This window comes from Pumilibacter muris (assembly GCF_943193045.1).
Lineage (GTDB): Bacteria > Bacillota > Clostridia > Christensenellales > Pumilibacteraceae > Pumilibacter > Pumilibacter muris.
The window spans coordinates 57,672-115,342 of sequence record NZ_CALPCN010000006.1 but is presented as its reverse complement, the minus strand read 5'-3'; the positions used below and the strand labels follow the sequence as shown (position 1 = coordinate 115,342).

The 57,671-nt window shown below is 46.2% G+C and carries 36 protein-coding genes and 2 tRNA genes (2 of these 38 cut by a window edge); 8 read left to right on the top strand and 30 right to left on the bottom strand.

Going from position 1 to position 57,671, the window contains the following annotated elements; genetic code table 11:
• The 5 genes from NFR62_RS08025 to NFR62_RS08005 form a co-directional block, all read right to left on the bottom strand.
• On the bottom strand, positions 1–172 hold the start of the coding sequence (locus tag NFR62_RS08025; RefSeq protein WP_251617198.1) for an ABC transporter permease. 821 nt of this gene lie to the left of the window's left edge; the window shows 172 of its 993 coding nt (coding positions 1–172); it begins with the start codon at positions 170–172; the stop codon falls past the left edge of the window.
• A 29-nt stretch (positions 173–201) separates the two neighbouring features.
• The gene (locus NFR62_RS08020) at positions 202–2,844 is read right to left on the bottom strand and encodes an ABC transporter substrate-binding protein (RefSeq protein ID WP_251617197.1); all 2,643 of its coding nucleotides are present in this window, start codon (positions 2,842–2,844) and stop codon (positions 202–204) included.
• A 219-nt stretch (positions 2,845–3,063) separates the two neighbouring features.
• On the bottom strand, positions 3,064–4,245 hold the full coding sequence (locus NFR62_RS08015; protein WP_251617195.1) for an InlB B-repeat-containing protein: 1,182 nt from the start codon (positions 4,243–4,245) through the stop codon (positions 3,064–3,066).
• Positions 4,246–4,297: 52 nt separating this feature from the next.
• Entirely contained in the window at positions 4,298–8,638 is a 4,341-nt protein-coding gene (locus NFR62_RS08010; protein ID WP_251617193.1) for an InlB B-repeat-containing protein, read from the bottom strand.
• 79 nt (positions 8,639–8,717) lie between these two features.
• A complete protein-coding gene (locus NFR62_RS08005) occupies positions 8,718–16,184 on the bottom strand; it encodes a leucine-rich repeat protein (RefSeq protein WP_251617190.1) in 7,467 nt (2,488 codons plus the stop codon).
• Between the two features lie 416 nt (positions 16,185–16,600).
• Here NFR62_RS08005 and NFR62_RS08000 point away from each other — a divergent pair, with 416 nt between their 5' ends.
• Positions 16,601–19,447: a glycosyl hydrolase gene (locus NFR62_RS08000; protein ID WP_251617187.1), complete on the top strand. Its 2,847-nt coding sequence runs from the start codon at positions 16,601–16,603 to the stop codon at positions 19,445–19,447.
• A 55-nt stretch (positions 19,448–19,502) separates the two neighbouring features.
• On the opposite strand, the gene NFR62_RS07995 is transcribed toward NFR62_RS08000, so the two are convergent.
• The 8 genes from NFR62_RS07995 to NFR62_RS07960 all read right to left on the bottom strand — a co-directional run bounded on the left by NFR62_RS07995 (position 19,503) and on the right by NFR62_RS07960 (position 27,688).
• Positions 19,503–20,369, bottom strand: coding sequence for a CPBP family intramembrane glutamic endopeptidase (locus tag NFR62_RS07995; protein WP_251617185.1), 867 nt, complete (start codon positions 20,367–20,369; stop codon positions 19,503–19,505).
• On the bottom strand, positions 20,366–21,724 hold the full coding sequence (locus NFR62_RS07990; protein WP_251617183.1) for a ComEC/Rec2 family competence protein: 1,359 nt from the start codon (positions 21,722–21,724) through the stop codon (positions 20,366–20,368). Before NFR62_RS07990 ends, NFR62_RS07995 begins: the two co-directional genes overlap by 4 nt.
• 47 nt (positions 21,725–21,771) lie before the next feature.
• On the bottom strand, positions 21,772–22,530 hold the full coding sequence (locus tag NFR62_RS07985; protein ID WP_251617180.1) for a patatin-like phospholipase family protein: 759 nt from the start codon (positions 22,528–22,530) through the stop codon (positions 21,772–21,774).
• Between the two features lie 65 nt (positions 22,531–22,595).
• Positions 22,596–24,473, bottom strand: coding sequence for an NAD(+) synthase (locus tag NFR62_RS07980; RefSeq protein WP_251617177.1), 1,878 nt, complete (start codon positions 24,471–24,473; stop codon positions 22,596–22,598).
• Between the two features lie 70 nt (positions 24,474–24,543).
• Complete coding sequence (gene pdxT / locus NFR62_RS07975; RefSeq protein WP_251617175.1) at positions 24,544–25,128, bottom strand: pyridoxal 5'-phosphate synthase glutaminase subunit PdxT; 585 nt, start codon at positions 25,126–25,128, stop codon at positions 24,544–24,546.
• Between the two features lie 20 nt (positions 25,129–25,148).
• Entirely contained in the window at positions 25,149–26,033 is an 885-nt protein-coding gene (gene pdxS, locus NFR62_RS07970) for a pyridoxal 5'-phosphate synthase lyase subunit PdxS (RefSeq protein ID WP_251617173.1), read from the bottom strand.
• Positions 26,034–26,173: 140 nt separating this feature from the next.
• Positions 26,174–26,617, bottom strand: a complete 444-nt coding sequence (gene rplI, locus NFR62_RS07965; protein ID WP_251617171.1) for a 50S ribosomal protein L9 — start codon at positions 26,615–26,617, stop codon at positions 26,174–26,176.
• 66 nt (positions 26,618–26,683) lie between these two features.
• On the bottom strand, positions 26,684–27,688 hold the full coding sequence (locus NFR62_RS07960; protein ID WP_251617170.1) for a hypothetical protein: 1,005 nt from the start codon (positions 27,686–27,688) through the stop codon (positions 26,684–26,686).
• A gap of 202 nt (positions 27,689–27,890) precedes the next feature.
• On the opposite strand from NFR62_RS07960, the gene NFR62_RS07955 reads away from it, so the two are divergent.
• Positions 27,891–28,193, top strand: coding sequence for a DUF1540 domain-containing protein (locus NFR62_RS07955; protein ID WP_251617169.1), 303 nt, complete (start codon positions 27,891–27,893; stop codon positions 28,191–28,193).
• A 125-nt stretch (positions 28,194–28,318) separates the two neighbouring features.
• On the opposite strand, the gene NFR62_RS07950 is transcribed toward NFR62_RS07955, so the two are convergent.
• Positions 28,319–33,409: a leucine-rich repeat protein gene (locus tag NFR62_RS07950; RefSeq protein WP_251617166.1), complete on the bottom strand. Its 5,091-nt coding sequence runs from the start codon at positions 33,407–33,409 to the stop codon at positions 28,319–28,321.
• Positions 33,410–33,743: 334 nt separating this feature from the next.
• On the opposite strand from NFR62_RS07950, the gene NFR62_RS07945 reads away from it, so the two are divergent.
• A complete protein-coding gene (locus tag NFR62_RS07945; protein ID WP_251617165.1) occupies positions 33,744–34,088 on the top strand; it encodes a helix-turn-helix domain-containing protein in 345 nt (114 codons plus the stop codon).
• 205 nt (positions 34,089–34,293) lie between these two features.
• Here NFR62_RS07945 and NFR62_RS07940 read toward each other — a convergent pair whose 3' ends face one another.
• The 3 genes from NFR62_RS07940 to NFR62_RS07930 form a co-directional block, all read right to left on the bottom strand.
• On the bottom strand, positions 34,294–34,581 hold the full coding sequence (locus NFR62_RS07940; RefSeq protein WP_251617162.1) for a hypothetical protein: 288 nt from the start codon (positions 34,579–34,581) through the stop codon (positions 34,294–34,296).
• A 263-nt stretch (positions 34,582–34,844) separates the two neighbouring features.
• Positions 34,845–36,695, bottom strand: coding sequence for an ABC transporter ATP-binding protein (locus NFR62_RS07935; RefSeq protein ID WP_251617161.1), 1,851 nt, complete (start codon positions 36,693–36,695; stop codon positions 34,845–34,847).
• Between the two features lie 265 nt (positions 36,696–36,960).
• Positions 36,961–37,049 (bottom strand) — tRNA-Ser (locus NFR62_RS07930).
• Between the two features lie 364 nt (positions 37,050–37,413).
• On the opposite strand from NFR62_RS07930, the gene NFR62_RS07925 reads away from it, so the two are divergent.
• The 5 genes from NFR62_RS07925 (at position 37,414) to NFR62_RS07905 (ending at position 41,934) form a co-directional block, all read left to right on the top strand.
• Positions 37,414–37,489: transfer RNA gene (locus NFR62_RS07925), tRNA-Arg, on the top strand.
• A gap of 232 nt (positions 37,490–37,721) precedes the next feature.
• Positions 37,722–39,065 carry a helix-turn-helix domain-containing protein gene (locus NFR62_RS07920; protein ID WP_251617159.1) on the top strand — a complete coding sequence of 448 codons (1,344 nt, stop codon included), beginning with the start codon at positions 37,722–37,724 and terminating at the stop codon, positions 39,063–39,065.
• Positions 39,065–40,195 (top strand): helix-turn-helix domain-containing protein, encoded by a 1,131-nt coding sequence (locus NFR62_RS07915; RefSeq protein ID WP_251617157.1) that lies wholly within the window; start codon positions 39,065–39,067, stop codon positions 40,193–40,195. Before NFR62_RS07920 ends, NFR62_RS07915 begins: the two co-directional genes overlap by 1 nt.
• 36 nt (positions 40,196–40,231) lie before the next feature.
• Positions 40,232–41,380 (top strand): phosphomethylpyrimidine synthase ThiC, encoded by a 1,149-nt coding sequence (locus NFR62_RS07910; protein WP_251617155.1) that lies wholly within the window; start codon positions 40,232–40,234, stop codon positions 41,378–41,380.
• Entirely contained in the window at positions 41,377–41,934 is a 558-nt protein-coding gene (locus NFR62_RS07905; protein ID WP_251617154.1) for a hypothetical protein, read from the top strand. The genes NFR62_RS07910 and NFR62_RS07905 overlap by 4 nt, the downstream gene beginning before the upstream one ends.
• A 62-nt stretch (positions 41,935–41,996) precedes the next feature.
• Here NFR62_RS07905 and NFR62_RS07900 read toward each other — a convergent pair whose 3' ends face one another.
• The 13 genes from NFR62_RS07900 to NFR62_RS07840 form a co-directional block, all read right to left on the bottom strand.
• Entirely contained in the window at positions 41,997–43,373 is a 1,377-nt protein-coding gene (locus NFR62_RS07900) for a 3'-5' exonuclease (protein ID WP_251617152.1), read from the bottom strand.
• Positions 43,374–43,558: 185 nt separating this feature from the next.
• Positions 43,559–44,161: a hypothetical protein gene (locus NFR62_RS07895; protein ID WP_251617150.1), complete on the bottom strand. Its 603-nt coding sequence runs from the start codon at positions 44,159–44,161 to the stop codon at positions 43,559–43,561.
• Between the two features lie 14 nt (positions 44,162–44,175).
• Positions 44,176–45,594, bottom strand: coding sequence for a tyrosine-type recombinase/integrase (locus NFR62_RS07890; RefSeq protein ID WP_251617147.1), 1,419 nt, complete (start codon positions 45,592–45,594; stop codon positions 44,176–44,178).
• A gap of 311 nt (positions 45,595–45,905) precedes the next feature.
• Entirely contained in the window at positions 45,906–46,190 is a 285-nt protein-coding gene (locus NFR62_RS07885) for a hypothetical protein (RefSeq protein WP_251617145.1), read from the bottom strand.
• Positions 46,191–46,317: 127 nt separating this feature from the next.
• Positions 46,318–47,490 (bottom strand): relaxase MobL, encoded by a 1,173-nt coding sequence (gene mobL, locus NFR62_RS07880; RefSeq protein ID WP_251617143.1) that lies wholly within the window; start codon positions 47,488–47,490, stop codon positions 46,318–46,320.
• 237 nt (positions 47,491–47,727) lie between these two features.
• Complete coding sequence (locus NFR62_RS07875; RefSeq protein ID WP_251617141.1) at positions 47,728–48,390, bottom strand: DUF6291 domain-containing protein; 663 nt, start codon at positions 48,388–48,390, stop codon at positions 47,728–47,730.
• Between the two features lie 301 nt (positions 48,391–48,691).
• Positions 48,692–49,147 carry a ribonuclease III domain-containing protein gene (locus tag NFR62_RS07870; RefSeq protein WP_251617139.1) on the bottom strand — a complete coding sequence of 152 codons (456 nt, stop codon included), beginning with the start codon at positions 49,145–49,147 and terminating at the stop codon, positions 48,692–48,694.
• A gap of 116 nt (positions 49,148–49,263) precedes the next feature.
• On the bottom strand, positions 49,264–49,575 hold the full coding sequence (locus NFR62_RS07865) for a hypothetical protein (RefSeq protein ID WP_251617137.1): 312 nt from the start codon (positions 49,573–49,575) through the stop codon (positions 49,264–49,266).
• Positions 49,572–50,678, bottom strand: a complete 1,107-nt coding sequence (locus tag NFR62_RS07860; RefSeq protein ID WP_251617135.1) for a hypothetical protein — start codon at positions 50,676–50,678, stop codon at positions 49,572–49,574. Before NFR62_RS07860 ends, NFR62_RS07865 begins: the two co-directional genes overlap by 4 nt.
• Positions 50,675–52,105, bottom strand: coding sequence for an RNA-binding domain-containing protein (locus NFR62_RS07855; protein ID WP_251617133.1), 1,431 nt, complete (start codon positions 52,103–52,105; stop codon positions 50,675–50,677). The genes NFR62_RS07860 and NFR62_RS07855 overlap by 4 nt, the downstream gene beginning before the upstream one ends.
• An 81-nt stretch (positions 52,106–52,186) precedes the next feature.
• Positions 52,187–54,211, bottom strand: coding sequence for a protease Lon-related BREX system protein BrxL (brxL, locus tag NFR62_RS07850; protein ID WP_251617131.1), 2,025 nt, complete (start codon positions 54,209–54,211; stop codon positions 52,187–52,189).
• A gap of 12 nt (positions 54,212–54,223) precedes the next feature.
• On the bottom strand, positions 54,224–56,746 hold the full coding sequence (gene pglZ, locus NFR62_RS07845; RefSeq protein ID WP_251617128.1) for a BREX-1 system phosphatase PglZ type A: 2,523 nt from the start codon (positions 56,744–56,746) through the stop codon (positions 54,224–54,226).
• A gap of 10 nt (positions 56,747–56,756) precedes the next feature.
• Positions 56,757–57,671: the 3' portion of a BREX-1 system adenine-specific DNA-methyltransferase PglX gene (locus NFR62_RS07840; protein ID WP_251617125.1), read on the bottom strand. The gene runs 21 nt beyond the window's last position; 915 of the gene's 936 nt are visible here — the last part of the coding sequence; its start codon lies beyond the right edge, outside the window; its stop codon occupies positions 56,757–56,759.

Below are 57,671 nucleotides of genomic sequence, written 5' to 3'. Positions count from 1 at the left end.
CTTTGAGCCGCTGTATATCTTCCTCTTTAACCGAGCCTTGCGACTGTTGCGCCGCAAACTGTTGGTCTACGAAGTCGGTGGGCATAAGCCGCACCAACGTGTAGATAATTAGCGAAACTCCGAACAAAATAAGGAAAGCGAGCAGTATTCTTTTTACAATGTATTTAACCATTAACCCTACTCTTTTATCCTATGCGCTTTTTAATTTTCTTTTAGGCTTACTTCCCAAATGCGGCTGAGCGGGTTTGTGAACGCGCTGTCGCTCTTGTTAAGCGAGCTGCCGTCAACTATATTTTTATTATATAAATAAATGTTGTTTCTTTGATATGTGGGAAGTTCAACCGCAAGGTCCATAACGTATTCGAGACATTCTCTGTAAAGCTCTGTGCGCTTAGCTCTGTCGTCGTATTTGCGAGCCTCGTCTATTGTTTTGCTGAGCGGCACAACTATGTTGTTATAGTCGGCGGTAAGAGTTCCTTTTCCGAATCCGTTAGACGAATTGCCCGATTTGAGTTCGCGGTATCCCCAGTTAAGCACGCTGGTAGCTTTGCTGTTGCGGTGATAAACTTGATACATATCGGGGTCTATCGTGCTGCTCCACGCCGCCGCCCACACGTCGAGCGCGCCGGTAGCGAGCTTAGTTAAAGTATAGTTGTCGGCGCGAACGTCTATATCCCAACCGCAAGCGTTGAGAATATCGGCAGCTTTTTTAAACGTGTTGTAAGTGGGGTGTTCGCTAAGGTTTGCGCCCGCGATTGTAAACGTAAATTTAAGTTGCTTGCCGTTGTAATACGCGTCTTCGTATTGGTCTAATCCGTCGCCCGTCTTTCCCGTAACTTTGAGCGCAACTCCGCTCTTGCTAACAACGTGCGCCTTGCTCATAAAGTCCAAAACGGTGGCTTGCGTTTCGGCGTCGGTAGCTCCGTAAGGATAACGGAAATTGTCGTCGTAGCTGTATTCGTCGTCAGGATTTATTCTCGGATAAGCCCAACTAACTTTGCTCATAGGCCACGCTATTTTTTGCGCGGTGTTCGTGTAGTACTGCATGCAAAGCGATGTGTCGCACGCGCTCATAATAGCTCTGCGCAAATTCACGTCGGGAATTTTGCCCGCGTTCACGCCTATATAGCCGTAGCCGAGCTGAACGTTTTGAACGTATTCGAGCACCTTTTTGTCGCTGCCGATTTCGTTCATGTTAGCGCTCGTTGCCTGCGGCATCGTGTAGTGCACCGCGCCCGATTTAACAACGTTTATGCTTTGCGACTGGTTTATAACCTGATAGCGAATAAGCTTGATTTTCGGCTTGCCCATAAGGAAATCGTCGTTACGGGTAAAGTAAACGATATTGTCGGATTTGAACGCGCCCGGCTCGGGATTAGCGCTGCCGTTGCGGTCGGTCGCCTTGTAGGGACCCGCGCCTACGGGCACACCCACCTTGTTGCCGCCTTTAAGAACGTTGTTCATAAAGTCGAGCGACGAATATTGCACACCGAAACTGTCGTTTTCAATCGAGAACGACGTAACGTGTTCGCTGTCGGAATAGTAGTGCAAAGGCGCAACTGTGAAACCGAAGTTCCAAATAGCTTTGGGGTCTACCCCGTTGATTTTTATTTGAAGAACTTGATATTTGTTGCCGTCTTTAACCGACCAGTCGGAATTGAGGTCGCCCATATCGTCGCCTTTCGGAAGCGCGGCAACGTTGTAGGTGTTTCCGTTCATGGTAACGGTAGAGGTATCTCTTCCGTCGAGAGCGGTGATACCGCTTATGTTTTTGTATCTCCTGTCGCCGCTGCCGCCGAGCGTTTCTTCTTTGGCTTCGGCAATAAATTCGGTAAGGATTTCTCCCGCCGTGCCCCACGACGTGGCTATTTCGGCAAATTTATTAGGCATGTTAGCGCGCTCGACGTAATCTATTGCCGCCTCGCGCGTGGTTATTTTTTCACGGTCGTAGTTCCAGTTCTTAACCGTTTCGGTCTTTTTGTCCCACTCTACGAAACCTTCGGCATACATAAATCCCTCTACGTCGTTAAAATGATACGGCGCGTCTTTGTAAGCCTCGATTGCTCCTTTATAGTCGTTTTCCACTTCTTTGCGGAAAAGTTCGCGTATGCGGTTGTAATCTTTAACGAATTGATGCTCGGCGCCGTGTTTTTTAATAATAGCCTCGCGCATGGTGTCTTCGGGATAAATGGTGTATACAACGCCGGGATTTCCTTGCGAGGGCTTGCCGTCTTCTATTATTGTCGTTACGGCGCTCACAAGGTTTGTAAGACGTGTACGCGCTTTATTTGTGGCAGCCGCCTCTATTTGCTCTTCGGTTGTGGCGGTGCTTTGAGTGCGGTATTCGTTAAGTCCCACTATGTCGGTTGAATACATTGTGGTGGAACCGGTGTAAACGGGGTCGAGATAAACGTACATATTGAACAGCACGTCGCGTATGGTAAGCGGCACGCCGTCGGAGAATTTTATGCCGTTTTTAAGCACGAAAGTATATGTGGTTTCGCCCGTCCACTTTCCGTTTTCGTAACGTCCCAACTTATTTTGGCTGTTCCCCTCTTGGAACGACGTTGTATAGTCGAGAACAACGGTGGGCTCGTTGTTGCCGTAGGCAACTTCTCCCTTGTCGTCGGAGTTGAGCATTGCAATTTGCGTCATGCCCACAACCTCGCCGTCGGCGCCCGCAGTGTAGAAAAACGGATTGAACACGCCGTCGAGCTCTTCGCTCATAATAACGAACGCGGTGGATTCGTTGCTCACCTTGTTTTTGGTGCAACCGGCAAAGCCTCCGAGCGCAAGGCACAAAGCCATTGCGGCACAAATAAGCACAGTAAGTTTTCTTTTCATTTTTTAACCTCCCGTAGCGGAACGAATAAAAACTCCGCTTTGAGTATTATGTGTGTATTTTCGTAAAAAACACAGGTGCCTTATAAGTATAGCCCATTTACGTATATTTTTCAAGCGATTTAACGCTGTTATTTTTTTGATATGTTTGGGACTGCCGCGCTTCGCTCGCAGTGACATTAAAGAAGTTTCTTTATGCTTAACGACAGTAACGCATTATTTTTATAGCTCCGTAAAGACGATTGCGTTAAAGTTGGGGTCGGTTTCGTCGAGGTGCCAGCCGTATCCCGAAAGTCGGTTGTCTATGTCTATTCTGCGAACTACGCCCGCAACCGACGAATTTAACTCGCCCGCAATCAGTCCCATAGTATAATTGCCGGGACGCGCCACCGTTTTTAGAACTATTTTGCCCGAAAGCTCCACGTTTTCGAGAGTAACGCCTTCTTCCACTATTCCCGCAAGCAACCCAACGCTTCGCGGCTGAGTCATGGTGTCTTCGATTGTAACGGTAACGTTTTCGAATTTAACGTTTTTGAGCTTGGCGCCCGTTTTAAGAGTTTTGAATATTCCCCATTCGGCTGTACGAACGCCGAAAACGGGAAATTCTGCGGTTACGCCTTTAATCGTGTGCCCGTTCCCCTCTATAATGCCGTCAAAGTCCACCGTGCCGCCGTTCCATTCGGTGTCGGAATTTGTAAAGTCTATACTGTTTAAAAGATAGAAGTTTCCGCCTGCGGTAACGCTCAAAAAGTCGGACGGCTTACTAACGAGGGTATATTCCCCCTCGAGCCAATCGGTGTAAACTTTAACTTCGGTATTCACCGACTCGCCGTTTTCCACCGTTCCTATATGCTTAGTGGAATGGTCCCACTTGTTTTCGCACTCGCGGTCGCTATAAAGCCCCAAAAGAGTGTGACCTTCGCGCGATACTTTGGCAGACGCGGAAAGCGTTCCGCCCTGTCCCACGTCTACCGACGAAATTCTTTGTTCTTCGTTGTTTGCGTCCACATAATAAAACACATATTTAAAGTTAGGCAGCCATTTGGCGTAAAGAGTAAGGTCTTTGTCGGTTTTGCGCGAAAAGTCCCATTTTTCGGCAAAGTCGGCCGACGTATACCACCCTTCGAGAAAGTGCCCCGCCTTTCCGGGACGCGTATCCGACAGCTTGCCCGTGCCCAGCTGAATTATTTGAGCCGCGCCGCTCGAATCCTTTTGATAATAGTAGAATACCGACATATTATCCTGACTCGAAATTGTGCAACCTTCTCCCATTTCGAACTTTACGGTTATACGGTCGCCGTATTGCTTTTCGAGCTTTTCGCGCGTTACAACGTTAGAACATCCCGCAAACAGCGCCGCGCACAATGCGCACATTATTAACATGACTAAAAGTTTTTTCTTCATCGTACTTTTTCCGAATTTTTTATTTTTTAAACCGAAAACAGCGTTCATTCTATCACAGTTCGGCAAAAGGCAATTTTTCGGCGGTAGCGCAATCGGCAAGAGTAACGGTAGCTTTTCCGTCTTGCACTTTTACAACAGCCATAAACACGGGCGACTCCAAATCGGAACCGTGCTCGTATACCGACAACACAAACGTGCCGCCGTCGTCCGACACATATTCGGTGCGGTAAACGTATTCGGTAGCTTTCTCGCTGCCGTTCACCACTTCTATTATGCGCATATACCCGCAATCGAACTCGCCGTAACGAACGTCGAGCGCAATTCCCGTTCCGAAATCGTAATAAACGTTTTCATTTTCGGCATCTTCCGCCTCAACCGTAGCCAAAGCGTCGGCATGGAACAATTTAACAAGCATAACTGCGGTGGCATCTGAAAATTTGGGAGCGTTAATATAAACTTCGGGTTTAATTCCGTTTGCCACAAGCTCTTTAACGCGGTCTTCCCAAGCGGTTTTATCGGCAAACTCGAAAGTTGCGTAAAGCATAAGTCCGCCGTCAGATATTGCGTAAATGCAAGGCATGCGTTCGCCGTTGTAGTAGCCGTTGTCGTAAAGGAACACTTCGGGGTCTTTATCAACCACAGTTCTGTAATATTTCAAAAGTCCGCGATAATAGTCAGACGTAAGACCAACGCCGTCAAATTCCAAAGCTCCGGTGCCGCTTGCGGAATAAGCGAACCATGCGCCCCGAGCGTCGTCGGTAGGCGCAAGCGGCAATTCGGTTTCGCCGCTTACAAACGTCATTCCGTCGGCTTTTTCCACCATTGTGAATAAAACCGTAAGTTCATCGCCGTTCTGTGTTTGAACGTTCACGCAAACGTCAAGTCCGCCGAGTTCGTCGTTGTAGAAGAAATAAGCAAGATACGCCTGCCCGTTTTCGGAAAACCACCAAACGGCGCCCGTGCCCTCGTAGTCGGCGTTCAAAAGCTCTACCAGCACCGACGCGCCCGTATTCATCTGAACCGACCACTGCCCCGCATATTTGTTCACAATGCCGAGCGCAACAGGTTCTTGCGACGCGCGCGCAAGCGACCACAATCCCGTTTCCTCGTTGAACGTAACGTTACCGTAACCGCTTATTTGAGCCACGCCGTTCGCGTTCACAGAATAAGCGTATTCTTGCGCGGAATCGGCGGTTTTAACGCTAACCTTTCCGCCGCCGAGTTCGCCGAGTCCGTTAAAGTCGAGCACAAGCGAACCGTCGGAATTTGTAAGTTCTCCGAAGAAAGAATCGTGCTTGCGGAAAATCACAGGTTCGGCGTCAAGATTTTCAGAGTCGCCGAGCGCCAAAGTATTGCCGTCGATAAGTACGGCAACGTAAATTTTGCCGCCGCTTTGGAACACGATAGTGTCGGCGTCGGCATACGCGAACGCGGCTTCGGCGTTCGAGCCGAGTTTCGCTTTATCGAACGAAATCGCAAGCTTGCGTTTATCGGAATCGAACCAGTCGCCGCTCAAAGCGTTTTTCGCTTTAAGGGAGCGCTCTCCGTTGTTTAACGAAATCGTTGCGCTCAAACCTTCGCCGCGAACGGTTGCGGCGAACGAAAACGCGCCGCCGTTGTAAAAGTTGATTTTTCCTTGTTCAACGGTATAATAATATCTGTTGCCGTCGGTGTCGGAGGCGTAACCGTAGCCGTGTCGGGTAAGTCCGTCGAGCGTTAAGGAATAGCCTTTACCTTCGTCGGTCCATACTCCCGCAAAGCCGCCTTTTAACCCGTAAGCAATTCCGTTGCCGCAAATAAGATAGCCGCGAGCGTCGAACGTAAATTCGAAATTCTCGTTCCCCGCCGTAAGAGTCAACTTATTTCCGTCAAGCGTATAACTGCCCGACTCCGTTCCGTCGGCGCCGAGAGTTACATATCCGCCTTTGCCGTCGAACTCGATATAGTCGGAAACGTAAACGTCCGCTTCCCACTCTCCCGCGTAAATATCCGAGCGGGTAAGAGTTAAAGAGCCGCCCGAAAGAGTTTGAGCGTCGGCGCTCAACACAAGCGTGTTTCCGTTCACCGTAACGCCGTTACTTTCGAAAACAAATTCTGTTTGAACTCCGCCCACAGTGCCCAAGCCGTTAAGTTCGAAAACATATTCGGTGCCGTCGGCGGCAAACCATGTGCCCGCCGCGTCGTGTTTGGCATAAGCCGTAATATTTCCGAAAGTCAGTTTGCCGTTCTCCGCCGCAGCTTCGTTATATTCGGCGGAACTCAAAAACGCGGGCAATCCCGAAAGAAATAGTTTTCCGTCGCCGCTTACGCCATACCCGAAAGCATGCGACTTAGCGCCCGAATTAACCGAACCTTTTCCGTCGAGTTCAAGCGACAACTCGTAGGCAACTCCGCTATGCGTAAAGAGGTAATTTCCGCTCAAACGCGAATAATCCGCAAAGCCGATATAAACCGTATTTACGGCTTCGTTATCGGTTATAAGGTAAGCTGCGGGAAGAGGATTTTCGCAAGCCGCGTCAGAATATATTCCCGTAGAATACACTCCGTTGCCGCCCGATAGCAAAACGCCCGTTCTCACGGGAACAAGCCCGTTTCCGCTAAGGTGCATAACTGCGGTAAATTCGCTAACTGTGAAAACTTGGGAGCCGCTCGCGCTAACGCCGTTTTCCGAAATCGTTTTTCCGTTTAAATCCACAGTGAACGAAAGCGAAAGCGCGGTCGAAGCGTCGCTCTTCGGCACGGGATAACCGCCGTCGAAAATCCATTTGTCCGTATTCCAACCTAAAAGCGCGCGAACGGCGTCGGCGTCGGTAAACGAATATTCTTCGTTTTCCACGCTAACGGTGCCGCGAGACGAATAATACGAAACGAACACAGCCGATTTCGTTGCATACGGCGCCGCGTCCGAAAATCCGTTGCCCTGCTCTCCGAAAATATCGCCCCTTACGGCGTTTAAAGAATTGGGCGCGGACGCTACAACTGCGGAAGTGGAAAAGCTGTTCGCAATCACCGCTTCGACGTCCGAAAAATATCCCGCGATTCCGCCCGCCGACGAAGAGCCCATGTCGCTGTCGGTTTCGGCGGTAACGTTGCCTGTGGAATAACAGTTGGTAACCGAAGTGTAACTTCCCATATATCCCGCGATTCCGCCAGAACTGTGGCCGCCCAAAACGTTGCCCACCGCCGCGCAACCAACAACTGCCGCAACGGCTTCGGCGTCGCCCGAAAGCCCGCCTATAAGTCCGCCCGCATAAGCGAGGTAATCGGAATTTACCGTAACTTCCGAATTGCAGAATAAAACGTAGCTCGGGCCGTATACCGACACGGTGCGAACGTGCCCTATAAGCCCGCCTATTGTGGTGTAGTAAGCGAACGTATTGGTGTAGCCCGCAGTGCCGCTTGCCGTAACTCCGCGCACCGTGCTCGACACAGCGTCGCCCGCAAGCACGCCTGCGTTCATAACGCTGTTGCCCGCCACATTAACGTCGGCGTTTTTTATGTTCAAGTTTTTGATTGTAGCACCTACAATTCTTCCGAAAAGACCCGCGTTGACGCTGTCGGTAATCGAATTTATGTCTTCGGGAGTGGAAACGTATTCGCTTACGCGAATTACGAAATCGCTTATAGTGTGCCCTTTGCCGTCAAAAGTGCCGTTAAACAACTCTATGCAAGGTATTTCAAATCCGCGAAAATCAAGGTCCGCCACAAGTTCGAAATGGCGTTTGCCTATGTTGCCGCTAAGCGAGTTAATCATATTCGCAACGGTAACCCACTGCGCGGGCGTTGCGATTTGATACGGCTTCTCTTTTGTTCCCAAACCGTTCATAAACGACGTGTCGGCAACAAGCCCTTCCACCGTAATTTCGGTAATTACGCTAACGGTAACGGTGTAAACGCCCGAAGAGTCGGGCAAAAGAGCTTCGCCGTTCGCAAGCACTTTCGGCTCGCCCAAATAGAAAGGCGACGGCTCAATCATAAACTGAACCCGCTCTCCTATTTGCACGCCTACCGGCGCGCTGCCGCGTTCGAAAACGTATTTAAATCCGTCGGCTTCAATAAAAGTAAGGTTTTCTTTAACAACGGGAGTATCGGTGGAACTCCAACGGGCGGAAAGAGTTAAGTTCGCCTTAACGGGCTCGTCGAAATTGTATTCTTGGGAGTCAAGATACCAACCGTCGAATTTGTAGCCCGACCTTGCGGGGTCGGCAGGACGCGACACCTTTTCGCCGTCTTTAACTTTAACAACCGAAGCGGCGGGCGCTCCCGAATAGTTAAGTTCGAAAGTAACGGTATATTCCGTAGCGGCAGTTTCATTTTTTCCGCAAGCAAGCGAAAGCGCGCCCGCCGCAACGGCTAAGGCAATCGTGAGTAATAATGCCGTAACTTTTTTCATTATGTTAGCGTTTAACCTCCATGAAACTCTTAAACCAAAAGAGCAAAACTCAGTTTCCGTTTATACAATTTATACAATCTTATTTCTTAGCTGCGCTTTTGCCTTTTTTTGCGCCGCTCTTTTTGGGAGCCGCCGATTTTTCGGCTGCGGGCTCGGTCTTTTCGTTCTTTACGTCCGATTCTTCCGCAAAACTTTCGTCAACCTTTTTCGCGTATTCCTCTTCGGTGTTCGGAACAACCTCGTGCGATTCCACAGTGGCAGCCGCCTCGTTGCCGTGCGTTTCGGGCTCCGTTGCGGGAACTTCCGCAACTTTCTCGGGCTCCGCAGTTTCCTGCGTTTTCTCTTCCGCGCGAACGCTTTGCTCTTCTTTTTTCGCGTCGGAATTTTCACTGCCTTCTTCGCTCTTATCAAGCACTCTCTTTTTAATTATCGGCAACAACAGCAAAGTAACCGTTGCGATGAGCGCCGCACCGAGTATTATAACAACCACCACAAGCGCTACGGTTCCGCCCGAAAGTCCTTTTTCAACCGCTACGGGCGCCGGAGGCTCGGGTTTGTTTCCGCCGTTGTTGTCTTTAAGCGACTGTATTCTCTTTTCCGCGTTTTCAAGCACCGAAAGATTCGTTACGAGAGCGGATTGCTCTTTGTCCGAAATTTGATTGAACGCGCGGCGCGCTGCCATTATCTGTTCTTCGTGCGCAAGCGTAACGTTTTTGGGAATGTCGTTTATAAGCGCTATTACGTTTCTCGTAACGTCGTCGGCAACCACCGCTCCTATAATCTTGAAATCGAAATAGTTGTCTATAACATACGAATCGTAGCCAACGCCGTTTTTCGGATAAGTCATTGTAAGGTTGCGGGTTATTCCCACATAGCTTACAAAGTTATTGTTGAACAGCACGTTTTCCGCCGACGAGAAATATTCCTCAGCATATTTGCTGCCCGTCATGCCGAGCGCGTGAGCGCTGTTGGCAACGTGTTCGGAATCGATTTCGTCCACATACGTTTCGTCGTATTCGGCTTCGAGCATGGGCGCGTTTATGCTACCGAAGTTCACAACGCGCAAATTTTCGCACGCCGCGAAAGCCGCATGCCCAACCGCTTTTAAGGTGTACGGCAAATTCACCGTAATTAGCGAGGAATTGCCCGCCGCCGCATAGTCGGAAACTCTCACGGTTCCTTCGGCAACGGTAAACGAATTAGCGTCGCTAAGACGGGAATACGCTATAAGTTCAAGTCCGCCGTTCGGCACAACAACGTAAAGCGCGCCGTCTATAACTTTAACCGTTTCGGAAAAATCGAAATTATAGCTCTTATAAGGGCGGGCGAAAGCGTCGTCTGTAACGGCGTCGCGCGAGAACAGCGGGCTGCTCATAGGTATATTTGTAAGCGCAAACGGATTGTCGCCCAAATCCTCGATATTTTCGCCGAGTTCAACCGAAACAAGTTTTTCGTTGTTTGCAAACGCGAGTCTGCCAACATATTTCGCCGACGTGAGTTTTGCCGACGATATAGACGTTCCCGCAAACGCCTGAGCGCCCACTTCGGTAACGTTTTCGAACCCGCTCACCGAAACAAGATTGCGAGCGCCGCTGAACAACTGCGCCGCGATTTTGCCTTGTTTTAAAGTAGCCGATTGCACGGCGGAACCCGCGAACGCGCCTATTCCCGCTTCGCCGACTTCCGTAAGGTTTACGTTGCCCGAAAGCTTAGAGAACGCGAACGCATAATCGCCGATTTTTTCGGCTTTCGCAAACGGTGCAAAATCCGTTAAACCGGTGCCGCAGAAAGCTCCCGAGCCCACGTTCACACCGTTTATAACGCCGTCCGAAACTATAACTTCGTTCAAAGCGCTCGCGCCGTAAAAAGCTTCGTCGCCGATAGTTTTAATCAAAGCCGACAATTCGAGCGAAACAAGAGCTTTGTTGCCCGCAAAAGCCAAAGCGCCGAGCTTAGCGGCTCCCGAAAGGTTAAGTTCTTCTATTTGAACGTAAGCGAACGCCCCTTCTCCGAATTCCGACACATATTGTGCGCCCTCTACCGTAACGGGACTGTAAACAGGGCTCGACTGAGTGCCCTTGTTGCCGCACCCGTAAAAAGCCATATTGCCTACCGTAGTTTTGTCGCCGCCTTCGCTTCCCGCAAATTTTATGTTCGTAAGCGAGGCGCAACGTTGGAACGCGCCCGAACCGATTTCCACTCCTTGCCCGAATTCAACCGACGCAAGAAGAGGCGAATTGAAGAACGCACCCTCTTTTATAACCGTTTTTGCGGGTATTACCGCGCTCGCAATATTCAATTCGGCAAACGCATAAGCGCCTATAACGCTTCCGCCCAACGACGGCATAACCTTTATGGCGGTGCCCGCGAACGCAAAGTCGCCTATGTCGCCCAAACTTCCGCCGTTTTCAACCTTTACAGTGTCGAGCTTTTCGCAACCGTAGAACGCATAACCGTCTATTATTACGTTTTCGGGCAAAGTTACCGATTGGAGGCTTTGCACCGAACTGAAAGCGCCGAGTCCTATTTTTTCAACTCCGCTTTGCACGGCGTAAGTTTTAACGGTGACGCCCGCAGAATCTATGGGAGCAACCGCAACCAACGTTTTTCCGCCGTCGCGCAAAAGTTCTCTGCCTCCGTTGGAGGTGGTGAACACCGCGTTCCCGTCGGCAACTTTAAACGACGATATTTTTGTTCCCGCAAACGCGTAAGCGCCCACTTCGGCAACGTCTTTTCCGAGCGTTATTTCCGTTAAGTTAGAGCATCCGTCGAACGCGCCCTCCGATATAACGGGCGAATTGATTTCTATTTTTGTAAGTTTATTGCAACCCGCAAAAATAGACGCGTCTATTTTTATTTTGGAACCGAAAGTAACTTTCGTTAAGTTTTTGCAGTTTTCGAACGCGCTCGCGCCCGCCGATTCCACTTTGGGAAGCAACACTTCTTTTATAGCGGTGCCGCGAAACGCTCCCGTACCTATTGCGATTGCGTCGGTAAGCTTAAATTCGCTTATAGAAGTGCTTGTGTCGAAAGCGCTTGTGCTCGTTAAACTCGAGCAACCGTTAAACGCGTTATGGCTTATAATTTTAACGTTTTCGAGCCCGACAACGTGCGTAAGATTTTTACACCCCTGAAAAGCGTAAGCGTTAATTTGCCGCAACGATTTGGGCAAATACACTTTTTTAAGCGCCGTCATGTTGGCAAACGCATATTGGTCTATAAGTTCCACGCCTTCGGGAATTACAACCTCAGTAATCTGTTTTTCAATGCGCTGCTCGCCCACAGGTCCGCTCGTGGTGTAATAAGGGTCCTCTTCGGTAATGTCTTCGGGCGCCTTATCCACAGTTTGCGAAAGAGAGAAAGCGAACTGCGATATTGTGGTAAGGTTTAGCTTCGCGGGAATTTCCACTCTGCCGTCAAGATTTTCGCCTATTCCCTTATAAGCGGTAAGATAAGCTCCGCTCGTAACGTAAGGGTCTTGAACCTCTATATCCACCGACGCGCTCACCGAGCGGGTGTCCTCTCCGTCTATCCAAACAGAAGCGGTAATTGTGGCTCTTCCCTTTCTGAGCGCCCTAATTTTGCCTTTCGCGTCAACCGACGCAACCGACGTGTTGCCCGAAGTGAACACAACGTCGGTAACGTTAGGATAATACGCCTGTAAATCGTAGAACAGGCTCACAATTTCGCCGGGATACAAATCGAGTTTGCGGCTTCTTGTGTCGAACAGCGTGGTAGTGCCTTTCTTGCCTACCGAAATTTCGTCGGAATAGCGGGTATAATACGCGAAATCAATGTTAAACCCGAGCAAACTGAACGAGTTCACCGCAGGACGGTCGAACCATCTGTAACCGTCGTCGCCCTCGCCGAGCACGGTAACGTTAACAGTTTTCTTAACGTCGGCATACGCCTTGCTCGAAACGGTGATTGTGGCGGTGCCTTTGCTCACGCCCAAAACGGTGCCGTTCACAACCCGCGCCACGTTTTCGTTGCTCGAACGGTAATCCAACAGAACGTCGAACGAATCTTCGGGATACAAAAGCGGTTGCAACCGTTTGGTTTCGTTCACGCTGAGCGTAACGTTTTCCTCTTCTACCGCGATAGCTTCTATGTTTTGCGGCAACGTGAGGCTATACGCGGTGGAGTTCATTGCGTAGTCGTATACGAACACAATAAATTCTCTGTTGCCCGCTCTCATGTTGGCAATATAGTCGTTAAGTTCAAGCGTTACGGTGCTTGTCGAATTTCTGCTGCCGTACACAGGCTCGAAATATTCTTTTTGCATAAGCCCCGTTACGCTGTTGAACAATATGGGGCGCACGGCTTGCGCGTAATGGTTGTCGTACACGTCAATGTCCGCGTAATACGTCGTCTCTTTGGTGTTGTCGTCGTATTCCGAATAATAGCGCACGTCGGTAATTTTGGGCGCTTCGAAGTCGGTCGTAAAAGTAAATTCGTAACTGTTTTTAAGGTTGGTGTCGGCGCCGTCGCGTTCGTATTCAAGACGCGCGTCTAAACGCACAGTGTATTGCGTATTGTTTTTAAGATTATAGTCGGCAACGTCGAATTTCACGTCTACCGAGCTGTAGCCTATCATAGAACCGTAGTTGTAAGACTTGCGTTGGTTCGTTTCGGTCTTTTTGTAAATCTGTCTGCCCGTAACGGTGTCGGTTATGGTAACGTCCATTTCTTTGGCGTTGCGCAAAAGCCCCGCCCAAACCGCGTAAATCGAATTTAAGCCGTTTTCGTGGTTAGTAAGCGCTATGTGCTCCTCTTGCGCGGGAATTTGCACGTCTTCGGGATTTTGCACCCAGTAATAGCCGCCCATGTAACCTATATAGTCTTTGCTCAGTCCCGCAATGGGTCGGGTAGCCCATGCGTCGGGCTTTATTTTGTCTTCGTCGTCTATTGCGTCGTTGATTTCGTCGGGGTTTGTTTCGAAATAAGTCAAGTCGAAAATGGGCGCTTGCGTCCAGTCGCCGTAAAACGCAAGGAACGGAGCCGACAGATTAACGCCGCCGTCAGTCGATAATAGGCGAACGAAACCTTCCACATACATGCCGTTTTCAAAGCTTGCGTCAAGATAATCTTTCGCGGCTTTCGAAAGCGTGAGAACAACGGTAAGTTCAACCTCACCGCCCGCCGCAACGGTTACGCGCTTGCCCGAAACGCCGTTGCCGCTCACGGAAACCGAAGTGTCGGAAAGCATATACGCGCGCTCGCTGCTCACCGTTTCGTCTTTATCGGTAAGAGTGGACGAAACGCTTTCGGTATACACAAGAGCCTCTACGTCGAACGAAGTCGCCGAGTTCGAAATATTCTTAACCGTAAATTTAAGAGTATAAACGCCGCTCTTTTCGGGGTCGTCGCCGAGTTCGAGTTTTGTGCGGTCAAGTTCTTCGTCGCCGTCTTTAACGTATAAATAGCTGCCCGTGTTTACTGCGTTGTAAAGATTCGCAAGTCCGGCGCCTTGCTTACGAACGGAATACGGATTGCCGAATTCGTTGTAAGCAATATCGGTTGTAGACATTAAAAGCTGATTACTGAGTTTAGCAATTTCTCTTCTCTGAGCATTGTTAGGTTTTCCGTCGAACCCGAGCTTTTCTTTGGCATACTGTCTAACGAGCGCATGCACGCCCGCTTGGTTGGGCGAAGCCATGCTCGTGCCCGAAAGTCTGTCGTAATATCCGCCCGGAACGGCAGCCAAAATGTCACCGCCGTGAGCGGTGATTTCGGGTTTTATGCCCAAACTCGCGGTAGGTCCCCACGACGAGAAGTCGGACATAAACGGTCCCGCAAGATTTTCTTTGGATAAAGTGATTTTGCCGGCGGATGTGGCGGCAAGTTTTTCGCCGTCGTCTTGCGACATGGAAATACAGCCTATTCCCCAGTCGTAAAGATAATTGCCCACGCTCATGCGAATATCGCCCGAAATGTTATTGTAAATAATAACGCCCGACGCGCCCGCGCTGTAAGCCGCTTGCACCTTTTCTTCGAAAGTGTTTTTACCTCTGCGAACAAGAGCGATTTTGCCCTTAACGTCCATACCTATATACGAGGGGCTGTCGCCTATGCCGGGCACGGTCACATACTCGAAAGTGCCGCTTTGGCTTCCTTTGAGCATCATATCCATAAAGTTATAAGCTTCGCCCGCCGTATTGTTTGCTTCGTAATAATATATAGGTTGGCTTCCGAACATAAGATAAGGAGTTTTAACGCCGCTTATGCTCGCAACGCTGAGAGCCGATTCGTAGGTAGACGGAGAGCCGACAGTTCCCGAATCGGGATTCGAAGTAAGCGGCAAATTGCCGTTCGCCTCGCTACCGAACGTGGAGTTATACGAATTACTCGCCGCAGTAATAAGACTTATTCCCGCCTCGCGCACGCTGTCGTAAATTTCGTCGGTCCCCTTTTCGTCGTCTTCGCTCGCAAAACCCGCCGAAGAACCGAGACTCATGTTAATAACGTCTACTCCGAGTTTAACGCTGTCGTCGAGCGCGTTTAGAAGCCAACTTGCTTTGGCGCCGGTGTCGGTATCGGAGAACACTTTCATCAAAACGAGTTGAGCGTTGGGCGCAACACCCGTAATGGTAATACCGTCGGCGCTCGGAGTTGTGCTTTTGCCCGCGATTATGCTCGCAACGTGCGTTCCGTGATTGCTTTCAAGCGGATACACGTCAGAATCTTTATCGGCGTAATCGTATGCGAACGGAATTTTATCCGACACATAAACGTCCGACGCCGTAAGCCCCGAACTGAGTTTGGCGGCGTTTGTGCTGCCCAAGCTACTTGCAACCGCGTTGTAATCCATAGAAATGGAACCTTTGGGAGGCACCGACTCGGTAAACACGGGGTGCGTGTAGTCAAAGCCCGAATCGAGCACGGCAACAACAACGCCGTCGCCCTTATATTCCACGTCGCTCGAATCGAATATGCCTGTGTCATACACTTTAACGTTGTTTTCGGTTACGCCCGACGACGCGGGCGCGGCGTTAGGCACAGAAGATTCTATCGCTTTGGGCGCGTAATAAGTTTCGGACACAATGGCTTTGCCGCCCATACCGTTTATAATTTCTTCGCAACGCTCGAAATCTTCGGTGGCGATATTCACCGCGACGCCCGCCAAAACGGTGTCGTATTCGCTTTCGATAGTATAGCTTATTTTAGCTTTTTTGAGCGAGCGCAACAAATTCTTACGCGCCGCCTTTATGTTCTTTACGGTGTCGTTATATTTGGCTGTGCCCACAATATCGGCAACTTTTTCGCCGTCTGCCGCATCGAGCACGGTGGGTTCGTCGAGCGACGCTATTAAAGTGACGTATTTTTCTTTGCTCGCAATATCGGACAAACGCTTTACGCTTTCGGCAAATTGCTCGGTTTCGAGAGCAAGCGAACCGTATTTGTCGGTAACGTCGGTAAAGCTACCCACTGCGGAATCCGACGGCGACGCGTTGGCACGCGGCGATATGAACGCGGTCGAAAACGCGGTTGCGGCAAACACAACCACCATAACGAGCGATGCGCAAAGTCTTTTCTTCTTAGTCATTTTAATTCTCCGTAACGGTATAACTTTGGTAAAAATTCCGTGCAAAAACCGCAACTCTGTGCGAAGGTAACAAAAAAAGGGCATTACTATACCATACGGTATAAGCGACGCCCTTGTCGGTTCTGATACCTTTCGCGGTTGCAAACAAGCGCCACCATTAGAGTGTAGCGTTTTAATTAGTATACTCCGAATTTAGCTAAAAGTCAACCGTTTGCCTCTGCAAATAGTTAGGATTTTATTATCGTTTTGTGTGCGTTAAACGATATTTTACAATAACGGGAAAATTAGTTTTACACTTTTTCCTTTTTTCGGGAAATAGTTGAACATTTTTAAGAAAAATGCTTCGCGCGCTTGCGAAAAAGCGCCGCGCATGTTAAAATTGTTTTAACGCACATTAAAAGGAACTTGAAAACCGTATGAATATTGAAAAGCTTATAAACAAACTTTCTTCGCCCGAAACGTTGCGTCCCTTCCGCCCCCTGCCGTTTTGGAGTTGGAACGACCGTCTCGACGAAAAACGACTCCTCGAACAAATAGAGTGGATGCACTCTTGCGGAATAGGCGGATTTTTTATGCACGCGCGAGGCGGACTTATAACCGAATATCTCGGCGAAGAATGGATGAAGTGTTGCGACGCCTGTTGCGATAAAGCGGCTCGGCTCGGCATGGACGCGTATATGTACGACGAAAACGGTTGGCCGAGCGGATTTGCGGGCGGAAAACTTCTCGACGACGAAAACAACCGCGACCAGTCGCTTTACTGCGACACGGGCGACTTTAACCCCGACGCGTTTGCGAGCTACAAAATAGACGGCGCCAAACTCGAACGGGCGCATAAGCCCGAAAAAGGCGCAAGATATTTAAACGTTTACCGTAAGATTTCGGTTTCCACAGCCGACATTCTCAATCCCGAAGTGGTTGAAAAATTTCTCGATTTAACGCACAGGAAATATAAGGCGCGCTACGGAGCCGACTTCTCTAAAAAACTCAAAGGCTTTTTCACCGACGAGCCTCAATATTTCCGTTGGGCAACCGCCTACACTCCTATGATTGCCGACTATTTTAAAAAGGAATACGGCGAGGACGTTTTGGACGGGCTCGGGCTTTTGTTCGCCGAAAAAGACGGCTACGAAGAATTTCGGTATAAATATTGGAACGGCATGCAAGCGCTCATGCTCAAAAACTTCGCCAAAAAGATTTACGACTTCTGCGAAGAAAACAATATGATTCTCACGGGGCACTACGTTGAGGAAACCTCGCTCGGCAACCAAATGATGGCTTGCGGCGGCACAATGCCTTTTTATGCCTACGAGCATATTCCCGGAATAGACTGGCTCGGAAGAAGCACTGTGGGCGAACTTTCGGCAAAACAGGTTGGAAGCGTGGCTGCGCAAACGGGAAGAAACCGCGTTCTTACAGAGTCTTTCGGTTGTTGCGGGTGGGACGTTTCGCCGCGCGAACTGAAAAGAATACTCGATTGGCAGTTTTTGGGCGGCGTGAACGTTGTTTGCCACCACCTTCTGCCGTCGAGCGAATACGGGCAAAGAAAACGCGACTATCCTCAGCACTACACCCCGCTCAACGCATGGATTAACAAACATTTCCGCGAATTCAACGATTGCTACACCCGTATCGGCGCACTAATCGGCAACAGCGAAGAGGTTGTGAACACATGCGTGCTTCACCCCATAAAGAACGCCTACTGTTATTTTAGGCGCGATATAGAAGCGGGCTACGGAATAGCCGAACTCGACAAAACGTTTTTCGACGAAACCGAAAAGCTTGCAAGCGAACATATTTGCCACCACTTTGCCGACGAAACGCTGCTCGCCTCTATGGGAAGCGTGAAAAACGGCAAACTTATTTGCGGAAAATGCGCCTACGAATATCTTATAATCCCCTCGATGAATTCGATTGCGGCTTCCACTCTTTCGCTCGTGGAAAAATTCGTGCAAGACGGCGGAAAGCTTTTGCTACTCGGCAAATCGCCTTGCATGATTGAAGGCAAAAAAAGCTCGGTAAATTTAAAATCCAACTGCACGCTCGAACAAATAAAAGCGGCTCAACCTTATTCTGTGAATAACGCCGCAATTCGCACGAGCATGCGCCGCTGCGAAGAAGGCGACTTTATTTTCGCGGTAAACCCCGCTAACGAAGAGCAAAAATTCGCAATAAACGCCGCAAACGCGAAAAGCGTTCGCATACTAAATCCCGAAACCCTCGAAGTTTCGCGTCCGCTTCCGCTTTCGCGCACGCTGCGGGCAGGGCAAAGCGCTTTGCTTTTCTTATGCGCCGACAAACCCGAAACGGAAAACGCGAAGCCGCTCGTTAAAACTCTTTTAAGCGGCAAAGTTATAAAATCAAGTCCCAACACCGCGATAATAGACAGCGCGCGCTACGCACTCGAAGGCGAAGACTTCGGCGAAAACATGTCTTTAATTAAAATATTCGCGCTGTTGCTCGAAAAACGGTATAAAGGCAAACTGCGTCTCAAATACGAATTCGAAAGCCGTATATCGCCCAAAGACATTACGCTATACGCCGAAGATATGAATACCGAAAAAGTGGAAATCAACGGCGTGGAAGTGTTCTCGTGCGGCGCGCTTAAACACGAACCTATGGTTAAAAAATTCGAGGTTTCAAAAGCCGTTAAGGCGGGCAAAAACGAAATCGTTATAACTCTTAACTACTTCCAAGACGAAAACGTATATTTTGCGCTGTTCGGCGAGGGAGTAACCGAAAGCTTGCGCAACTGCATGGTTTATAACACGTCGCTCGAAAGCGTTTATCTTGCGGGAAGCTTCGGAGTGTATCCCGTAAATCCTCAAAACGGGCAAACCGACAAAACGTTGATTTGCGACGGCTTTGTGCTCGATAATCCAAAAGCCGAAGTAACTTCGCTTGTTTCCGATGGCTACGCAACGTTCGCGGGAGAAATCACTTTGGAAAAAGAGCTCGAATTCGAAAAAGAAGCGGTGCTCGAACTCGGCGGCAGATGGCAAACCGCCGAAATAGAAATAAACGGAAAAACCAAAACTTTGCTGTTCGACACCGCAACCGACGTTTCCGACATGATTCACGAAGGAAAGAACACGGTGCGCATAACCGCCTCGACCTCGCTTCGCAACCTAATGGGACCGCACCACTTCGCCCCCATAGACGAACCCGAATTAGTGGGACCGGAGTTCTTCAACTTATCGGGCAGTTGGAAAAACGGCGAAAGCCCGCTGTTCCGCCCCACCTATTCCCTCGTGAAAAACTGACAAACACGCAAACAAAAAAATACTAAAAAACGGAGTCGAGCAACTCCGTTTTTTTTCAATCCTTTTTCGCGTTATAAAGCAGTTTAAGTTTTTCGTCGGGACGTACTATTTTAACCATAACGAACACGCCGTAAAGAATGGCGAGCGCTCCCACCGCCGCAGTAAGAGTTATGTTGACGGCGTTCCACACCTGCCCTGTGCCGAGTTCGTCGGCAATTAGCCCCGCAAAATTGAACCCCGCGTGAAGCGCAGCGCAAGCAAACACGTTGCGGCAAAGAAGCATAACCATAGCGCACATTGCGCCTATTAAAAAGCTGTATCCTATTTGGAGAACAACCGCGCCGGGCGACGACGAAAAAAAGTTCACAACATGAATTGCCCCGAAAAGCGCCGACGATATTATAACCGACCAAAAAATCCCTTTGCGCGTTTTTCCCATTTTTCTGAGAATTAGCGGAAACACAATCCCGCGAAAAACGATTTCTTCGAACAGCCCAACAAAAACGCAGTACAGCGCAAATAGAAAATAACTTATTGCGCTCGCGTTCACGCTAACCGCGCCGCTCGCAAGCCCCACGAGCGGAGCGTTGTTCACCGCAACCGCAACGAACGGCAACGAGAGCAAAAAACCTTTTCCTCTTCCCTTAAAACCGAAAATGCCGAATCCCAAATCGAGCGCGAGCAACCCGAGAACAACAAATCCCAACGCGCGAAAAATCGCGTTACCCAAACTCGCGGCGTCCGTTCCTTTTTTGCCGAGCATTAGAGCGCCGAGTTTTTCTCCCGGCAAAAGCACAATGCCGAGAGCGAACAGTATAACCACAGCCACGCCGAAAACGGGCGAATCAAGCAGATTAAACCTGTCGCGCCCTATTTTTTTCGGCTTTTGCGCTATTTCCGCATTTTGCTCTTTCTCGCTCATCTTTTGCCGCGCAGCTTTTTAAACCACGCTCTTATTTCGGGCAGAACAAGAAGCACGATAATAACAACCACGCAACCTATTATAACTATTTCGAACCAAGTGAGCCAAATGTTCACCGTAACCTTTTCTTTCGGACGGTTGCGAATGGCTTCTTCGCCCACATAGAGAGAATACGAAACGCTTCCGTCGTCGGCTTTCGTGCCGCGAACCGACATGGCTATTGCCCCTACTCCTTCTTCGAGCGTGTCGGTGCGCAAAATGTTTTCGTCTTTAAATCCGAGCTTTTTCAGCCGTTCGAGCACTTCCGCATGCGGGTGCCCGTATTCGTTGTCGGCGCCGCAAGATATAATAGCCTGAACGCTCGCGCAACTTTCGGGCGTTGTCATAACGTTTATAAAAGCCTCGCTCGAAGAAGTTCTGCTTCCGTGATGCCCGAGTTTGAACACGTCAACCGAGAATTCGTCGTCGAAAATTGCGTATTTGCCATCGCCTTTCATTGCTTCGGCAACAAAGTCCGCTTCCGCGTTTTTCTCGGCGTCGCCCGAAAGCATAAACCGTTTTTCGTGATATTCTAAAATCATTATGGGCGAATAGTCGTTCCAATCGGAATATGACTTCGAGCCAATGGGTGCATAGAAAGTAAACGAATAATATTCGGCGGCGTCTTTTTCGAGGTCGGGCTCGATTACGCTCGTTTCCTCGTCGGTCGCATCGGTAACTATTACTTCGGTGGGAGTTCCCTCAATATTTCCCTCGTAGGCGGCTTGCAATGCGCGCCCGTAGGTTTGAGTGTCTTTAATATTTTTGCTTCCGAGCTCTTTGATTTCAGTCTCGGGGTCATCAAATCCTATTTTGGAATTGCCGTCTTTGTCTATATCGTTATAATACACGTTGGGGCGGTAAAAAGTTTTAGCGGGGTATTCTTTTAAAACGTCGAACATTCCGCCGCAATGGTCGCTGTCGGGATGAGTGAGCACAACATAGTCGAAATACTTTATGTTGTTTCCTTCCGCGTCCTTAATGTTTTCCTCTATGTAGTTTAAAAGCGCCGTCTTGTCGGTTTTGTTGTTTTCCCCCGCGTCGATTAGCATCTTTTTGTCGTCGGGAAATTCTATAATGCACGCGTCGCCTTGCCGCACGTCCACAAAATGAACGTTCAAATCGTCGCCGAGTTCGGTAACCGTTCCCGTGTCGGGCGTTTGTTGTTCGTTTTGAGCGGAATCGGCTGCGGGCACAAGCCCGAGCTTGCGATTGATTTTATCAGTCCAAATCAAGCTCAAAAGCAATCCCGCAATCAAAATCAGCGCAATTACCGCCCGAACTATTCTTCCTCTTTTTCTGCTTTCACTTGACATATTTTTTACCCTCCTTGCGGAATGACAATTTCTAAACGCCGCAAAAACTATTTTCCCACAATGCTCCTCAGCCTGCCCACGAACAGACTTTGGCGCGTAGCCTCGTAGCCTATGTCGAGCATTTCTTTCCAACCCGACTTACTCACCGACGAATATTCGCTCGTGTCGGGCGATATTACCGCGTCGCTGTGCCTTAGCCCCGCCACCGACGAATTAGCCGCCATAATGTGGAAAGTGGCTTTGAGCACGTCGATAAGTCCCACTCCGTTCGTGCCGCCGCCGCGCGTGGGGTTAACGTCTACCGTAACCACCTTAGTCGCGCCGAGCATTCGGCAAACGTCGGCGGGAATGTTGTTTAAAAGCCCGCCGTCAACAAGATGCTTGCCGCCGAACACTACGGGCTTATAAAGCACGGGCACGGCGCACGACGCCGAAACGGCAATGCTCGCGTTCCCTTTGTCGAGAATAGCCTGTTCCGACTCTATCAAATCCACAGCCACCGCCGCGAATTTTGTGGGGAACGAAGAAATATCTTTCACCCCTATCAAATCGGTGATTACTTTTCCGATTTTCATGGGGTCGTTGGGCGTAATGAAAATTCCGTTGTGCAAATCCCTGAACGAGAGCGACTCGGCGTAGCGAACCATCGTTTCGCTTTTTATGCCCGCCGCATACAGCGCGCCCACAAGCGCGCCCGCGCTCGTGCCCACCACCATATCGAACTTTACGCCCGCTTCCTCGAACGCTTTAATTGCGCCTATGTGGGCAAAGCCGCGCGCTCCGCCGCCGCCCAAGCACAGAGCCACAACGTTTTTTTCAACGTCTTTGAGTTTGTTTTTTCTCCCGAACGTGTCGGCGCCCTCCTTTCCGTTTAAACGTTTTTAAGTCCGCATTCGTCAAGCCACAAATTTACGCTCGCGTCGCTCGGCATCCTCCAATCGCCGCGCGGAGAGAGCGAAAAACCTATTTTCGCGCCGTCGGGGCTGCAAGAACGCTTAAACTGCGAAGCAAAGAAACGTTTGTAAAATCTTGCGAGCGACGCGGCGTATTCTCCGGGCTCGCCGCCGAACGCCGCCGCCGCGTATAAAAGCGTTTTTTGCGGAGTGCAACCGCACCGCACCGCGTAAAACAAGAAAAAGTCGTTGAGTTCGAACGAACCTATAATGTCTTCCGTTTTTTGCGATATTTTGCCGTTTTCGGCGGGCAACAATTCGGGGCTTATTTCGGTGCCGAGAATACCGAGCAACGCTTTTTCGGTTGCGCCGCCTATTCTCTTAGCCTCGTATCGCACCAAATATTTTACGAGCGTTTTGGGAACAGACGAGTTCACGCCGTACATAGACATGTGGTCGCCGTTATAGGTGCACCAACCGAGCGCCGCTTCCGAAAGGTCGCCCGTGCCTATTGCGAGCCCGTTCTCGGCGTTTGCTATATCCATCAAAATAAGCGTTCTCATTCTTGCCTGCGCGTTCTCGTAGGCAATGTCGCGCAAGTTAAGGTCGTGCCCTATGTCGTTTAAATGTTTTTTAACGCTCTCGCATATATTTATGCATCTGTGCTCCGCTTTGCTCTCTTTTGCAAGAATTAAAGCGTTTTGCGCGGTTTCTTCGGTTGTTCCGAATCCGGGCATAGACAAAGCGAGCAAGCTTTTCGGCGGCATTTTAGAAAGTTTCAACGCCCGCAAACAAACGAGCAAAGCAAGCGCCGAATCGAGCCCGCCCGACACTCCGAGCACAAGTTTTTTCGCGCCCGACGCTTCTATTCTTTTGCGGAGCCCCTCCGCCTGCATCGTTAGTATAAGTTCGGCGCGCGCTCCGTTTTCCTCTTGCGGCACAAACGGCAAACGCGACACGTTGCGCGCTATTTTTCCGTCGCGCTCAACCAAAACAAATTCCGCTGTCGCACGTTCCGCAACGTTCGGCGAAACCGTGTTGTTCTTTTTACGTTCGTGAATCAAAAAATCAATATCAACGTCGGCAAAAGTTAAAAGTTTATTCCCGAAAGGTTTATTTTCGGCAAGTATTTTTCCTTTCTCGGCAATAATTCCGTGCCCCGAAAACACGAGGTCGGTTGTGCTCTCGCCGCGTCCCGCGTCGGCATACGCATACGCCGAGCACGTTCTGAGCGACTGACTCGAAACAAGCGTTCTGCGCTTTTCCGCCTTTCCCACCGTTTCGCTGCTTGCCGATATGTTCACCGTTACAAGCGCGGCGCAGTCGGACGACGGAGGGCACGGAGCCCATAAGTCTTCGCAAATTTCAACGCCAACCGTAATTTCGCCGTTCGCCTTAAAAACCGCTTGCGCCATAGCGCAAAGTCTGCTCGCAAGCGTCACAACTTGCGGTTTTTCCGCACGGGTAAAATAGCGCAACTCGTTGAACTCGCCGTATTCGGGATAATGAGTTTTGGGCACAAGCCCCAAAATATTCCCCTTGTTCAGCACCGCGCAAACGTTATAAAGCTTATTCTCATGGCTTACGGGCAACCCTACGCAAATAAGCATGTCGGCGTTTTCAGTGCTCTTTAAAATTTTTTCGAGCGCTTTTTCGGCGCCGCTAATCAGCGTTTTCTGAAAGAACAAATCGCCGCATGTGTAGCCCGTAAGGCAAAGTTCGGGAAACGCCAAAACGTCGACGCCCTCTTTTTGAGCTTCGAGCACCGCCGCTATAACGGCTTTCGCGTTGTATTCGGGCTCCGCCACCCTTATTTCGGGGTTGGCTACTCCCACTCTCAAAAATCCGTGTTCCATGTTTTTCCTTTTTTAACGACAAAGTGCGATTGTAATTGCGAGCGAGTGAAACGAGCGTGGCAATCTCCGCCTACTCAAACATATTCAAAAAATAACGGTGCACTGTTTCGTCGTCGGTGAGCTCGGGATGAAAACTCGTTACGAGCATGTTTTCCTGCCGAGCCGCAATTATGCGCCCGTTCAGCTCTTTTAATACTTTCGCCTTTCCGAATGTTTTTTCTATCGCGGGAGCGCGAACGAACACAAGTTCGAGCGGCAACGGCGAAAATTCTTCTATAACTTCATGCGCTATAAAGCTGTCGATTTGCCTGCCGTAGGCATTGCGCCGCACTCGAATGTCCATAACGCCCAAATGAGGCTCTTCGCCCTCTATTTCCTTCGCAAGCAGAATAAGCCCCGCGCAAGTTCCGAAAACGGGCAAGCCGTTCTCTATTTTCGCTTTGAGCGGCTCTGCAATCGAAAACAGCTTTAAGAGCTTTCCGAGAGTGGTGCTCTCGCCGCCCGGAAGAATTATGCCGTCTATTTGTTCGAGGTGCTCGGGCTTTAACACCCTAAGAGTGTTCACGCCTATTTTTCGGAGCATACTCTCGTGCTCTATAACAGAGCCTTGCAACGCGAGTATTCCTACGGTAGGCGCAGTTTTCTTCTTTTCCATATAACCGTTTTGCCGAGTTTTTACCAACCGCGCTTAGCAAGGCGCTCTTCGTCGCTCAAAGTGGAAAGCTCTATGCCGCGCATCGGCGTTCCCAAGCTTTCGCTCACTTCGGCAATGAGCTTGGGTTCGTTGTAGTGAGCCGTTGCAAGCACTATGGCGCGAGCGGTTTTTTTCGGGTCGCTCGACTTGAATATTCCCGAGCCTACGAACACGCCTTCGGCGCCGAGCGTCATCATTAAAGCCGCGTCGGCAGGAGTGGCAACGCCGCCCGCCGCAAAATTCACAACAGGCAGTTTTTTGTTTTCGGCAACGAATTTAACAAGCTCGTAAGGCGCGCCTATCTCTTTGGCGTAGCTCATGAGTTCTTCGGAAGGCTTGTTGCTAAGCAAACGGATTTCGCTCATCATTTGGCGCATGTGGCGCACAGCCTCCACAACGTTGCCGGTGCCCGCCTCGCCTTTGGTGCGAATCATAGACGCGCCCTCGCCTATTCTTCTAAGAGCCTCGCCCAAGTTGCGCGCGCCGCACACGAACGGCACCGAAAACGCGTGCTTATCTATATGATACGCGTCGTCGGCGGGAGTGAGCACTTCCGATTCGTCGATATAATCTATTCCGAGCGCTTCGAGCACGCGGGCTTCCACTATGTGCCCTATTCTCGCTTTTGCCATAACGGGAATCGTAACCGCTTTTTGAATGCCTTTAATCATGGCGGGGTCGCTCATGCGAGCAACGCCGCCGTCGCGGCGAATGTCGGCGGGAACGCGCTCTAACGCCATAACCGCCACAGCGCCCGCTTCCTGCGCTATTTCGGCTTCGGCGGGAGTGGTAACGTCCATAATAACTCCGCCTTTGAGCATTTGCGCCAAATTCTTGTTCAGTTTGCTTTGTTCGTTCTTTGCCATCGTTTTCTATTGTTTCTCCTTAAAGGTTTGTTTTTTATTGTATGCAAGGTTGCCGCGTCGGGCTTCGCCCTCCTCGCAATGACATTGCAACTTATATGTCATTGCAAAACAACGTGAGTAACACAGCAACTATAAACTTATTATAATGCCTCTACCGACACCGTGAGTTTAGCCGAAATTTCGGCGTAGCATTTAACCGTAACGGTGTAACGCCCGAGCGCTTTTATCGGCTCGGATATAACTATTTTTTTCTTATCCACTTCTATGCCCTTAGCCGCGAGCGCGTCGGATATTTGCTGAGTGTTGAGCGCGCCGAAAAGCTTGCCCGACTCGCCGACTTTTATTTTAACGCTCACGCTTTCGCTGTCGAGCTTCTTTTTGAGCTCTTGCGCCGCCGCCTTTTCCACAGCTTTGCGGTGCTCCGCCGCTTCCGCCGAAATACGCGCGCTATTCACGCTCGCCGCAGTAGCTTCTTGCGCTAAATTGTTTTTAAAAAGAAAATTGCGAGCGTATCCGTCCGACACGTTTATAATTTCGCCTTTCTTGCCCTGCCCTTTTACGTCCGCTTTAAGTATTACTTTCATGATTATAACCATGACCTCCTATAATAAAATATTTTTAATAAAAGCGCGTTCGATACGAACTTACTTTTATTCGAGCGCCCAATCAAGCAGCTTGCGAAAATCCGCAACGCAGTCGGCAAGCCCTATAAACCCGAGCGCGAGCATACCCCACTCGTAAAAGAGCGCCGCAACTGCAAGCAATACCCAAAACAGCGCAATAGTTGCGATTTTAACTTTTCCTTTGGGGCGCGTAAGAGTGTGATACAACAGCGTTATGCCGCACAGCGAAGAGGGCAACGTAACCGCCAAGTTCACAACCGCGATTACCACAGGCACCGTAGGCTCGTAGAACGCCAAAAAAGCGAACGCGAGCGCGGGCAACACCGCCGCAAGAAGATATACTCGCCCAAGCCGCCAATCGCGCACGGGAGCGCCCGTTACGCCGCAAACCCGTTCGCTAAGCGCGAAACCGCCCAAAGCCCCCGCGCCGCCCGCAAAAGCGCCGAAGCCCGACAAATACCACAAAACGGTTCCGTCAAGCTCGCGCCAAACTTTTTCGGCATACCTCGAAATCGCTTCCGCCAAATAAAGCGGGTCGGCGGGCGAATACGGCGAGTGCCCGAGTTCGGTTTGCGAAAGCGTAGCGTAATGCCGCTTGGAAAGCAAGCGCACAACGGGGTCGCGCGAAAGCTTTTCGTAGGCTCCGCGAATAACGTCGCTCACGCTGACTCGCATAGCTATTGCGAATACGGCGAACACCGCGCACACAACGAAAGCGCCCACGCCCGCGCAAAGCGCGGTTTGAACAAGCGGCGAAAGCTTGCGTTTAAAAAACACGGGCACACAAAGAGCCGAAAGCAAAACGGCTCCCGCAACGGTAAACTCGCAAAAGCCGAACGCCGCGAATCCCGCAACGCAATACGCCGTCGCGAAAGGCAGAAAAATCCACGCGCCCGCGCGCAAGCCCGCATACGCCAAAAGCGCGCAAACAACGGGCAGAAGCGGAACGCTTAAACTCGGCATAAAAACGCACGCGCACAGTAGCGCCGCCGCAAGCGCTCCCGCAATTACGAAAACGATTTTTTTAGCCAAGCTTATATCTCCTCGTCGTTTAAGCAAAAAGGTTTTCGGCACCCTTGTATTGTATATCATTTAACGCCTTTTTGTCAAGATAATTCGACAATACGAATATAGGCGGCGAGTTTGGGGCAATAATAATTTTGCGGATAGAGCAACCCGAACAACCGCGTTGCCCGCCGAAATCAAAAAACACACATAAGGAGATAAAAACGAAATGAAAGACATTAAATGCGGACTTAAAGATTGCAGATTCAACAAAGGCTATTGCTGCTGCGCCAAAAGCATAGACGTAAGCACGCGCACCGACTGCCTAACATACTCGCCCGACGAGAAGAAACGTAATTCGCTTTTCGAAGCCGCCGCCGATTTTATTCCCGCCAATTACAGCGTTGACACCGCCGTAACTTGCAACGCAAAATGTATTTTCAACAAAGACAACCGTTGCGTATCGAACGGTATAACCGTTATGGGCGAAGGAAACGGCGAGGTTGTTTGCCTTACCTATATTAAAGACTGACTAACGCGGCTTTGCGGAGAATTACCGCGTTCGCGCCGACGCCGTAAACCGACTAAACAACGTTCAACTCTTTTCTGAACGCAAAAAGCCGACGGATTTATTCCGTCGGCTTTGATAATTTCTTACTAAGCTTGTTTGGTTACCGTCACCGAAGCGTTGCCGCCCTCTTCCGAATAAGTTATTACAAGCGTTTCGGCTTCCCCGTAGTAATCGATTGCCACCGTAAATTCATTTTCGGCATTCTCCGCAATCGATTTAATTGTAGCCTTATAATAATATCCGTCTTCATATTTTTTGATTTCGTTTATAGAAGTTGCGCCGTCGGTTGAAACAAAAAATTTAATTTGATATTTTGAATTATCCGACGCACAAGCGCCTTCCAACACAATAATTCTGCCTTTCACCGTAGCCGCGCATTCGGTAGTTGACGTAATTTTTATGTCGGTCGTTCCGTCTTCGAAAGTTATTTCGTTTGTGGCAAAATCAAACGACACGCCAACGCTTTCACTACCGTAGGAAGCATAACGAATTTGTACGGTAATATCCCATTTCGTTTCGTCGTCGTAGTCGGCAGAACGATAAACGGATAAATAAAACTCGAAAACTTTTCCCGAAGCCGTTTCAGTCAACTCAACCGATGCGCCGTTTTTGAATAAAACGCCGCCGTCGAACGCAATGCCGTCAGCGTCCGCTTGCACAGTGCCGAGCTCGACCCACTTGTTTTCGCTCTGCGAATAAGCGTATAGCGTGGCTTCGTTGTCGGCGCTCATATAGTAACGGGCGTATTCGGTTGTGCTTGCAACAAGATAAGTTCCGTTGTCGTTTATGTCTTTGCTCACAACGCCGCTTGCAAACGAATACACGTTGCCCGTCTTAAAATCGAAGAACACTGCGCGGTCGAGCGTGTCGCGGCTATTGTTCGCAATGCCTACAACTCCTTTCAGCTCGTCGGAAAGCGACGAAGCGAGCAGAGTATTGAAAGCTTCCACGTTTGCAACCGAAAGCTGCATACGTATATTGCCCGAAGAAGTCGCGGCAAAAGCCGTTTCGTTTATATCGACTTCGGCAAAGTTGGGCACCGCAGAAATATCGAACACGGTAACGGGCGTGTAAGAACCCACGCCGTGAGTGAACGCGTTCGCCCCTATTTTCTCTATATCTTTCAACACAACCGAAGAAAGTTCACAACCGTAGAACGCGCCGTCGCCTATTTCGCGCAAGCATAGCGCTATAACTTCGGTAAGCCCCGAACCTTTAAACACGTCTTTTTCAACGATTTCCACTTGATTCAAATCGAGCTTGGTTAAATACGCTGTGTCGGCAAGTTTAAACGCGCCTTCGGCAATTCTCGTGACACCGTCGGGAATTTTCATGTTGCTTGTAGAATTGTCTATTCTGCCCGTATAAAGCAATAGCGTGCCGTCGGCAATCACCCACCCGTCGGTTATATATTTAAAGCTTTTTTCGCCGAGCGTAAAATACATAATTTCGGCTCTTGTGTCGGCGGGTTTGAGCGCAACTATTCCGCTCTGCACGGGAACGATTTCGCCGCGCACAACAACGCCGTATGCGTCTATATATGCGGCGGACATAAATCCGTCGAGGAGCAAAACCGACCAGTCGCCGTTCACATATACTCCGTCGTTTTCTGCGGTATACACAGTGTAAGCGTAATCCCCGTCGAATATATATGTATTGAATATAAAGTTGCTCTCGCTTCCCGTAAAACGGTAGGCGTTTTCGCCGCGCTCGGGGAACGCCGAGTAAGTTCCGCGTTCGCTCTCCTCTCCCGTTTCGTTATAAAGCACAGCGGTCCCCAAACCGTCGAGGTAAATATAAGATTTGTTAAAACTTCCGTCTTTGCGCAAACCGTAAGCGCCGTATGCCATAGTGCGAAGCACGGCTTTGCCGTCTACTATGTCGAACACATATTGCCCGAGCACGTTTCCGCTGTCGTCCGTTTCGGCAAATAAAATGTTCTTTCCGTTCACGTCGGGTAAAAATTGCCGCGATTCGGCGTAGTCGCCGTCGGCGAGCGTTCCTATTTGCATAACGCCGTTTAGCGACACCCAGTTAGAACGCATATAGGTGGCGGATAAATAACCGTCGCCCGATAGCGAACCGACTTTGCCGTTTTCAACAACTTCGAACTCGCCTTTTCTCGTTACGTCTTGCAAAACGTATATGTTGCCCAAATCTTGAATTCTCGCAACAATAATCTTATACGCAAGCGGCGCTACGGGTTCGCCGTTTTCGTCGTCGGCGCTCGGGAACGTAAGTTCGTATTCCTCGTATTGCGCGTTGCTCGTAGGCGCATAAACGCCCCACCTCACGTTATTTCCGTTATACAACAGCACTGTGCCCATACCGTCGAGGAAAATTTCGTAGGCATTCTCTTCGGCTACCGAATAATAAAAACCGTAGGCGGTTCCAACCGCAGGAACAATTTCGAAATGTTCGAGGTCTATAACGCGAATAACGTAATCTTTGCCGTTTTCGCCGCTCAAATAAACTATATTGCCTTCAAAAACATAGGTGCCCGTTATAACTTCGCCCGTAGCGGGAGTAAATACGGCTATTCCGTAGCCGTCGGTTTCAAACCTGCCGACGTCGCAAGTAATGTCGAAAGCTTCGTCGTATTGATAGAACACCTGTTTACCGTCTTTTTCGCCGAACTTGCATAAAAACCAACCGTATTCGGCGTAAACGTCGTCATAACCCGTAGAGGGCAAAGCGGAATTGCTCGCAATAAACCCGTATTCGCCTTGCACTGAGGGGCTTTCTTTAAACGTGCCGCCGTAGCAATAATAATACGAACCGTCGTCGAGCAAAATGCCGAGCACAGCCGTTTCTTCGGTTAAACGAATAATTCTTGCGGTGTAAACGTTTTTGCGCTCTTCCGATGCGTAAGCCACGTCGTATACGTCTGAGGGCAACACCTCTTTAACGTTTACGCTTCCGTTACTTCCGCTTTCCAACACGAAACTGCGGGTAACGTTTTCCGACATTGTGAAAGTATAAACGTAAACAAGCCCTTCCTCAACCGAATACTGCACCTGTTGCGCAGTGCCGCCCGCAGGAGTAAACACAGCCTTTCCGTCGAGCCCGAGCTCTAATTTGCCGTTTGCGTCGTCGGCAAACACTTGCGAATCGCCAACGCGTGTGGCGGTGTTGTTTTCGGTATCGAGCGTGAAATCGATTTTCACGGAATTGCCCACGTCGTTTAGCGAATTGCCCGAAAAACTGAAACTAACGTTCGCTTCGGCAAGTATTTGATACACCCAAACCTTATATTCTTCGTTATATACGCCAACCCACACGGTTCCGTACAGCCCGCCTTGCGAAGTGCGCGTAACAGTTATAAATGCGTCGGAATTTACGCCGTCGTTATAAACGGCGCCATTCACAAATAGAGTATTGGTAAAATCAAACCGCCCGAAAGCCTGCGCGTTTATTTCGACAGCCTCCATGCCGTTAAGGTCTTCGGCAAAATACAATAAAGTATCGTCTTTACCGTCCATTGTAACGCGAACATAATGCTCGGTAACCTCGTATATGGTGTTGCCGCTCAACGCGTGCCACGATTCGAAACTTTCTATTGTGTAAGTTCCCGTCTTTTTGCCGCCCGCATAAGTCAATTCGGAATAACCGCCGAAGCCGTCTAACGTGAACGAATTCCAACTGTCGCCGTATGTTCCCGCATAGTCGTCGCCTACCGTGTAAACGCCTTTAAGCGCGTAGTCGCCGAGCGTGCCCGACTGCTCGGACAAACGAATAAAACTTTTAAGAGAGTTAATGCCGTTATTGAACGTAAGCGAATACGTTTGCGTCGCGGCGTCCTCGCATTCGTATACGCCGTTTATTATTTCAAGAGGTTCTCCCTCTTTTTCGGGTTCGGATATGTATTGAGCTTTTCCCAAACCGTCGAAATAAATCAAATCGTAATCGAAAGTAGCTTCGCCCGTTTTATAAGCGTAATAACCCGCTTCCTCCGATGCTGTGCGGAAAGTTAAAACACCGTTTTTCTCAACAAGAATAAACGAAAACGAGTTCCCCCCCCCGACGGGTACGAACGTATAATCGCCCGTTTGAACGTTCAACTCGTAAGAGCCGTTCGACGCGGCGCCTTCGCTCGGAGTATACGTTGCCGCTCCGTGCGCGGCAAGCTCCATTGTGGAGTCAGTGCCGTCGAAAGCACTATAAGTATTTTCAAGCGTGTCTTTATAATAATAGAACGAATTTCCCACGATTTTCCCGTCGAGAACAACTTCGCCGCTTTCGGAAAATGCGAACACATTCGTATCGCTTAACGTTCCGAGCTTGTCTTGTAAACCGTTGCGACGCAAATAAACCGCGTTGCTCTCTTCGCCGTGCGACGAACGGAAAATATAATCTGAGCCGCCGAGCAAGTCGGAAATCGCATTATCCCATTTGCCGTATAACTCCGAATCTTGCGTTACGGTAAACGCTTCGCCGCCGAAAAACTCTGCGGCGCCGCTTTCGGTATTCGCCCAACCTGCCAAACGGAAATTCGAAGAAAGCCCGAGTTCGCTCTCGGCTTTAAGTTCTATTTCTTTACCGTAATAATACGTTTCGCTAACCGTTTGGTTTTGCGCTCCCAATTGCTCGGGCGCATTATATGTATACTTAACGGTGTGTTTATCGCGCGCCAAATACACAACAAAGCTTTCGCCTTTGCCTAATTTGTCGCTTTGAGTTTTGCTCTCCTCGTAATTGCCGTTAGGTTTTTCCGACAAAGAAAAATGCTCGGGCACTTGCTCATACGAAAACGGCTCGCCGTACCACCCGCGCCCCTGCTCGTCTTTGCCCTCGTATTCGCCGTCAACGTTTTGCGTGTAAATTTTCGCCGTATACGACGCGTAATACTTAGCTTTAAGCGTGCAACCGCCCTGCGGCACGGTGTCGGAACCGCCCACAACGCTATTGCCGTTAAACCAACCGCCGAACGCAAGTTGCTCCATAGCTTTGGGTTCGATTTCTTTTATAAGCTCGGAAAGCGAATCGCCCACAAACGCCGCTCGCGTAAATTGCGTAATTTCGTCGTCTATTCCCTCAACGAACGTTATCGTTGCGGGCGTGCGCGTCTCCTCGCCCTTTTTACCTTTGTCGCCGCACGCGAGTGCAAAAACGCCAAAGCACAAAAATACGAGCGCGAGCGCAAAAACGCCGACAAGTTTTTTAACCGTTTTTTTCATGTATATTAAAGCCTCCCGAATTAAAACATAACGACGCCACAACAAATAAAGTTATGACGTCGCTGTCTTTACATAATTTTTTATAGTTTATCATACGCAACACATTGTGTCAAGTAAAAGGTTAGATATATATTATTTTCTTAACAAACTGTCGTTGCGAGCGCAGCGAAACAATCCCCAACGTGAAGCGAAAAACGCAACAAAGATTGCCGCGTCGCTCACTGCGTTCGTTCCTCGCAATGACAGGGCGTAGGTTTACGTCACCCGCATGTTTTTGTTTGATTTTTCCATTATAATATAAGAAAACACTTGAAAAAGAGTATAATGAAAACGAATGGCAGTTCAATCGAAAAACAACGATAAAATCGACAATCGTTTATACAAAGAAAAAATAAACTATTATCTTACTAAAAGAAAATGGTCTATATTCGAACTTTCGCAACAAGCGGATATATCAGCCGCAACAATATACGAGTGGTATCACAATAAAAAGCGCCCCTCATTAACTAATATAACAAAAATATGCGAAGCGTTTAATATTACTTTGGCGCAGTTTTTTTCCGAAACTTCCGGCGAACACGTTGCCGCTAATCTTTCGGAATTGCTTAAGCTTTGTAAAGATTTAAACTACGAAGAAGTTGACACTATTTTGCAAATCGTAAAACACATAAATAAATAGTTGTTTCGGCTATCAAAAAAGAATTATATTATTGTTGAATATAAAAAGGAATAGCAATAATACAACTTATAAAAAGCCATAAAAGGCGCAGCCTTTTTCGTTGCGGGGTGGGGTTTTAAAAGGGGCGGGACACAATCGAAAAGTGTCCCGCCCCTTTTATCGTTTTCGCCGAAGCCTTTTGCGACCAAAAGGCTGGTGTTTGTTTTTATCCCCTCCAACTCGTCCGCTTGTATTTTATATCGTTCTCCGCGCACATTTTTTCAAACTCGCGCAAATTAAATTCTTTACCGAACTCGGCAACAAGCATTTTTTCGAGCGTGCCTTTATGCTTTTGTTTTAATAGCCTTCTCAGTTTTTTCGCCTCATCGCAATTTAAGGCATATCTTAATTCATAGTCGGAGCCGCCGAACTCAGAAACGTTATAATCCACAATTTCAAGAATAACCGTTCCGTCGTTGTTTTCGGTTACCATAAGTCCGCTTGTTTCAAGCATTAGGCTGTTCTCCTAAAAAAACTCCGCATAAAATGCGAAACGGCCGATTGTTACAATCGACCGCACCGCTATATGATAAGGGGGAAAATGATGAGCTATTTAATGTAATCGCGGTTTCGTTCGGCAACGTTTTCGTTGCTCAACCTTGATTACACCCTTATTATATTATATAAACAAAAATTCGTCAAGCATTTTTACGCGGTTTTTTAAAAATTTTTTTATTTTTTTCAAAAAATTTTTTTCGCCTTTTAAAATCCCGTATTTTATGCCAAAGCGGCAGCCGCCTCGCGGTAGCTTATGTCGTTAAGATTTTTCAATTCGTAAAACTTTCCGCGCTTTTCCATAAGCTCGTCGTAAGTTCCGATTTCCACAGCCTCGCCGTTTTCCATAACCACTATACGGTCGGCGTCGCGTATGGTGGAAAGCCTGTGCGCAACTATAAACGTGGTGCGGCCTTTAATAAGGCTTGAAATCGCCTTTTGAACATGATATTCCGAAATATTGTCGAGCGCCGAAGTCGCTTCGTCGAGAATAAGTATTCGCGGATTGCGAATAAGCGCTCGGGCGATTGTTATGCGCTGTTTTTGCCCGCCCGACAGTCTGCCGCCGTGCTCGCCTATTTGAGTGTCTATTCCCGCAGGAAAATCCTTAATAAATTCCTCTATGTTGGCAAGCTCTACAACTTTTTTGAGTTCCTCTTCGGTGTAACCGTCTAAGCCGTAAGTAATATTGTCGCGGATTGTGCCGGCGAACAGTATGCTGTTTTGCGGAACAACCGAAATAAAATGACGGTATTCGCACAAATTCACTTCGCCGAGCGATTTGCCGTCTACCGAAAGGGTTCCCGCTTCGGGTTTTAAAAAACCTATAATCATATTCATAAGGGTGCTTTTGCCCGAACCCGAACCGCCCACAACGGCTATGCACTCGCCCGCTTTAACGTGCAAGCTGAAATCTTTCACAACGTGATTGTCGGAATCGGGATAGCGGTAGCTGACGTGATTAAAATCCACCTCGCCCACAATTTCGGGAATGTTTTTGCCTATGTGCGTTTCCTCTATGTCGGCGGCGTTCATAATTTCGGATATTGAATGCACCGATTCCGCGCCCTGCACCATTTGCGGCATAATGTTTATGAGCGTAAGCACGTTGCCGTTTATCGAGGCGAAAAGCGATTGATACAACACTATATCGCCAACCGCGATTTTGTTCCCAAAAGCAAGATACGCGCAAAACATTAGGCAAACTCCGCTCAACAGGTTTGAGAGCACCCAAGCCACCGAGCCGAAATAAGCGTTGGTCATATCGAGCGAACCGCCCGTTTTACGCAAACGTTTGATTTCCGTTTGAAAGTCGTTGTATTCTTTGTCTTCCAAACCGTGCGCTTTGGTTACGGTGAGCATCTCGAGCATTGTGCTGAGTTTGTTTGCAACCGCCTCGCTGTCTTTGCGCAGAGTGCGCGAATTTTTGCGCATTTTCTTTCGAAACAGCAGCGCGAGCAAAACGTTAACGGGGATAACCACCACAAAAAACAACGTCATGATTCCGCTTTTGTAAAGAGAAATTCCAACCGAAATCAAAACGCCGAAAACGGCGGGAAGCAACACGTCGTTCATGTGCGAAACGAGCATATCCACGTTTTCCACGTCGCGCAAAAACTTAGACTGCACCTTGCCCGTTTCCATTTCTTTATGGAAAGTAATAGACAGTCTTTGTAGCTTGCGCACAACGGCGCTGCGGGTGTTGGCGCTGTTGTCGCGAAACATTTTAGAACAGATTTTCGCCCACAGCATGTGCATGGGAATATTCTGCACCATCATAACGGTGAAAACGGCGGCGTTAATCGCAACGCTCCGTATCACGGCGTCGCGCGTTATAATTCCGCCTATGTATCGCGTTATGGTGTTTATAATGTTAGACGTAACAATGGGAGTAATCCACAGCGGCGACGCCTTAATTATGTAAATTATCGAGCTTAAAAGAATAGCCCAAAAATTCTTTTTGAGCATTCTCCCGAAGAAACGGCTTTTCTTCTTTCCCCTAACCTCTTTCTCTTGGAAAAGATACTCGTATTCGTTAACGTCGTCGTGAGAACGGTGCTTTTTCTTTTTCATATCAGACTTCGGCTTTGCGCCGACTCCCGTTTTTTATGTTGTGGATTATAGCATATAAAAACGGCAAAGGCAACCGTTTTAACGCAAGTTTTTAATTAAATTTTTTACCGCAAATATCGCCCGTACTTTATCAAATATTTGAGCCCCGCCGCCCCAAAAATTGACAATAAAAAGTTTATCCACACATTTTCATTTAGTAAAAACCTAACATAATAACAAAACGAAAATATGAAAAAAGGACGCGTCATGCGTCCTTTTGCAGTGTTGGCAGAGAGGGTGGGATTCGAACCCACGAGCGATTTCTCGCTACCTGATTTCGAGTCAGGGCCGTTATGACCACTTCGATACCTCTCCATAGCTGTATTATTGTATCACAATAGAATTGTTTTGGCAAGCGTTTACGAAAATGTTTTTCTTTTGATTGAGCTTAAATACAACGCATGTATTTTGCGCGGGTTACTTGACTATTTTTCGGCAACGTGATACAATACTTTGGCAGAGTGAAAGAAAACTTTGCGATTAAAAAATGTGTCCGTAGCGCAACCGGATAGAGTAACAGCCTCCGACTTTCAACGGCTACGCGGGCATTTTCCGAAAAAATTACTATATATTGTGGGTGTGGGTAATTCTTTCGGAAACAAAACCACAATGCATAAAAAAATTACACCCAAAATTACACCCTACCACATAGCTTACAAGCTCTCCGCGAAAATAATCTGCGCCTGTAGTCTAATTGGATAAAACGTCGCCCTCCGACGGCGATGTTCCGAGTTCGAGCCTCGGCAGACGCACCAGCAAAAATAGCTCAAACCAACTTTTAGTTAGTGTTTGAGCTATTTTTATTTGTTTACTTTGCGATGTCACCATAAAAAAGTCTTAATATCCTTGAAATTTGTATGGGTTTATGTTACAATTATACCAATGCTTAACAAATGAACATATTTAGTAATTAGATATTAGAAACAAGACGTAGCTATTTCTTTTCCGATATGCTAAAATTAAGGTATAAATTCGGGAGGTGCGATTATGGACAAGAAAAAAGTAGGCAAGTTCTTAAAAGAACTAAGAACGGAAAAGGGATTGACGCAGACGGAGTTTTCGTTGCAATTCAGCAAATTCTGCGGCATAGATGCATACGGCGGCTTTTCATGTGCGGCTATAAGCAAGTGGGAGCGTGGCGAGACACTCCCCGACCTTTATAACTTAAGAGATATCGCCAAATATTACGGCGTTACCGTAGACGAAATATTGGAAGGCGGTCGTCATACTCCCGTCGATTTCAACGAGCTGTATTTCGGAGAACACAACTGCAAGGAAAGAAAGCGCAGCTCTATTTTGTCGGATATCAGCCCTTTGCTGCCGTCCGAACGGCTATCAACGTGTGAAGAATTTTGGCGTGAGAGTGATGTCGATCTTCTTAAAATTCAAATGCATGCAGAAGAGCGTTATCGCTATCTGTTGCTTGCTTTAGCGCGCAACAACATATCGCGTACTGATGAGGATGAATTCGATTATTTATGCTTATCGTATTTTAAGCAGTACTACTGTTTCGAGAAAGGAAAACAAACGATAAAGTCTTTCAATGTCGATAGTCTCAAATACGTGAAAATCGATATGAAAAAATTAGCCGGTTCCCTTACGTCTTGTTCGGACGAAGAATTGCTTTTCGAAATCAATCGGCGTTGTTGCGTATGTAATTTTATGCCGATGGTATCGGTTTCGGACATGGGTGCCATTTGCAATAGATTCAGAGATCTTCACCGCACAACTGTTGAGTTGAACAATCTTTTCGATTTGAGACCTATATACTTCGACTTCGTAAAATCGCTTTTGCCTTGGGACAAAGATGAACTTTTAACGATAACGCTCGATTGTATTTGTCATGACGAAGACGATGACTTCGATTATAGCGAAGACTTGGTAAAAGAGTTTATTAAGTCGCTTATCGACTGCGGCGCAACCGTTAATCATGCAATAAACTATAAGCGCGTTTTAAAGAATAAAAAACGATATATAGCACGGGAGCTTGCGGAGTTATATCAAACATACTGTGCTCCCACGATAGTTTACGACGTGTCGCAAAAACGATATGTAGAAGTGGAGCATTGTTCCCCAGATTTCGGATTTCCTATTTTTACTGCCGAACATCAAAGGGAATACGCCGAGCTGGAAGATCGTTTGCTTGCGGGCGAAAACGAGTTGGAGCCGTACTGTCGGATAGTTCGTAATAGAAGCATATACGATATTACGTACCGTGAATATGTGAACGGACGCAATAAGCAGAGTACAGAGGATTTATATGAAAATATAGACGAAATGAGCGTTGAAGAAATAAAGAACAAATATTTTATGGCGGAGGGGACAATCTAATGAATTCGTTTATAAAATGCATAACCGAAACGTATAACGTATCGCAAAAAGAGCTTGCCGCTATGCTGGGTATCACTTCCGCGGCAATCAGTCAATGGCAAGGTGCGGGGAGCATAAGTATAGAAATACTTTATAAACTGTCGCGTTTGTTGCAGACGTCCATAGATGACCTTTTATCCGGGATATTGCCCGACGACGCGTCGGCAGAAAAGCAGCGAAATGAATTCGAATGGTTGCGGAAATTCAAAATCGATGCGGCGGTAGCCATGCGCGACAATCAAGCCGTAAAATTTTTCAACACTTATAAAAAGTTAAAATCCCGCTTTTTCGAACTGATGTACAGGCGCGTGGTTGGCAAACTGAACGACACATGGCGTGACGAATTCGGCTATTTGTCTACATTCTATACGTTCAACGCCGACACCTTAAAAGAATATAACGGAGAGACCGATTTCCTCGACTTTTTATCACGCAACGGCAGAGACAAAAAAGCTATCATTTGGGAACTCGAACAATCATATAAATGCTGTTTGAAAGTACCGTGGAAAGCCTGTTTCGAAACTGGAGATCCGAAGGTGTATCTTTCCGCATATGGTTGTCTGAATTCGACAGACAAGGACGAGATCGTAACGGCGTTTCGGTACATGAATTTCAGGTGGCTCCCCTGCGAATTGCGCAAGCAACAAGGACGTAATTTACCCGAATATCTTCAAAATACGGTATTTGAAATGATAAATTGCGGCGGACAGGTGCGTTATAATGTGGGGCACGATTTCAGCAAGCGTTACGGAACGCAACAAAAAGAAAGCGAAAATAAATTACAGCTGGTTTCCATCCCCGTTATTCATGTGGAAAATACAGATAACGTAAGCGTATTGCGCGTCCTCGATAAATGGAACGAGGCGGAAGAGAGTCTTTCTGCCGTAAATAAAAACATTGCGCGCATAAAAGCGACTTGTGAGCGAGCGGTGCATTACGATGAATACATGAAAACGATCGATTCGGAGGAAATGAGTCGAATCAAAAACGCGTATCTCGCCGAAAAAGAAGAAACGGCAATTCATAATCCGCTTAAATATTGGGAAATGGTTAAAAACAATCAAGTTTGGGTAGCTGTATCGCTCAATTAACGGAGATATATTTTACAGCTAAGGTCGGAGATAAAAATGCAGCTTGTAATCGGAAATATAAACAGACATGAAAAAATAGTTACAGATAACGGAGAATACCCCAAAATATTGGCAAGTATAGGGGCGAGCAACGAAGGCGACAGCCTTGAACCCGAGATCGCAAAAGCGAAGACAGCCAAAGAGTATGGTGCGGATATAGTGATAGACCACACTTTACTTCCAATATATAACGACATACATAAAAAGCTTATCGACAGCGTTGATTTGCCGTTATCGACAATAGCGGTATACGACAGAGCTGCCGACGTATTGTATAACGATAAACCGTATTTTTCCGAAGACGATGTATTGAAAGGGATAGAAGAAAAAGGAAAAATAGGCGTCGATATGATCACGGTTCACGCGAGTGCTTTGAAAGAAGATTTGAGATATTTCAAAGGCAGTGACAGAATAATACCGTGTACCAGTCGCGGCGGAACGATGGTATTTAAGAATATAAACGCAACGGGGAAAGATAATTTTTACTTTACGTACTTTGACGAAATTTTGAAAATAGCAAAGCGATATAATATCACGCTGAGTTTGGGTTGTGTTTTCAGACCGGCAAGTATCCACGACGCTGTCTATAATAATCGGAAATATTGGGATGAACTCGAAAGGAACGCTCTGTTGGCTCAACGGGCAATAGATGCTGGCGTGGGAATCATGGTCGAAGGCATAGGGCATTGCTCAATAAATTTAATCCCGGAAATTGTAAGAAAATCCATTGAGCTCGTTAAAGTCCCCTATCGCGTATTGACCGTAGCTACGGACAGCGGACTCGGTTATGACCACGTATCATCTTCCATTGCGGTTTCTTCCGCCGTACATGCGGGTGCAGATTTCGTTACGGCGGTTTCGCGATCCGAGCATCTGGGATTGCCAAGCGCGGAAGACGTTAAAGAAGCAGTAATTGCCGCTAAAATTGCCGCCCATGCAGGATATATCGCTCGGACAGAAGATATATCGCTTGATGAAAAGATGGCAACAGCGCGCAGTGTAGTCGGTTGTAAAGGCTCTATAGACTGTTCAATTGTTCCGAAAATGACAGCGGAAGAGTTGTATAAGCATAAAGTACAAAATGGCAAAAAGTGCACTATGTGCGGGGAGTTTTGTGCATTGAAAAGCGGAGATGATCTAAAATGATATATAACCCAAGGACGAAAGAGGAAAGTCGAGAATTGATTAAAAAATTGGGGCTGAACACCGTCCCCGAAATTTTTGTCAACAAAAATCGTCTCAACAAAATACGGAACTTTTTCCAAGAAAACAGATCCGAGCTATATGTTATACGCCATTCAAATAAGACGAATGCACATTATGCATACGTAAAAAGCTATGAGGAATATTTGAACGTTAAAGGCGACTTTTCAAACGATATAATAGTCGCAGTTTCCGTAAACGCATATAAAAATAAGATTATCTTGGGGGCAATTCAAGTCGAGAATGATTTAATCCGAATTTGCGCTACGACTGATGAAAAGCTGGATCACCGAACGATGTATAACGGAAGTGCGGAATTCAACTTTGAAACGGATCTTTGCGATAAAAGGCTGAATAAAATTCCACAGATAGATTTTTTATTGCTCTATATCCGAAAACACAATCTTTACGGTCTCACTATCGAGTTTACAATATACGATAAGCCCGTAGGCTGTAATAAGGAAACGATATTGATCAACGAACTTAGAAATTATTGAAGCTTAGACAAAAAGAGCTATTGCAAAGACCTTGTAATAGCTCTTTTTTGTTCCGCACACAATCAGCGAATTGCTTCCGCTAAAACAGGCAGCACAAGTCGTTCCGAAAACAAATTGTTATCAAATGCATGCTCGGTCGGAATATAGGTTTTATCTCCGCTTATAAGCGTGTCGTTCAATCCTTTATGTGCGTTTGGTTCTTTCAATAAGTTGGCATATTCCTTTGCCAATAAGTACTTTATATTTTCGGAGTAACGTAAATCCTCTACCCGAATTTTCGGAAAAGCTTTATCTTTATATCCGAATTTCATTTTAGCCATTAAAAGCAGAGATTTATTTGCCGTTTCCACCGTGTGAACATTTTTTATAACTCGTTTCAAATCAACAACCGTGTCTTTCGTATATCCGATAGCATTCTTCAAATAATTGCCGCTTAGCGGTATCTTAAAGTCAAACTCCAAAAAATCCTTTTTAAACGTTGCATAAACCTCATAAGACGTAAGCGAATAAAAAATATGCTTTATTCTCATATCGGAAAGACGATACCCTTCCCTGTGGAAAAAATCCTTGCTGTTGTTTCTGCTTTTTGCAACATTCCACATTTTGTTTACTTTGTACACGGCTCTCTTTTTTGCAGTCTCGTAGGCATAAGCGGGCAATACGCTGTTTCCCCTTTGGTCTCCCTTTTTAGGGTGTCTCGGCGCAAAAAAGCGGTCAACGGCATAGTCGTAATACAAATGAACGGTTTCGCTTTTATAACCTGCGCCGTTCTCATAATTACATTGAGCTTTTATTGCGATAATAGGAACGTCAAAATTGCAACTGAAGTATTCGTTCCCTTTTTTCGCAACGCCGGCAAGTTTTCCGTAAACGCAACGCAAAGAATTAGATACCAATTCCTCGTTTTCCAAAATGTTGATGTTTTCTTTTCTCGCAATGGCAAGCAAAGCCTCAAACACATCTTTGGTCATACAGGCATCGTCTAAACTTCTGTGCCACCGATAGTCGCACTTGTTTTTGCAAAGACGATCATACAAACTTTTCAGATTTTTGGGCATATCGGCTTCCAACAACAAATCGGCTATAGCTTTCGTATCCAGATAGTCGAAGTCGATCGGCTCAAAGTGGAAACGGTCACATTCGTCAAACAGGTATTGCACGTCATTATCGGTTCCATGTCCCACGATGACTGTGTCTTTGGCTCCCAACAAACCCTTTATTTTATGATAAAAAGCCTTGAATCCCTCTTTATCTTTCGTCGCATCTTGTTTCCATTGCCAATTGTTTGCCGTTTCCGTCTCTTCCTGCGGATTGATAAAAATATCCTCTTTGGTTATTTCATTAAACCGCTCATCGGTTATAACATAACCGAAAGATACAATCCTCGGATTTATGCTTTCCGCCATGATTGTTTCGATGTCAAAAAATAAATAGTTCATTTGTTTCTCTCCTTTTGTATTTGTTGCTAATATTTTAACATGGATATTTCAATGCGTAAACACCTCGCCTCTTATAACATATACTTAACGCTTATAAAAGTTAAGTAAAAGTAAAATATTTTTTTCAAATAGCGGTAAATTACAGCGGGCAGAAGATTCTGCCCGCTGTAAGCTTTTATTGTGACTTATATGCGCCCTAATTGCCTGTAAACTTCCAATTCAAGTTGGTCGTAATTAATAATCCAACGGTGGCCGTTTTTTATTTTGAATACATTGTCCGACTTCAATGCGTTTTCTACGATATTCATAGTTACGGGCAAATATGGATGTGCTTTCTTGAAACCACGTACCGTTTCGTCATGCCACCGTAAATGTGGCATATTGGCACGGCAATCTATTCCGCGAGGATTTAGCCGATACATTAGTTCATCGCTGTCTATAAGCCAATGACCGAGCGAGGATACGAAATACCACGTGCCTTGCTCTTTAATAAACAACCGCAAATTCAGCTTACGGATCATCGTGTCGGGATCTTGCGCTTTGAATGTCCGCCATATCTCGCCGCTCTTTTGAATATTTCGTTTAGCCAGTGGAGTGTAGGACTTGTCCCGAAACACTTTGCCGTTCAAATATCCGTATAGCTCATCGATATTCACTACCCAAGCGTCACCGTATTTGAGTGGCGTTATTTTTTCTTCCCGTAGTAGCTTTGTAATAAAAAACCGCGAAACCACCGTGTCGGGATCGGCTTGTTTCATATCTTTCAGGACAGTATCTATCTTACGCAATCTCGGGATGTACATCACCCCTCCTGCATGGCACGCGGAACAAAAATATCTTCTATTGCCGTTGCCGCCGCCTCGTCGCTCGTTCTGATGAAATGGGAATAGATATCACTCGTGGTGCTTACGCGCGAATGCCCTGCTCTGCCCGCAACCGTCGTCAAGGGCACACCCGCCGCAATCTGTAAAGTTATATTCGTATGGCGTAGACTGTGAAGAGTAACGTCGGGCAAGTTCGCTTTTTTGAGCATCTTCTTTAACCAGAAGTGTATCGTGCTCGGATTGATAGGTTTGCCGGATTCCTGCACAAACAATCTATCCGAGTTTTCCCATTTATCGCCCCAATTCTCACGCTGTGTGTCGTACCAACCCTTGTATTCTCTGAGTTGTTCGGTAAGAAGTTCGGAAATAGTTATTCTGCGAATGGAGCCTTCCGTTTTCGGCTCTTTGGTGTAAATGCTTCTCGTAGTTTTGCTGTAGCAACCCGTGCGGTTCACGCTAAGCGTATGAAGAACAAAATCGATATCTTTCCATTCCAACCCCGCAAGTTCGCCGCGCCGAAGTCCCGTCATAAGTGCAAGCATAATTGCCGTCTTGGCGCGAATATCATCGTACTCCATAATCACACCGAATAACTCTTTAGCTTGCTGGTCGTCAAGATATTTGATATTGCGCTTGGGTTTCCTGCCGTAGGAAACGTAATCTGCCGACGCAAAATTATCTTCCACCAACCTCTGCCGCTTTGCCATAGCAAAGATGCACCGTGTAGCGCGCTTTACTCTTGCGATAGTTGCCGCCGCATAGGGACGCACCGTCTTTTCAATCTTAAAGATTTTATTTATATCCACACGCAATACTTTTGCCATACAGCTTGCATATTCCATGCTGACCGATTTCCCGCCTATTAAGTGTACGAGAGAACAGGTATTCAATTTGTACTGGGTGCGGAATTTGTTATACGATATACCGCTACGTTCAAGCACTTCCTTAAATGCAGGCTTCGCCGTTACAGTGTAAGTGGTATATCTTTCGCTGTCTAACTTATCGAAAAAGTCCTGAATGATATACGGCGTGACTTCGCGTATTTTATATCCGCCGATATAACGATTCATCCACGCCACAGCGCCAACGCCTATTTCATAATACCCCACGGAAAAGTCGTGCTGCACACGCTCAAGCCACTTTTCCGCCATTTCCGCCACCGTTACGTTATAATCGGGAATATCCGGCAGGCTGCTCGTAAACATGCGTTTAATATCTTCCTCGAACTTTTCCGCCACTCGCGCACATTCTCGCTCGGCTTGCTTTTCCGTCATGGGATATTCGGGACGCCACGACATAGTTTTCGTAACCGTCTTGTTTTGACTGCGGTCTTTTACCTTTACCTGAATATCGTAAGTAAAACCGTTTTTCGTTTCTCTCTTTCTGAATGTTGCCATATCCCCTCCTTAGTTCATATTGAGTTCGTTTAGTAAATCATCGAAGTTGAGAATGTATCTCGAGCCCGAGCGGAAGTGATGTACCATGTCGCCATCCAATAACTTACGGATGAAGTTGTACGTTACCGCCGTTTCGGGATCTTGCTTTCTAATAAGCGCAAGTGCTTCGTTGATAGTTCTCATTCTTGCTAATTTGTTTGTAGTAGTTGTTTCCAATTTAATTCTCCAAAATAATTTTTGGAGTTCGGGATTTCTCCGCTTTTCTTTTTTGTAAAGACCCGCTACTTAGTCGCGGTAGAAAATTCACCGCGCTAATCTTTCTTTTTGAATTGCTCAAGCTCGCTTGGAAAGAAGTCATCATATCCGTCCATTATCTTCGCAAGGGGTAAATCATGCTCGGCGGCTTCGTCTAATAACGCCTTATATCCCGCCTCGATTAACTGTACCTTTGTGTAGCCATATCTTTTCAAAAACTCGTTTATCTGTTCGGCTTTCTCTCTCGGTACGCTCGTTCCCCATACCATGCACTTGGCTTTGCGTTCCTCTTTATGACGTTCTTCGTAACGCTTGTCCTTAATCGCTCTTGTCTTTTCCATGTCAATTCCTCCGAAAATATTTACGTCGTATGCATACGACTTTGTATATTTTTATTATATCGTGAGGCAAGGAAAGAGTCAAGCAAATTTATGATGTTAATACGACTTCTGCTTAATTTTTTACATTCTATTTCCCCCAATTCCACTTAGAATTTATCTTGGTGTTTTCAGCTGTCTGCTCCTGCAAACGCTGTTCTTCGATTTCCTTCTCGATCTCCTGTAAACAGTGGGAGAAGTCGCGTTCCAACAGTTCGCTTTGTTCTCCGAAAGAAGAGAAGAGTTTGCTCATTGTGCGCCCCAAAACGCGGGTACGAATTCCTGCGCGGCGCTTCAAGACTTTATCGTTTACTTTTCCACGCGTGGTGCGCCTCGGCGTATAAGCACGTATTGTTCGCACTGCACTTAAAACAATATTCCCCTGTCGTCGTATATAGTCATCCTTTATATCGTCCAAGACACTGTCCGCTTGTACTTTCTGCTTCAAGCCTTCTAATTCTTCGTGGAACTTCAAGTCGGCTTTTCGCGCCGGTTTGCTCGTCTGCAACAGCAAGTTTACAATCTTGTCTATGCGTGGACGAAACGGCTCCATATCCTTGTGTCCGTAAAAGATTTTCGCCCCGACAGGCAAATCCTTTGCAAGCTCCGTAATCTCACATTTCGTTTCCTTTTCGCAGAATCGCTCGAAGCCGTGCGTTACGGACAATTCCTTTAACTGCCGAAGTGCCTCATCACGGGAATGGTAAATATGTTCGTCTGCCAAAAACAAGTTTAACCGCTCGTGCATTTTGTCTATCACCGCTTGCGGAATCTTGCCCTTATGTCGGTACTCGGTTTCCTTTTTACGGTACTTCTGTTTAGGCTCTTTTTCCCAAAACTCGAAGTGAATGTGCAAGTGCTTCGGTCTGTCTAAATGCAAGGCACATATCAGGTCGATATTCTTCGGATCGAAACCCATATCGCGGAAAAAAGAATCGAACGTGCGCTTTATCAAGTGAATACACTTTTCGGGGCTGTCGATCTTATGAGAATTTTCCTCGTCCACCGAAATAAAGCCGTGCCACAAATTCTTTTCGCCCATCTGCGCTCGGACTTTCATTTGTTCCAATTCTTCCGCCGATATCATACCGTTTTTGTTGAAGATACCCGTGCTTTTTCGGAAGTAGTCAAGTGCGGTAAACTTGCCTGCACGTTTGCTTTCGGTAGCTATGTACTTCAAATGATTTTCTTCGCCAGATAAGTCGTAAAACGCTCTATCCGATTGATGCTTTGCAATATCGTTTTGGGTTGCATTTTTCGGCAATCTGTATGGCGTGTATCGAATGTTAAAAACTATCGGTTGATTTGCTATAATTTGTTTCTCCCGTAAGTTAAATTTCGTTTGTGTGGACTATTGTAGAGGGCGGGTTTCCCGCCTCGTATTCGGCTACGCCCGAATGAGCGTTTTGCATCAAAAAATGCAAAACCTTTATCCTGCCTACCTAAAACCACGTTTTAATACCACGATTTTGGGTATTTGCTTCCCCATAGAACGAACTGATTATTGCACGTTATTCGCACGTTTGTAATCCTCGAATGCGCGGTACATATTGCGCCCTTCTTGCGGCGGATTTGCCTTGAAATATGCATACACGTGTGCTAAGTCAATTCCTTTCAAATACTCGTCCCTGTTGAAGATATCGCCCGATAAACGAAAGTCTGCTTTTATCTTTTCGAGCGTAACAGAGGGAGTATGCTTGTTTGTTTTGCCGCCGATTGCGCCGACTTTCTTTCTCGTTCTCGCAAGAAACAATTTCCGTTTGGCAAGTTCAAAGTATGCGTCAACGGGCGGTTTCAATTTCCGTTCCGTGCCGTCAAACATATAGTCGCAAATCGCTTTCACATACTGTCCGCATTCCGTTTCCGTCATCAATTTGATAGCCTTATAGTATGTATCGAGAAAAGTGAAGTGACGCATTTTACGGTTGAGCGTTTTCGGAATTCTGCCGCTTAATTCGCACTGCTTGTCCTCGTAGAGCACGTCAACAATATTGCTCCAAAAGTAGTTTTCCTTGTCATCCTGCGGCTCGGTGATAGGCTCGTCCGTAAACATATACTTGCAGATATTTTGTATTAACCTGCCAGCCGTACCGTCGTCTGACTGCCTGATTAAATCCCAATACAAGTCGTAAAAAGTAAAGTGTGTAAGTTGTTTTTGTTCCATTGTTCCTCCATAAAATTTTATTTGTCGCAAGCATTTTGAGACCGCTTACAAGTCCTTTCAGTAGTGCATACGCATCACCTCCTTTGTCTTAAATTTGAAAGGTTTTATCAACAAGTCCCTTCACTAAACATATAGAATGGAATTGTACAGAATTTTGTCATAATGCTTTTTTGTTTGTCCGTAATAAATCCTTCCAATTGGTAGACGGCTTCACTCGCAAGTACAGAAAAATGACATAAAAAAGGACGGTTGCCATACTTCGGCAAACGCCCTTAATGTGAGTATTCAATTGTAAATTAATTCAAAGTTTTGTCCAGCTTTCTACAAGTCCACTAATCTCTTGAAAGTCTTCATTTTTCTGATATATCGCACCCAACACCGCCTCAACGGTAGTAGCAATATACTTTGTATTTTCGTTTTCAAACGCTTCGTAACATTGTGGTATTTTATTGTTACTTCTATCAAAATTCATATAATCCAAAAGCTGATAATGCTTTGCGACGGTTTCGATTAAAAACTTATCTGTTTCATATTGTTTCTTTTCTTCGGTCAGTTGTGTGCATTTATCCAACAAAAGAGAGCATAATGCAAATTTCAATAAAGCATCTCCATAAGTTGCCAACTCGAAATTGGTTTCCTTCGGCTCAATTTCACAATGATGCTCTCGTTTATAAACTTCTCCGTAAGACTTACAAGTCAACGCGCGGCATTCGGGATTGCATTTATTTTGTTCTAGATATCTTTCAAAAGCATCCATTATTCTCTTTCGCAACCTTCGCCGATACGCACGACTTTCTTCCAATATGTACACCAACAAGTCCACATATCATTTGTCCTTTGACAATACGGACAATTACCGCAACTATAATTCATTTACAACTCCTTCGCCCAAATAAGCATATCTATCGGAAAAGTATTTTTATCGTCATTTATATTGATAATGATAAATTCCAAATTTTCATAGCCCTTTACGTTTGTAAAAATTCCGCCCTGATAGGTGCGGTTTCTTTTTGAATCGGGGAACGTATCGGTTTCAAGCAAATTACCCTTAAACAATATATCAATTCTAATATTTTTGTATTCTTTATGCTTCTTGCAGTCGATATAGCCAAGTCGTTTTAATTCTTCCGTTATAGTCTTTTGTTCGGTTACTTGCACGATTGTAGTTAATTCTGCTTTTGTCATTCCTCATCTCCGAAATCTTTCCGCAAGCGGCATTTTCCGTCGGCGGCGTCTCTTGCTTCCAAACTTGCCGCAAGAGAGGTTATCAGCTTCTTCTGAATATAATCCGCGCTTCCTCGATTGATAACGTGTTCTTCCGCATACTTACGCAAGGATTTCCCTTCGTAAAAACGCTCTTTGAAATAGTCGCAAAACTCTTTCAAAGTTGTTTTCAAACAACTGTTTATAAACAGTAAATCTTCTTTCAACGCAAAAAAGTCGTCTTTATTTCTTACACCTACGAGCTTTCTCGTCTTTTGGCAAAGCTCGTAAGTGCGCAAATCTATCGCGTAATACGTACACAAATCTTTGGCGTAATCGGTATATGTAGTTGCCGTTCTACGATATCGGATTTTATCCTCTTTTTTTACTTTGCGAATGGGAGTGCGGTAGCCGTCGTTTTCCAACATTTCGCAAGTAAGCTCTCCGGCTTTCTCGCGCTTTGTGTCGCGAAAATACTTTTTAATTTGTTTTCCGTTATAATCGACTTTCGAGCAAAATGCTTCCATGGTAAGTGTAAAGTAGCCGTTAGCCTTTCCGTCATCATACCTGCAAATTACAACTTCTCGCCGCGTTTCCAAATCGCGAACAACATCCACAACGTAAAACGGCATACCGTCATAGCGCTTGTAATAACCCGCAAAAATTCGACGCTTAGGGCGCGGTTGTTCTTCCCCGTCCACAAAAACAGCAATGGAAGAAGCATGAAGTAGAACGTCCGAATAATATCCGTCGTCCGTTTTTAGTTCCACATACATTTCGTCGTAATAATCGTTTTTTCCGTTTGCCCTATGACATTTCCGTTCTGTGAAATATGCAATGTAGTAGGCAGTATAAGTGCCGCCGTTTACGAAATCTTTCGGATTCGGTTCCTTATAAGCGCATACGCCTTCATCGACAGCACAATATTCCCCGCCGAGCGCACCCGTGTTGTATTTGATAGAAAAGTCTTCGTCGCTTCCCAAAAATCTGACAACTTGTCCTTTCTCGTTTGTGAACGTAACGCTTCTGCCTTCCACAACCACGACAACTTTTTTGTCTTGTATCGGCTTATAAAAATTTCTCATTTGAGAACTTTCCAAAAGCCGGTTTTATCCGAGCCGACACGTTCGATATAGCCTTTTTCTTTCAGCTCGGCTATTCTACGACGCACCGTTGCAAGTGATTTGCCGAATTTTTGCGACAATTCTTCACGCGTAATATCGGCGCTTTTACGAATTGCCGAAAGTATTTTTTCAGCATCCTCACTCAATTTTACAGGGTCACTTACAGGGTCACTTACAGGGTCACTTACAGTGCCATTTGTGTCATCAAAATAATTTTCGTCTTGCGTACCCACTTTAACGTTGGGAAGAGTTACAACAAAGAAATTATCTGTCGTTTCAATAGTAGGTTTGGCGGGATATTTGTCGTAAGCGGATATAATCTTTTTCAGCCCCGTAGCGTAGTTTTCGATAAAGTTGAACTTACTGAGCACATACACCAAGTTGGGATTGCGAAAAGACTGCCTGCCACCGAGTACTTCTTCCATAGTTGTATGATATAACGCACCGGGCGAGCCAACTACAACTTTATCGGGGAAAAATTCAATCTTAATGTCGGAAGGAAAGGAAGCGTCAAAATGGCAAAATGCATTAACTACTGCTTCGCGCAAGGAAGGATCGGGATAACTTTTAACTTCCGTTCTCGCCGCGTCGCTACCAATCACACGAGCGCTTATCTCATTATAGATATTGGTATATTCAAGCACTTGCTCCAAAACCGCCACCCAAGACCCCTCAAACTCTTTTTTGACGGCAAAATCATACATCTTGTTTCGATACACGGCGAATTTCACCATGTGTCTATTCTCGTCACTCAACAGATAGGCAAGGTTGTTGAACTTGCCGTTGCTATCAATCATACGGAGCGTAGTAAACTTATCTTCCGAAAATTCAACGCCTCTGCTTTCGGCAACTATTGCAAGAAACTTAAAATGCAAATTCTGAACCGGCGAGACCATTTCTTCCCACAAGATATGATTTAGTTCGTTCCATAATCTGCGCTCTGTTTCAGGATACTTGCGCAAATCCTGACGGTAACTTCCGATACGAATATACTCTTTACCCGCAAACGCTGTCGGTTGCTTATCCGCCGCAGGAATTTCTATCAATACAAGTTTTTTGAGCGCCGAATAGTTTATCTCATAGAAGTTAAATCCGATTCTCGGCTCCACCAAACGGTTAAGCCAATTTTCCAAATCTTCGTTGCCTTGTTTTTGCTTACGATAATCAAAAGTAGTACCAACCACTTCGTGCGTTTTATCGTCCACGCCGAAAATGAGATAGGCGTTGGGGCGTCCCCATAAAGCCGCACCGTTAGACAGCGCGGAAATATATTCTCCTATATCTTGTGGAGAAGCGTAGTTTTCCTTAAACTCTAACCATTCCGTCTCGACAGAATTTTCGTTCCGCAGAACGTCTATTAGTTCAATTAATGTTTTGTTCGCGTGCATAAACACCTCTCCATTATTATTTTAAACTGATTTTCAAAGCTCCTATTCTCGACATAAATCAATTGTCAAAGTGATGTAATTCTATTCAATTCCCAATGCCTTAATAACCGCATCTTCCGGACTACTATAAAATGATATTTGAAATTTCGCAAACAAATCGCTTGGAACTGTGGCTATATCTGCGGCACTACTCATAGGCAACAAAACCCTTTTCGCGCCTGCATCAAAACACACTTGCAAAGTAGAAGCAAGCTCATCTACTTTATTTATTGTTCCACCAATACTCATTGAGCCCAATACGCAAAGCTGTGGCAATGCAGGTTTATCTAGGGCACAACCACAATATGCTACAAGAACAGCCAGCGATATATTGCCATCAAGCCCAACGCCCTGACAATCCTGTACTTGCATAACATAATTTCTTGAATCAATAGAAATGGATTGGCTTATCTGCTTAGCGTTTGCCTTGAAGTAGTTTTGAGCAATTTTTACCGATTCTTTAACTTCTTTTGAATTTGTAAGCCCTGTAACCTCAAACTTTCCGCCGCCCTCAGCCATTGTGGTTTCAAACTTGAAAAGCCCCTTCATTCCGTTGCTTCCATTCGCGACCGTATAAATATGTCCTGGCTTTCCTACGCCTTCGGAAATCAATTTGCCGCCACCCTGCTCTAAAACGGGCACAAATAATTCTTCCATGGTATCATTTTTTATATAGGAGAACTGCACATCATAAAACTCCATGCCGCCAATTTTTTTAAGCTGTTCTTTTACGCGCCTACGTCCCTCGATAGCATATTTCAAAACTTCCTCAATCTCTTCTTCCGCAAAGACACCATCAGGATATATTATTTTTGTTAATCCGGATACCATTTTTCTTACAGCAATAGTATCCCTTTGATTGAGGCATCTGCCTAGTCTGAAATATTTGTCAAAAGCATCCGTTTGCGGCGTTTTACGCATCTCTCTAAAAAACTCCGCAATATAGTCGGATATAAACCCATAATTATCCGTAAAGAATTCGGGACGCATCTTCGGGATTTCCCACCCGGGAATATAACAATGCATACGATCAAAAAAGGCGCTGTCAATCATTGCTTCGGGAAATGGCTCGAACAAATGAGAGGTTTTCAAAAGTGAATCCACGCTTTGGTTTATATTACCAACAAACACCATTGAAGCATTAGCCTGAATAGCATCTTTGCCTCTGGCAAAAGACCCAGATGCCATATAGTCTTTCATTATTTGAACGCCATCTTTATCTTTGAAATTGATACCCGCAACCTCATCAAAAGCAACGCAGTCCCATAAACCGACAAGTCCCACTTGTCTTCTCCCCATATTATAGAACAAATTTGCTACGGTAGTTTGCCCACCGGATATTAAAATCGAATTGGGCGAGATCTCTTTATAAATATGTGATTTACCCGTACCACGCGGGCCCAACTCGCAAAGATTCACATTATTTTCCACGAGCGGTGCAAGACGCGCCAATAGATGCCACTTCACGCGATAATCGAATTGAGTCGGCTCCATACCCGTGGAACGCAAAATGAAATCAATCCACTCTTCTTTAGAAAAATTCTTTCTCGCTTCAATAATCTCGCTTTTATCAAGATTCGGCATTTGAATGGGAGTAATATCATTTATAATAAACGGACTGCCCTTTTCATCCTCATTATAAAAGTACGACATATCAACGATACACCAAATCCCGCCCGCAAGTAGTTTTTCATACTCGCGAACATATTTGGGATGAACGTATATCTTACTGATTCCAAGGAACATAAAATCAGCTTCAAAAGTATCTGTTTTTTCATTGAGCTTAACACTCAACTTATCAATAACAGTATGGTTACCTTTCTCTTTGATTTTCGCCTTAACTTTTTCTGCTTCATCGGGACGGACGTAATTATCTGCCAAAATACGTTTTACTTGTTCAATTCCTTCCTCGATTTCCACTTCATCATCGGAAGTACAATACGTCCCCAACAAATATTCCAACACATATGTAGGAACGTTCGCGCTATTCTTAATTTTCTTTGTCGCGCCTTTGGGAACCACTCTTCCCGAGAATATTTCAAATACTTTTTTGTCTAATGCATCCATAATTCTCCTCCATTAAAAAGGTCTGAACCCAAGAATATCAATTGTGAATTGCTCGCGTTCCATATACTCTCCATCCGCTTCCACATTGCGTAAGATAAGATAATACCGATTATTTCTATCAAACTCAATGTTCTTTAAAGTAAACCTTATGCGCGTCACTCTTGTAGAAGCATCATCACTACTCGAATTTGCAATAAAACGGTACTCGCCTGAAACCTTATTGCCGTTTTCATCAACAAAATACGTTTCACAATTAATCGCTTGCACCTTATCTTCTACCTTCTCATACTGCTCGAAGTCAAGTGCAAAACTCCTATTTGTAATCTTTCTTACCACACTCTTTAAGCGAACTCCGACCGGTCTGGACAGCTTCTCGCCCTTCTTAGCATTCAACTCGCTTATGTGAATAATAGGGATTACTGTTTCATGTAACGATGCACCACCATGAACATACTGTATCCCAGCGCCTTGCGTTTTAAATAAATCATAGCCATACGGATTTATTATACGTAAATTTTTATTTAGCTCATCTAACGTAACTGTTGTGGTATATGGGATACTCAAACTGTCATCATCTGTAAGTATATATCGTTTCGACGCTTCAATTGGATTTTGCGATACAATGTTGCTGTATTTTTGTGACTCGCATATCGCATTTTGTCTGTATAAAAATCCATGATCCGCCGTGATATAAAAGTTCGATATTTGTAAATTATTATAAAGCTTTCTTACGAGTGCTGTAATTTCTTCGATTGCTCTCGGCGTTTCGGCAAACACTTTAGACTCATTGTGCTCACCGGCTCTATCTATTGCATTATGGTAAATATATACAAGCGACTTATCCGCCATATAAGAACGAAGTTCGTCTCTTGTAAAGCGATTGATTTCTTCGTAGCCAATTGCAGCATAGCCGACATTTCTCGCCTTTAATATATCATTTCGAGCCGCACAAGAATTCGAAGCTTGTCCGTCAACTAATACAGCGCCATTTATATACGAAAGCTCTCTATGCGGCAAGAGTGACGCCATACCGAATCGCGTTTCGGACGGTAGAGGCGACAAAGCACAATCTATTGAAACCTTACCGCGCAAAGCAGAATCGTTTTTAATTTTCTCAAAGACTTCCTGTCCAATCTCATACCTTAATCCATCGGAAATTATAACAAATAACTTCTTATATTGTTGCCGTTGTATGAGTTGAAAGAATTGCGAACTTTTTTGAATACTGGGAACTTCCCATTTAGACTGTTTGCTTATTGCACCGCTAAACGCACTTCCTAATTCCGCGAGATAACTTTGTTCATAGTGCAATTCCAAACGGCAGCATAGTTGCTCGATTTCAGTAGTGGGATTTTCTATTAGTTCATAACTCGTACTAAGATGCCTATAATGCATATCTACTTTGTAAAGAGAATTTGCATAAAGCTTAACATAATCCGCAACATTTAAATCGCGTGCGATAGGCCTGTCCACCAATCGCAAAAACTCAATCGATGCACGCAAAAAGTCGTACTCATTCCTATACTCTGTTTGCCACATCGAATTATTTCGATCATTTATTACCTTAACAAAAACATCATAATCCAGACTACCACTCACCAAACTTTCGGATATTTTCTTTATGGCATAATTTTCTATACATTCAAATATATCGCTCGTACCTATGCACCCTATATCTCTTGCCGAAAAAAGTCCATCTATTTTCAAATCGGTTACAACGTTCAACTGCAATTCGCGATAGCGAGAATCTTGTTTTAAATGATGTACGAAGCTTTTTGCGCCGTTCTTCCCCTCGCCTTCGATAATAAATTGTTTGTAGAACGACGGTAAAGTTCCGAGTTGCACGTCCTGTTCGAGCATGGCGGTAAATAAAAACTTTTTGGTAAGGCTCTCTATTTTCTGATCGCCCGAATAATCGTACTCTCTGGCAATTTCATCCCAAAGATAATCCTCGAATCCAAACTTGCATATTTCTTTATACTTTGCAGTCTCGCTATTATCGAAAACAAGTTCGGTTAAGATAGCTTCTATAGAACGAACGGACGATTTTACTAATACCGACATCATCGCAAGCATAAAGTTACCGATAGACATGTCATCATTTACGACAACGTAGCTATCGAGTTTTTTATTCCTTTGTGCGCTGTCAAAAAACTTTGCATGCTTTTCGATTACTTTGCGCAAATCGGGATTAGAAAGACCAAGATGCCTCATTGTGAGTGCAACAGTATCTGCGTAATACTCCTCGCTATAAGATAATATATCCAACAACCAATTTTCGGTATCTTTCGGTTTTTCGGAAGGAATATACACAAGAATATTACTTATGAGATCGTCTTTCTCGATTGTCTTCTTTATTGCAAACTCATTGTTCTGACACACCAAAAGGCGGCAAAAATCAAAAGAAGCCGACTCAATGTCTTCTTTAAAGCTCGCAGGCGCATCATACCAAAAAACTATCTTTCGTGTAGCGCTCTCTGCGCGAAAGATTTTTTCTATCTCTTTTATTGCTTCTTGATAATCAATACTTGCCACAGCGCACCTCTTACTTAATGGGAACAAGCAAATTCTTTTTTACCTTTGCCCCACTGTCGGTTACAATCTCTATATTTTGAAACTTTTCGTAATTTACTTTTACGCCGTCATCCAAATCGATTTTGATATATTGATTTGCAATATGGTCAAGTATTTGTCCATACTCAATCGCTTCATTATAAGCAGCGGCAATCTTTAAACGTTCTTTCTCTAACCGAATCTTATCACGCCCTTCGCCGCTTTCTACAGCAACCGCCATTTCCTCAAGCTCATTTTTCAATCGCGTGGATTCAGGCAAAAAATATTTAGCATTGATTCGTGCAACCGTATCTTCATTATAACGGTGCATATAAATTAAGCATTTGAATCCGCTGTTTTTGCCACTGGAGAACATCCAATAAATAGGACGCTTTTGATAAATCTTCAAATGGTCAAAATAAAAATCATCGCAGATATAACGATTAAGCGTTTCTTCCGATGCTTCATTTTGCTTCTTACCAAGAGCTTCGGCAATAAAGTCTATGTTCTGCCTATACGTATCGTCCCCATAAACAAGCTTTATAAGATTAATAAGCCGCACCGTCATTCCGTCCTGCATGCCAAGCTTGGAATAAATGGGAACGATTCCATCCTCATCGGGTTGATATGTAACGTATTTCGTGCTATCCCAATCTCCGCCGGCATAAACAAGCCCCTCTACGTCAAGAGAATACCTACCAAACTCAATTCCGATAAGATACGATATAAGCGACTTGATTTCTCTTTGCAAGTCCGCTTTTCGTACAGTAATATCCTTATCTTCGACTTCAGGAGTGAGCTCATCTTGTAATCCGTATATCTCTATAAAGATGCGGTTTAACTCTTCTTCATTGGCTTTAAGCTGATTAAATCGCTGACTGCACTCTTCTTCCCAAGCTTTATATTT

What these genes read in the sequence shown, in the direction of transcription:
- NFR62_RS08020 (WP_251617197.1), bottom strand. Translation starts at nt 2,844, where the DNA reads ATGAAAAGAAAACTTACTGTGCTTATTTGTGCCGCAATGGCTTTGTGC.
- NFR62_RS08015 (WP_251617195.1), bottom strand. Translation starts at nt 4,245, where the DNA reads ATGAAGAAAAAACTTTTAGTCATGTTAATAATGTGCGCATTGTGCGCG.
- NFR62_RS08010 (WP_251617193.1), bottom strand. Translation starts at nt 8,638, where the DNA reads ATGAAAAAAGTTACGGCATTATTACTCACGATTGCCTTAGCCGTTGCG.
- NFR62_RS08005 (WP_251617190.1), bottom strand. Translation starts at nt 16,184, where the DNA reads ATGACTAAGAAGAAAAGACTTTGCGCATCGCTCGTTATGGTGGTTGTG.
- NFR62_RS08000 (WP_251617187.1), top strand. Translation starts at nt 16,601, where the DNA reads ATGAATATTGAAAAGCTTATAAACAAACTTTCTTCGCCCGAAACGTTG.
- NFR62_RS07995 (WP_251617185.1), bottom strand. Translation starts at nt 20,369, where the DNA reads ATGAGCGAGAAAGAGCAAAATGCGGAAATAGCGCAAAAGCCGAAAAAA.
- NFR62_RS07990 (WP_251617183.1), bottom strand. Translation starts at nt 21,724, where the DNA reads ATGTCAAGTGAAAGCAGAAAAAGAGGAAGAATAGTTCGGGCGGTAATT.
- NFR62_RS07980 (WP_251617177.1), bottom strand. Translation starts at nt 24,473, where the DNA reads ATGGAACACGGATTTTTGAGAGTGGGAGTAGCCAACCCCGAAATAAGG.
- pdxT (WP_251617175.1), bottom strand. Translation starts at nt 25,128, where the DNA reads ATGGAAAAGAAGAAAACTGCGCCTACCGTAGGAATACTCGCGTTGCAA.
- pdxS (WP_251617173.1), bottom strand. Translation starts at nt 26,033, where the DNA reads ATGGCAAAGAACGAACAAAGCAAACTGAACAAGAATTTGGCGCAAATG.
- rplI (WP_251617171.1), bottom strand. Translation starts at nt 26,617, where the DNA reads ATGAAAGTAATACTTAAAGCGGACGTAAAAGGGCAGGGCAAGAAAGGC.
- NFR62_RS07955 (WP_251617169.1), top strand. Translation starts at nt 27,891, where the DNA reads ATGAAAGACATTAAATGCGGACTTAAAGATTGCAGATTCAACAAAGGC.
- NFR62_RS07950 (WP_251617166.1), bottom strand. Translation starts at nt 33,409, where the DNA reads ATGAAAAAAACGGTTAAAAAACTTGTCGGCGTTTTTGCGCTCGCGCTC.
- NFR62_RS07945 (WP_251617165.1), top strand. Translation starts at nt 33,744, where the DNA reads ATGGCAGTTCAATCGAAAAACAACGATAAAATCGACAATCGTTTATAC.
- NFR62_RS07940 (WP_251617162.1), bottom strand. Translation starts at nt 34,581, where the DNA reads ATGCTTGAAACAAGCGGACTTATGGTAACCGAAAACAACGACGGAACG.
- NFR62_RS07935 (WP_251617161.1), bottom strand. Translation starts at nt 36,695, where the DNA reads ATGAAAAAGAAAAAGCACCGTTCTCACGACGACGTTAACGAATACGAG.
- NFR62_RS07920 (WP_251617159.1), top strand. Translation starts at nt 37,722, where the DNA reads ATGGACAAGAAAAAAGTAGGCAAGTTCTTAAAAGAACTAAGAACGGAA.
- NFR62_RS07915 (WP_251617157.1), top strand. Translation starts at nt 39,065, where the DNA reads ATGAATTCGTTTATAAAATGCATAACCGAAACGTATAACGTATCGCAA.
- NFR62_RS07910 (WP_251617155.1), top strand. Translation starts at nt 40,232, where the DNA reads ATGCAGCTTGTAATCGGAAATATAAACAGACATGAAAAAATAGTTACA.
- NFR62_RS07905 (WP_251617154.1), top strand. Translation starts at nt 41,377, where the DNA reads ATGATATATAACCCAAGGACGAAAGAGGAAAGTCGAGAATTGATTAAA.
- NFR62_RS07900 (WP_251617152.1), bottom strand. Translation starts at nt 43,373, where the DNA reads ATGAACTATTTATTTTTTGACATCGAAACAATCATGGCGGAAAGCATA.
- NFR62_RS07890 (WP_251617147.1), bottom strand. Translation starts at nt 45,594, where the DNA reads ATGGCAACATTCAGAAAGAGAGAAACGAAAAACGGTTTTACTTACGAT.
- NFR62_RS07885 (WP_251617145.1), bottom strand. Translation starts at nt 46,190, where the DNA reads ATGGAAAAGACAAGAGCGATTAAGGACAAGCGTTACGAAGAACGTCAT.
- NFR62_RS07875 (WP_251617141.1), bottom strand. Translation starts at nt 48,390, where the DNA reads ATGGAACAAAAACAACTTACACACTTTACTTTTTACGACTTGTATTGG.
- NFR62_RS07870 (WP_251617139.1), bottom strand. Translation starts at nt 49,147, where the DNA reads ATGGATGCTTTTGAAAGATATCTAGAACAAAATAAATGCAATCCCGAA.
- NFR62_RS07865 (WP_251617137.1), bottom strand. Translation starts at nt 49,575, where the DNA reads ATGACAAAAGCAGAATTAACTACAATCGTGCAAGTAACCGAACAAAAG.
- NFR62_RS07860 (WP_251617135.1), bottom strand. Translation starts at nt 50,678, where the DNA reads ATGAGAAATTTTTATAAGCCGATACAAGACAAAAAAGTTGTCGTGGTT.
- NFR62_RS07855 (WP_251617133.1), bottom strand. Translation starts at nt 52,105, where the DNA reads ATGCACGCGAACAAAACATTAATTGAACTAATAGACGTTCTGCGGAAC.
- brxL (WP_251617131.1), bottom strand. Translation starts at nt 54,211, where the DNA reads ATGGATGCATTAGACAAAAAAGTATTTGAAATATTCTCGGGAAGAGTG.